The sequence below is a fragment of the Amaricoccus macauensis genome, from assembly GCF_014201905.1.
GTDB classification, from domain to species: Bacteria; Pseudomonadota; Alphaproteobacteria; order Rhodobacterales; family Rhodobacteraceae; genus Amaricoccus; species Amaricoccus macauensis.
The window spans coordinates 1-57,671 of record NZ_JACHFM010000007.1 but is presented as its reverse complement, the minus strand read 5'-3'; the positions used below and the strand labels follow the sequence as shown (position 1 = coordinate 57,671).

The 57,671-nt window shown below is 69.6% G+C and carries 41 protein-coding genes and 1 tRNA gene (1 of these 42 running past the window's edge); 20 read left to right on the top strand and 22 right to left on the bottom strand.

The window, feature by feature from the left end:
- Both HNP73_RS21570 and HNP73_RS21565 read right to left on the bottom strand, forming a co-directional pair.
- Positions 1-964: the 5' portion of a GumC family protein gene (locus HNP73_RS21570; RefSeq protein WP_184155071.1), read on the bottom strand. 584 nt of this gene lie to the left of the window's left edge; only the first 964 of its 1,548 coding nucleotides appear in the window; it begins with the start codon at positions 962-964; its stop codon lies off the left edge, out of view.
- 76 nt (positions 965-1,040) lie between these two features.
- Positions 1,041-1,886 (bottom strand): ExeA family protein, encoded by an 846-nt coding sequence (locus HNP73_RS21565; RefSeq protein ID WP_184155069.1) that lies wholly within the window; start codon positions 1,884-1,886, stop codon positions 1,041-1,043.
- A 628-nt stretch (positions 1,887-2,514) separates the two neighbouring features.
- On the opposite strand from HNP73_RS21565, the gene HNP73_RS21560 reads away from it, so the two are divergent.
- Entirely contained in the window at positions 2,515-3,093 is a 579-nt protein-coding gene (locus HNP73_RS21560) for a sugar transferase (protein WP_184155067.1), read from the top strand.
- A 330-nt stretch (positions 3,094-3,423) separates the two neighbouring features.
- Here the strand turns inward: HNP73_RS21560 and HNP73_RS21555 are convergent, their stop codons facing one another.
- Positions 3,424-3,906, bottom strand: coding sequence for a glycosyltransferase (locus HNP73_RS21555; RefSeq protein ID WP_184155064.1), 483 nt, complete (start codon positions 3,904-3,906; stop codon positions 3,424-3,426).
- Positions 3,907-3,991: 85 nt separating this feature from the next.
- The gene (locus HNP73_RS21550) at positions 3,992-4,453 is read right to left on the bottom strand and encodes a UDP-N-acetylglucosamine--LPS N-acetylglucosamine transferase (protein WP_184155061.1); all 462 of its coding nucleotides are present in this window, start codon (positions 4,451-4,453) and stop codon (positions 3,992-3,994) included.
- 355 nt (positions 4,454-4,808) lie between these two features.
- Here HNP73_RS21550 and HNP73_RS21545 point away from each other — a divergent pair, with 355 nt between their 5' ends.
- A complete protein-coding gene (locus HNP73_RS21545; protein WP_184155058.1) occupies positions 4,809-5,399 on the top strand; it encodes a polysaccharide biosynthesis/export family protein in 591 nt (196 codons plus the stop codon).
- Positions 5,400-5,406: 7 nt separating this feature from the next.
- Positions 5,407-6,855, top strand: a complete 1,449-nt coding sequence (locus HNP73_RS21540; protein ID WP_184155055.1) for a hypothetical protein — start codon at positions 5,407-5,409, stop codon at positions 6,853-6,855.
- A gap of 156 nt (positions 6,856-7,011) precedes the next feature.
- Here HNP73_RS21540 and HNP73_RS21535 read toward each other — a convergent pair whose 3' ends face one another.
- A complete protein-coding gene (locus tag HNP73_RS21535; protein ID WP_184155052.1) occupies positions 7,012-7,983 on the bottom strand; it encodes a hypothetical protein in 972 nt (323 codons plus the stop codon).
- Positions 7,984-8,276: 293 nt separating this feature from the next.
- Here HNP73_RS21535 and HNP73_RS21530 point away from each other — a divergent pair, with 293 nt between their 5' ends.
- The 3 genes from HNP73_RS21530 (at position 8,277) to HNP73_RS23790 (ending at position 11,836) form a co-directional block, all read left to right on the top strand.
- Positions 8,277-9,329 (top strand): glycosyltransferase family 2 protein, encoded by a 1,053-nt coding sequence (locus HNP73_RS21530; protein ID WP_184155049.1) that lies wholly within the window; start codon positions 8,277-8,279, stop codon positions 9,327-9,329.
- Between the two features lie 214 nt (positions 9,330-9,543).
- Positions 9,544-10,470, top strand: coding sequence for a glycosyltransferase family 2 protein (locus tag HNP73_RS21525; RefSeq protein ID WP_184155046.1), 927 nt, complete (start codon positions 9,544-9,546; stop codon positions 10,468-10,470).
- Between the two features lie 214 nt (positions 10,471-10,684).
- Positions 10,685-11,836, top strand: coding sequence for a calcium-binding protein (locus tag HNP73_RS23790; protein WP_184155042.1), 1,152 nt, complete (start codon positions 10,685-10,687; stop codon positions 11,834-11,836).
- 113 nt (positions 11,837-11,949) lie between these two features.
- Here HNP73_RS23790 and HNP73_RS21515 read toward each other — a convergent pair.
- The 3 genes from HNP73_RS21515 to HNP73_RS21505 form a co-directional block, all read right to left on the bottom strand.
- Positions 11,950-12,039 (bottom strand) — tRNA-Ser (locus HNP73_RS21515).
- 120 nt (positions 12,040-12,159) lie between these two features.
- Positions 12,160-13,224 (bottom strand): ParB/RepB/Spo0J family partition protein, encoded by a 1,065-nt coding sequence (locus HNP73_RS21510; protein WP_184155039.1) that lies wholly within the window; start codon positions 13,222-13,224, stop codon positions 12,160-12,162.
- Positions 13,224-14,621, bottom strand: a complete 1,398-nt coding sequence (locus tag HNP73_RS21505; protein WP_184155036.1) for an AAA family ATPase — start codon at positions 14,619-14,621, stop codon at positions 13,224-13,226. Before HNP73_RS21505 ends, HNP73_RS21510 begins: the two co-directional genes overlap by 1 nt.
- 401 nt (positions 14,622-15,022) lie before the next feature.
- Between HNP73_RS21505 and HNP73_RS21500 the strand changes: the two genes are divergently transcribed.
- Positions 15,023-16,066, top strand: a complete 1,044-nt coding sequence (locus tag HNP73_RS21500; protein WP_246400021.1) for a replication initiator protein A — start codon at positions 15,023-15,025, stop codon at positions 16,064-16,066.
- A gap of 7 nt (positions 16,067-16,073) precedes the next feature.
- Here HNP73_RS21500 and HNP73_RS21495 read toward each other — a convergent pair whose 3' ends face one another.
- Both HNP73_RS21495 and HNP73_RS21490 read right to left on the bottom strand, forming a co-directional pair.
- On the bottom strand, positions 16,074-16,997 hold the full coding sequence (locus tag HNP73_RS21495; protein ID WP_184155033.1) for a hypothetical protein: 924 nt from the start codon (positions 16,995-16,997) through the stop codon (positions 16,074-16,076).
- Between the two features lie 106 nt (positions 16,998-17,103).
- Entirely contained in the window at positions 17,104-18,108 is a 1,005-nt protein-coding gene (locus tag HNP73_RS21490) for a sulfotransferase family protein (protein ID WP_184155030.1), read from the bottom strand.
- A gap of 159 nt (positions 18,109-18,267) precedes the next feature.
- Here HNP73_RS21490 and HNP73_RS21485 point away from each other — a divergent pair, with 159 nt between their 5' ends.
- A complete protein-coding gene (locus HNP73_RS21485; RefSeq protein ID WP_184155027.1) occupies positions 18,268-19,239 on the top strand; it encodes a UDP-glucuronic acid decarboxylase family protein in 972 nt (323 codons plus the stop codon).
- A gap of 214 nt (positions 19,240-19,453) precedes the next feature.
- Here HNP73_RS21485 and HNP73_RS21480 read toward each other — a convergent pair whose 3' ends face one another.
- From HNP73_RS21480 to HNP73_RS21470, 3 genes are all read right to left on the bottom strand, one after another.
- Positions 19,454-21,526, bottom strand: coding sequence for a c-type cytochrome (locus tag HNP73_RS21480; RefSeq protein WP_184155024.1), 2,073 nt, complete (start codon positions 21,524-21,526; stop codon positions 19,454-19,456).
- 245 nt (positions 21,527-21,771) lie between these two features.
- Entirely contained in the window at positions 21,772-22,728 is a 957-nt protein-coding gene (locus HNP73_RS21475) for a glycosyltransferase family 2 protein (RefSeq protein WP_184155022.1), read from the bottom strand.
- A gap of 250 nt (positions 22,729-22,978) precedes the next feature.
- Positions 22,979-25,174 (bottom strand): hypothetical protein, encoded by a 2,196-nt coding sequence (locus HNP73_RS21470; protein ID WP_184155019.1) that lies wholly within the window; start codon positions 25,172-25,174, stop codon positions 22,979-22,981.
- A gap of 286 nt (positions 25,175-25,460) precedes the next feature.
- Here HNP73_RS21470 and HNP73_RS21465 point away from each other — a divergent pair, with 286 nt between their 5' ends.
- From HNP73_RS21465 to HNP73_RS21430, 8 genes are all read left to right on the top strand, one after another.
- Entirely contained in the window at positions 25,461-29,900 is a 4,440-nt protein-coding gene (locus tag HNP73_RS21465) for a glycoside hydrolase (RefSeq protein WP_184155016.1), read from the top strand.
- 382 nt (positions 29,901-30,282) lie between these two features.
- On the top strand, positions 30,283-31,761 hold the full coding sequence (locus tag HNP73_RS21460; RefSeq protein WP_184155013.1) for a hypothetical protein: 1,479 nt from the start codon (positions 30,283-30,285) through the stop codon (positions 31,759-31,761).
- Positions 31,758-33,560, top strand: a complete 1,803-nt coding sequence (locus tag HNP73_RS21455; RefSeq protein ID WP_221288990.1) for an ATP-binding cassette domain-containing protein — start codon at positions 31,758-31,760, stop codon at positions 33,558-33,560. The genes HNP73_RS21460 and HNP73_RS21455 overlap by 4 nt, the downstream gene beginning before the upstream one ends.
- 52 nt (positions 33,561-33,612) lie before the next feature.
- Positions 33,613-34,695, top strand: coding sequence for a glycosyltransferase family 2 protein (locus HNP73_RS21450; RefSeq protein WP_184155010.1), 1,083 nt, complete (start codon positions 33,613-33,615; stop codon positions 34,693-34,695).
- 117 nt (positions 34,696-34,812) lie between these two features.
- Complete coding sequence (locus HNP73_RS21445) at positions 34,813-35,013, top strand: hypothetical protein (RefSeq protein WP_184155007.1); 201 nt, start codon at positions 34,813-34,815, stop codon at positions 35,011-35,013.
- Positions 35,010-36,554, top strand: a complete 1,545-nt coding sequence (locus HNP73_RS21440) for a GMC oxidoreductase (protein ID WP_184155004.1) — start codon at positions 35,010-35,012, stop codon at positions 36,552-36,554. Before HNP73_RS21445 ends, HNP73_RS21440 begins: the two co-directional genes overlap by 4 nt.
- 2 nt (positions 36,555-36,556) lie before the next feature.
- Positions 36,557-37,432, top strand: coding sequence for a hypothetical protein (locus HNP73_RS21435; protein WP_184155001.1), 876 nt, complete (start codon positions 36,557-36,559; stop codon positions 37,430-37,432).
- 42 nt (positions 37,433-37,474) lie between these two features.
- Entirely contained in the window at positions 37,475-38,134 is a 660-nt protein-coding gene (locus tag HNP73_RS21430) for a sulfotransferase family protein (protein WP_184154999.1), read from the top strand.
- Between the two features lie 90 nt (positions 38,135-38,224).
- Here HNP73_RS21430 and HNP73_RS21425 read toward each other — a convergent pair whose 3' ends face one another.
- From HNP73_RS21425 to rfbC, 3 genes are all read right to left on the bottom strand, one after another.
- Complete coding sequence (locus HNP73_RS21425) at positions 38,225-39,184, bottom strand: glycosyltransferase (protein WP_184154996.1); 960 nt, start codon at positions 39,182-39,184, stop codon at positions 38,225-38,227.
- A 93-nt stretch (positions 39,185-39,277) separates the two neighbouring features.
- The gene (locus HNP73_RS21420; protein WP_184154993.1) at positions 39,278-41,593 is read right to left on the bottom strand and encodes a hypothetical protein; all 2,316 of its coding nucleotides are present in this window, start codon (positions 41,591-41,593) and stop codon (positions 39,278-39,280) included.
- Between the two features lie 26 nt (positions 41,594-41,619).
- Complete coding sequence (gene rfbC, locus HNP73_RS21415; protein WP_184154990.1) at positions 41,620-42,159, bottom strand: dTDP-4-dehydrorhamnose 3,5-epimerase; 540 nt, start codon at positions 42,157-42,159, stop codon at positions 41,620-41,622.
- 246 nt (positions 42,160-42,405) lie between these two features.
- Between rfbC and HNP73_RS21410 the strand changes: the two genes are divergently transcribed.
- Entirely contained in the window at positions 42,406-43,524 is a 1,119-nt protein-coding gene (locus HNP73_RS21410; protein ID WP_184154987.1) for an NAD(P)/FAD-dependent oxidoreductase, read from the top strand.
- 115 nt (positions 43,525-43,639) lie between these two features.
- Here HNP73_RS21410 and HNP73_RS21405 read toward each other — a convergent pair whose 3' ends face one another.
- From HNP73_RS21405 to rfbF, 6 genes are all read right to left on the bottom strand, one after another.
- Entirely contained in the window at positions 43,640-44,929 is a 1,290-nt protein-coding gene (locus HNP73_RS21405) for an extracellular catalytic domain type 1 short-chain-length polyhydroxyalkanoate depolymerase (protein ID WP_184154984.1), read from the bottom strand.
- 49 nt (positions 44,930-44,978) lie between these two features.
- Positions 44,979-45,392: a CopG family transcriptional regulator gene (locus HNP73_RS21400; protein WP_184154981.1), complete on the bottom strand. Its 414-nt coding sequence runs from the start codon at positions 45,390-45,392 to the stop codon at positions 44,979-44,981.
- A 137-nt stretch (positions 45,393-45,529) separates the two neighbouring features.
- Positions 45,530-46,846 (bottom strand): NAD(P)H-dependent oxidoreductase, encoded by a 1,317-nt coding sequence (locus tag HNP73_RS21395; protein ID WP_184154978.1) that lies wholly within the window; start codon positions 46,844-46,846, stop codon positions 45,530-45,532.
- On the bottom strand, positions 46,843-48,480 hold the full coding sequence (locus tag HNP73_RS21390; RefSeq protein WP_184154975.1) for an FAD-dependent oxidoreductase: 1,638 nt from the start codon (positions 48,478-48,480) through the stop codon (positions 46,843-46,845). The genes HNP73_RS21395 and HNP73_RS21390 overlap by 4 nt, the downstream gene beginning before the upstream one ends.
- Positions 48,481-48,698: 218 nt before the next feature.
- The gene (locus HNP73_RS21385) at positions 48,699-49,736 is read right to left on the bottom strand and encodes an NAD-dependent epimerase/dehydratase family protein (RefSeq protein ID WP_184154972.1); all 1,038 of its coding nucleotides are present in this window, start codon (positions 49,734-49,736) and stop codon (positions 48,699-48,701) included.
- A gap of 24 nt (positions 49,737-49,760) precedes the next feature.
- Positions 49,761-50,567 (bottom strand): glucose-1-phosphate cytidylyltransferase, encoded by an 807-nt coding sequence (gene rfbF, locus HNP73_RS21380; protein WP_184154969.1) that lies wholly within the window; start codon positions 50,565-50,567, stop codon positions 49,761-49,763.
- A gap of 611 nt (positions 50,568-51,178) precedes the next feature.
- Here rfbF and HNP73_RS21375 point away from each other — a divergent pair.
- The 3 genes from HNP73_RS21375 to HNP73_RS21365 form a co-directional block, all read left to right on the top strand.
- Positions 51,179-52,777: a hypothetical protein gene (locus HNP73_RS21375; protein WP_184154966.1), complete on the top strand. Its 1,599-nt coding sequence runs from the start codon at positions 51,179-51,181 to the stop codon at positions 52,775-52,777.
- A gap of 724 nt (positions 52,778-53,501) precedes the next feature.
- Entirely contained in the window at positions 53,502-55,886 is a 2,385-nt protein-coding gene (locus HNP73_RS21370) for a S8 family serine peptidase (RefSeq protein ID WP_184154963.1), read from the top strand.
- Positions 55,887-56,090: 204 nt separating this feature from the next.
- Positions 56,091-57,671: M10 family metallopeptidase (locus HNP73_RS21365; RefSeq protein ID WP_184154960.1), on the top strand; the 1,581-nt coding region annotated here is incomplete at its 3' end.

The window sequence follows — 57,671 nt, the reverse complement described above, 5'->3', positions numbered from 1 at the left end:
CGAGCTCGGAGAGCGGCTTGCCCGCCGTGCCATCGGCCGAGGGCACGGCGCGGTCGGCCTGCTGCTGCTCCACGAGCTGCTTCAGCGCGGCGATGCGGGTCTGCAGCACGCGGATCTGCGGGCTCGTCGACTTGTAGATCGCCTGCTGCTGCAGGAGCTGGCTCTGCAGGGTCTGCAGTTCCTCTTCCTCGGGGCTGAGCGCCATGTTCGCCGAGGCGCGGCCGGTGCGCTCGAACACCCAGACGATCGAGGCGCGCTGGCTCTTCAGCGAGGCTTCCTCGCGGTCGAGGTCGAGCAGCCGCTGCTGGCCGCGCTCCTGCTGGGCGCGGCGGGAATCCTGGCTGTCGGGCAGCGCCTGGATGTTCGCGGTCTTGAAGTCGGCGATCTTCTTCGACTGGGTCTCGATCTCGCCGGTCAGCCGCGTCACCTCGCCCTTGAAGAAGTCGAGGGTATCGCTCGCCCGGTCGGTGCGCATCCGGGTGTTTTCCTGCAGGATGATCGAGACGAGCTCGTTCGCTCCCTTGGTGGCGAGCGGCGGGGTCGGCGCGAAGAAGTTGACGCCGATGATCGTCGCCCCCGGCTCGCCCGGCTTCGTCGTCGGGTCGGGCTGGAAGCCGATGAACTCGATCCGGGTCTTCATGTCGCCGATGATCTCGCCGGCCGAAAGATCGGGCTGGTCGGCGTAGAGGCCGATGCGCCCGGCCATGTCGTAGAGATTGGCCCGCGTCATCAGCCGCTGCTCGATGATCTGGATCTGCTCGTAGGGATTGACCGGGGCAGCCACGGTGGTGTCCGAGATCTGCTGCGGCTCGACGAGCAGGCTCGCCGAGGACTGGTAGACCGGCGGCAGGACATAGGCGATGGTGGTGGCGACCGCCGCAAAGAGCGTGGTGATCACCAGAAAATACGGCATCCGGCGCTTGAACACCGCCCATGCGTACTTGATGTCGAAATTCCCCAGCATCCCCTCGTTCATCCCTTCGCGAAATCTTCCGGGTTCCGGTCCCCGCGGCCGCCGATGGCACCGCAGGTTCCGGAAATCAGCCCGCTACCATCTTAAGGTTGCCGTGACGCCGGCGGTCGGTCACCACCTGCTCGATCACGCCCGCATCCACCGTGTCGAGCCCGTCGGTGAAGGCATAGACCAGCCCGTAGTCGCAGATCTGGTTGATGAGCCGCGGCACGCCCTTCGAGGCGAGGTGCACGCACTCGCAGGCCGCCGGCGTGAAGATCTCCCGGGTGGCGCCCGCGATCTTCAGCCGGTGATTGATGTAGGCCGATACCGAGTCGGCCGGCATCGCCGGCAGGTGATACTCCGCCGCCACACGCTGCGCGAACTGCACGAGGCGCGGCTGGGCGATCAGATCCCGCAGCTCCGGCTGGCCGACGAGCACGAGCTGGATGAGCTCGTCCTTGTCGGCGTTGATGTTGGAGAACATCCGGAGTTCCTCGAGGGTCTCGACGGAGAGGTTCTGCGCCTCATCGAAGATCAGCATCGTCCGCCGGCCGGCGGCATACTCCTCGATGAGGAAATCCTGGAACTGGGCGAAGAGCTGTACATAGGTCGCGGAGCCATCGGTCTGCACCCCGAGCGCCATCAGCACCCAGTGCAGCAGCTCGCCCCGGTTGCCCTGCGCGTTCGAGATCAGCCCGACGGTGAACTCCTCGGGCAGCGTCCGCAGCAGATGGCGCAGGAGCGTCGTCTTGCCCGCGCCGATCTCGCCGGTGATCACCGTGATCGGCGCATGGGTCAGCATGCCGTATTCCAGCATGGTGTAGGCCCGGGAATGACTGTCCGACCAATAGAGAAAATCCGGGTCGGGAAGGAGCGTGAACGGCCGTTCGGTCAGCCCGAAATGCTCGTTGTAGATCCTGAGCGTACTCATGCACCCATCCACCCGGCCCCAAAATCGGGGCATTCACCAAAAACACTTGTAGGGGCGCGCGACTGACCGCCCACCCCGGCACAGACCTTTCTCATACAGGCTTCCTCAGGTCATATCATCCCCCAAAAAGGTGAAGCCAGCGGTCCGATCCCGTATTTGCAGGAATTTTCGACGCCGTTGCAGGATTGTCGCCCCCCGGAAAGGCCGCTCGACATGGCCTCTGACAGCCTCGCCCCTGATTTGGTGGGGATTTTGCCGTCCGGCAGTCGTCCGGGACCGGTGATCACCAGCCAAGTCATTAAGGCGTCAATTAAATTTGATTGAGTTTGGTGGTAAAGGATGGCTTAATGGGCCGCGGTGAGGGGGGTGACTCACCCAAATCTGATTCAATTTGGAGGGACGCCTGCCGGGAAAGTGAACGAGCTGGTCGCAGGGCAATTCCGCACGGGATCGCTTGAGGCGCAGGCGCGTGCATCCGGTCAGGTGCGTGGTCGTGGTGTGGATTTGCGTGGGTGACATGGCACATTATTCGGAGTTCGAGTCCGTCCCTGGCTACGGTGCAAGCCAGGAAATCACATCGGGGCCCGTGGGGGGCTCCTCGTCCTTTTCCTGGAAGCTGAAGGCGGTGATGGACCGCCTGGTGGCGTTCCTGCTGCTCGTTGCGATCTGGCCGGCGATCCTTCTGGTCGCGCTGGCGGTCCGCCTCGACAGCCCCGGCCCGATCTTCTTCCGCCAGCCGCGCTTCGGCGCCGGCCGCTCGGTCATCATGGTCACGAAGTTCCGCACCATGCGCCAGGACGGCACCGATATCGGTGGCCGCCGCCAGGCGACGCGCGACGACGACCGGATCACCAAGGTGGGCAAGTTCCTGCGCCGCACCTGCCTCGACGAGCTGCCGCAGATCTGGGACGTACTCGTCGGGCGCATGAGCCTCGTCGGCCCGCGGCCGCATCCGCTCTCGCTCGAGGTGGACGGCCACCCGATCGAGGAGCTGGTGCCGAACTACCATCAGCGCCACACGGTGCGGCCGGGGATCACCGGGCTCGCGCAGATCAACGGCAATCGCGGACCGGTCGTAAGCGTGGCCATGGGTCGCGAGCGGGTGCGTTACGACGTGGAGTACATCCGCGACCACTCGCTCTGGCTCGACATCCGCATCCTGTTCCGGACGCTGGTGGTGCCGTTCCAGAAGGACGGCAGCTACTGAGGCTGTCCGGCCCGGACAGCTCGCCCGGCGCAGAGACCTGATCGCAATGGACAAGGCGGGCCGAGGGGTCCGCCTTTCGGCTTTTCGCAAGGGGCGATGTCTGCAGTCCGTGTTGGTCAACGCAACCGCCCCCCGGAGTTCCGCTGACACCGTGCCCGCAGACCGGGGGTCGCCGGGCGGAGACCAACACGGACTGCAGACATCGGAGAGCCCGGGGGGATGAACACCGGGACGAACTCCCGGGGGGGATGTGGGAGAGGCGCGCACGCGGGCGGCCACCTGCCGCTCCGGGGGGGCCTGCCCTCCAGCCCGTGCCCTCAGCCCGTGCCGTCACCCGTGGATGAAATGCCGAAGCCGCTCGATCAGCCCGGTATCAGCCGTTGTGGCGAGCCGCGCCCCGGCGTTCGCCGCCGCCGCGGCCGCGGCGATGCACTCCGGCAGGTCCGCCTCGCCGTCGGCGACCACCAGCCCGGGCTTGCCCCGGAGCCAGCTCACCGTTTCGACCTGGTGGTCGGAGGTATGCTCGCCAAGCGCCGCGCGCCGCGGCATGACCACGATGGGCTTGCCGAGCTCGCCCGCGGTCACCACCGAGCCGACGCCGGCATGGGCGACGATGAGCCGCGAGCTCGCCATCGCCTCGGCATAGGCGCCGCGGTCGAGCCGGCGCACCCAGCGCATGTGCCGCGGCTCGAAGCTGCCGTCGCCGATCTGGGCGAAGACCTCCTCACCCCGGCCCTCCGCCGAGGCCCAGTCGTCCATCGCCCGGATCATCCGGTCGAAGGGAAAGATCGATCCGATGGTGACGAAGATCACCGGCACCCCTCCCCGCACCCGGGAGCCCGGCAGATTTCAGCGCCGAGGACTTCGGCGGCGACTCCGGCGGCAGCCACACCACCCCTCACAGCACCGACCCCCAGTATTCCGGGCCACCGGGCTTCGCGAGATGCGGCCACTGCACCAGCCAGGCGTCGGCGAGCGGCCGCACCAGCCGCCCGGAGAGGGTCATGCCCTCGGTATGCGCCACCGTGTCGATCCAGACCGTCCGGCTGCGGCAGAAGAGCTTGGCGATCGCGATCGCCAGCATCCCCGGCGCCGCGCCCGTGGAGACCACCACGTCGGGACGCTCGCGGCGAACGATGCGCACGAGCTCGGCGACGATGCGCACGAAGCTCAGCCGGTCGCGGCGGGTGACGTTGGTGACGGCATAGTAGCGTGCCGGCGCGAGGTCGGCGTCGGCTACCGGCTCGGTCGAGACATAAACCGTCTCGCAGTCGGCGAAAGCCGGCATGACCCGCCTGAGTTCGACCCAGTGCCCGCCGCCTGAGGCGACCGCCATCACCTTGCGCAATCTGCTACCCATGAAATCGTTACCGATGCACCGTCCGCCGGCATCATGCCCGGCGGCTGCACCAACTCCCCCTGCCCCGTACCGCAACTCCAGTACCGCAACCCCCGGTACCGCGGAGCCCCAGACGGCCACGACGCTAAGGGAAGCCGGCGCGCCTTGTCCAGCCGCGGCCACCACGGGATCCGGCGGGATCCGGCCGGGAACCCGGCTGCCCGGGGCCCCGGGCAGCAAAAAACCGCCTCACTGTGGCAAAAATGACGACCCCGGACCTCAGCCGGCCCGGCCCGGCCCCCGGGGGACGGTTTTCGCTTTCGCCCTCCGCGGCCCTGACTATAAAAGGGCTCAAAGAGGGACAAGAGGCAGAACAATGAGATTAGTTTCCCTTCTCGCGGCAGTCGTGATGCTGCTCTCGGCGCCCTTCGCCTGGGCTCAGAGCGCCAACTACCGCATTCAGCCCGGCGATCAGCTGGCGATCACCGTCCTTGAGGACGACAGCCTGAACCGCACCGTTCTCGTGCTGCCCGACGGCCGGATCTCGGTGCCGCTCGCCGGTACGATCCAGGCTTCCGGCCGCACGGTCGATTCCGTCGAGGCCACCATCGCCGACCGGCTCGCCTCGAACTTCGCGGTGCGCCCGAGCGTCTTCGTCTCGATCACCGGCGTCTCGGACACCGGCGAGACCTTCCCGATCTACGTGGTGGGCAAGGTGACGAACCCCGGCGAGCACGAAGCGCGCGTTGGCACCAACCTGCTGCAGGCGATCGCTCTCGCAGGCGGGCTCGACCGCTTCGCGGCGACCAAGCGCATCCAGCTTCGCCGGACCGACGCCTCGACCGGCCAGGAGCGGCTCTATCTCTTCAATTACAACGCGGTGGAGCGTGGCGGCACGATCCAGTCGATGATCACCCTGCGCGAAGGCGACGTGATCATCGTCCCCGAACGCCACCTCTTCGAGTGAGGCGGACATGGCACGCCGCCCTCTCGCCGCCCTGACGAGGGCGGCCGCCACCCGGACTCTGCGCGCGCCTCTGGCCGCATCTCTGGCCCGGAAGAACCGCTTCGCGACGACGGCCGCCCTCGCCCTCGCCGCAGCCGCCCTTGCGCCGACCGTCGCGTCGGCCCAGGGGATGGGCATGGGCCTCGGTCTCGGCAACGTCGGCCCCGACCTGCCGGCGTTCGAGGTGCCTGACGGCAGTGCCTCGGTCCTCACCGCCACCGTCTCGCAGAGCATCGAGGCGAACACCAACTACCGCCTCGACCGGGATTCGCCCGGTACGTCGTACTACGGCGACACCCGCCTCGCGCTCGATCTCCTGAAGCGCACCGACACCCAGACCTTCGGCGCCGGCATCGACACCGGTTTCCGGCCGCTCTGGGAAGCGGACGAGAGCACCGACGTGGTCGTCGCGTCGCCCTCCACCGCCTACCTGACCTTCGACCAGGAAGGCGCCAACACCGCGTTCGATTCGAACTTCCGCCTGCGCTCGAGCGAAGTCGATGACGACATCATCACCTTCGATGTGGACAACCCGGTCCCGACGCCGCTCGACGGCATCGGCACGGCGCGCCAGACCCGGATCGACGGCAATGTCGGCTTCGTGCTCGGCTCGAACGATCCGTCGAGCTACGAGTTCCGTGTGCGCGGCACCTCCATCGACTATTCCAGCGTCGACGACGGCGTGAACGTCACCCCGCGGGACAGCCTGTCCGGCGAAGTGACCTGGAACCTCGACGTCTCCCCGGTGCTCTCCACCGTGGTCTCGGCCCGTTACGGCTATTCCGCCACGGACGACGGTCTCAGCACCGAGGTGCGCACCACCTCGCTCGATGCCGGGCTCGCCTACGAGCGGTCGGAGACCTTCCGCATCCGTGGCGGCATCGGCTATGCCGACCGGGAGCGCAAGCAGGACATCTCGTTCACCAACTCGAACCGGACGACCGAAAGCAACAGCGGCCCGCTGCTGCGCACCGACATGCGCTACATCACCGAGAACGTCACCTTCCTCGCCAACGCCGAGTACACCACTGCGGCGCCGCAAAACCGCCTGTCGGGCAACCTCGGCGCCATCTACCGGCTGCCGCGCGCCCAGCTTGCCGGTCAGGTGTTCCAGAACTACTCGAACGGCTCCGGCGGCGACGACCAGCGCATCACCGGCGCAGGCATCGGCATCACCCAGGAAATCAACACGGTGTCGAGCATCGGGCTCAATGCCGCCTGGGCCGAGCAGGTGGACCTCGAAGGCCCCGACAACAGCATCAAGCGCACCACCCTGACCGCGCGCTACACCCACGAGATCACCGAGGCGGTGATGGCGCAGGTCGGCTACTCCTACCGCAGCCGCAATCAGGACGGGACGGCCGACTCGAACGAGGTCTTCCTGGTGATCGGCCGGACCTTCGTGACCGGCTTCTGAGCTGCTTCCCCTTTCCCGCAAGTGGCGGGAAAGGAGCTTCCCATACCCGCTCTTCCCGTACCGGCCGGTGCCCCCGAGGCATCGGCCGGTCGCGTGAAGCGCCCCACCCTTCCCTCTTCGATGAAGCCCGCCGAGGCGGCAGTCCTGCCGCCGGTCTCAGCCCGGGAAGCGCATGATCTCGCCCGGGAACTCCCGCTCGATCCGCGCGAGATCCGCGTCGTAGCGCTCGCGCAGCTCGCTGCGCTCGGCCTCGCTGAACGGCTGGAAGCGCTCGCCCCCGGCCGTGGCGTAGAGTTCGCCCACCTGCCGGCGCCGCTCCACCATCGTGAGGGTGCGGTCGAGCTCCTCGGCGGCCCGGATCCCCTCGGCCGTGGGAGAGCGGGTCCAGCTCGGATCCGAGATGTCGGGCAGCGGCCCGAGCTCGAGGCCGCAGACCTCCTCCATGATCGCCTGGGCGTTCTCCCGGTAGTCCTCCTGGCGCCAGATCCGCAGCGGCACCCCAGGCGCCGAGCGGTGGATCAGGGCGACGAGATCGTACCAGCTCGGCGGGGAGGCGAGCAGGCGTGCCCGGTTGAAGCCCCCCTCGCGGGGCGGCCGGAACTTCAGCGACTCGGCGTAAGCCGACGGCAGGAGCCCGTCATAGCCGCGGATCGACAGGAAGAGCACGAGCTTCGCCTTCGAGCCGAGCATGGCGAGCCGGGTGACGCTCTGCTCCGCCTGCGGATAGAACGGCACCCGCAGCACCTGCTCCGGGACCCCGAGGATGTTCTCCTCCGAGAGCACCACCGTCTGCGGCCCGAGCCGAAGCGGCGTCACCGCCGCCTCGATCGCCTCGCGCATCTGCCAGGGCCCGATCAGCGGCAGCCGGACGAGCGGCCGGCGCTTCCAGATCGCGCGCGCCAGCCGGCGCTCGCGCAGGAGCGGGTTCGGGATGTAGTCGAGGCCGCGGGCGGCGAGCGCCGGCCGGACGAGGGTCAGGGTCTCCTGCAGGTGCGTCGTGGCCGTCTTGTGCGCCCCGAGGTGAACGCGCCAGTGGGTAACCGGCGCGAGAGACCTGTCCGCCCCCTGTGCAGCCCCTGCCGCCGTTCCTGTCGCAGTCGTGACGGTCATGCCGTTGTCCTGCTTCATCACCCGCCTCTCCGCACCCGTAACCACAACTTCACATCCGCCTCGAAACCCGCGCGCCGCCGCCTGTCCGCTGCCTTTCCGGGCAAGTTTGGGTTGCCATTGCGACGATGGCGACCTTTTGCACGGTTCCGTTGCGGAGGTGGCGTGGCACTCGCCACCCTAGGGCCAGTGGCCGCCAGAGTGAAGGGTCCCACCCGGTAGACATTGCCGGGCACATGCCCGTAAACCCCTCCGCGGCCCGGCTCGCTCGCGAGCTCCCCCGATTCATTTCCGACCGAGAGGAGGCCGGCTCCATGATCGACGCCCCCGCAGCCGAGGCGGACGCCACGCCCCCGGCCCCTGCCCCGATCCCCCCGACCTTCCTGCCCGAGGCGGCGAAGGCGGCCGAGCCCGTCGTCTCGGTCCTGGTCGTCAGCTACAACACCCGCTCGATGACGATCGCGTGCATCGCGAGCGTCATCGAGCAGACCTCCGTGCCCTACGAGCTCATCGTCCTCGACAACGCCTCGCCCGACGGCTCGGCTCAGGCGATCGCCGAGGCCTTCCCCGACCTCCGCCTGATCGCGAGCCCGGAGAACCACGGCTTCGCCGTCGGCAACAACGTCGCCTCGGCCGGTGCGCGCGGCAAGTACGTGCTCCTGCTCAATCCCGACACGCTGGTCCTCGACCACGCCATCGACCGCATCGTCGGCTTCGCCGAGCGCACGCCCGAGGCGCTGATCTGGGGCGGCCGGACGCTGAACGGCGACCGCACCCTGAACCCCGCCAGCGTCTTCGGCCGGATCACCCTCTGGAGCCTCTTCTGCCGCACCAGCGGCCTCGCGCTCGTCTTCCGCAAGAGCCCGCTCTTCAATCCCGAGGAGATGGGCGCCTGGCAGCGCGACGACGAGCGCCCGGTCGACATCGTCCAGGGCAGCTTCTTCCTGATCCGCCGCGATCTCTGGGAGCGCCTCGGCGGCTTCGACCCGACCTTCGTCATGTACGGCGAGGAACAGGATCTCTGCCTGCGCGCCGCCGCCCTCGGCGCCCGGCCGCGCATGACGCCCGAGGCGGAGATCGTGCACTTCCACGGTGCCTCCTCGCGCCGGGCGGCGCGCGAGATCATGACGCTCAGGGCCAACGTCACCGTGGTGAAGCGCCACCTGCCCGCCTGGCAGCGCTCCCTGGGCGTCCTGCTGCTCGAGGCGTGGCCCTGGAGCCGGATGGCGAGTGGCGGGCTCCTCGCGCGGCTGACGGGCCGTCAGGGCCTTGCGGAGGCGGCGGAGATGTGGGGCACCGTCTGGCGCGCCCGGGCCGACTGGCGCGAGGGCTACCCTCCCCTGCCCCACCCCGCCCGCAAGGACTGATCCGCCGGCCCGGGCAGGGATACGCCGGACAGGGATGCCCCGGACAGGAACAACCGGGCAGGACACCCGATCACGGCAACATGATCGCGGTTTCCAGTTCACGACGGCCTGATCGGGTCGCTCCCCTGCCCCCGACCTTGATGCCACGGGCCGGTCTGGTAGGCTCGCGCGCCAGTATTTCGGGGTGACGAGTGGACGGGGGATTTTGAGAACCATGGACAGCGCAGCAGCGGGCGGCCCGGAGATTTCCGTCGTCGTCCCGCACCTGAACCAGCCCGACCTGCTCGAGATCTGCCTCGCCTCGCTCGCCGCCCAGACCCTGCCGCCAGACCGCTTCGAGGTCATCATCGTCGACAACGGCTCGGGCCGGCTGCCCGCGGCCGAGGTGGCGCACTTCCCCTTCGCCCGGCTGGTGCTCGAGCCGGAGCCGGGACCGGGCCCTGCGCGCAACCGCGGCATCGCCCTCGCCCGCGCCGGGATCATCGCCTTCCTCGATTCCGACTGCATCGCCGACCCGCGCTGGCTCGCGACGCTGCTCGAGACCTTCGCCGCCCAGCCGGAGACCGGTGTCCTCGGCGGCCGGGTGACGATCTTCGCCGCCGGACCACGGCCGAACGTCGCCGAGGCCTTCGATCTGGTCTATGGCATCCGCCAGGAAGTGACGATCGCCCGCCACCGCTTCGCCGCCACGGCGAACCTCGCGGTCCGGCGCGAGGTCTTCGACGCGGTCGGCCTCTTCGCCGGTCTCGCGGTCTCAGAGGACATGGAATGGGGCCAGCGCGCCGACGCCGCCGGGTGGCCCACCCGCCTCGCGCCGGGCGCGCTGGTGCGCCACCCGGCGCGCGACAGCATGGCGGCCCTCAGGAAGCAGTGGGACCGCCACGTGAGCCACTTCTGGAGCATGCGGCCGAAGACCACGAAGAGCAGCGCGATCTGGATCGCCCACGCCGTGGCAATCGCGGGCTCGCCGCTCGCCGAGATCCCGCGCATCCTCGGCAGCGACCGGCTCTCGGGCACCCGCCAGCGCCTCGACGCCTTCCGCGGCGTCGTCGCCATGCGCGGCTACCGGTCGCGGCGGATGCTCGAGGAAGCCTTCCGCCCGGAATCCCACGCCCGCGCCACCCGCTGGAACCGCTCCTGAGACACTCCTGAGACGTTCCGCGCGCGGAACGTCGGGCGGCATCGCAGGCCCGTATCCCGGTGGGCCCACGTCCCTGCCGGACAAGAGTTGCGCCCGGCAGCCCTCGCAATCCCGGTAGCCCCCGCAATTCTGTCCATCCCCTTTCCCCAAAAGGCTGATCTGCCGGGGAACCGCTCCGGGCGTAAGCTTCGGGGACAGTTTGAAGGGGATTTTCATGACAATCGCATTTCTTCGCGGGCCGGCCTTCGCCGACGCCCCGGAAGCGGCTCTCCGCGCCAGCCAGACCCTGATCGGCAGCCCCGGGCCCGACACGCTCTATGGCGACGGCGCGCTCGTCGCGCCGGCCAACGGCAGCGTGACCCTGACCGGGGACGCGGACAACCTCTTCGGCGCCGGCGGCAATGACCTGCTCTACGGCGACGGCATCGCTGCCGGCGCCTTCGCCACCGGCCATGTCATCGGCGGCGACGACATCCTCGCGGGCGGCGCCGGCAACGACACTCTCTGGGGCGACGGCACCACCGGCTTCGGCCGGTCCCGCGGCATCGTCGACGGTGGCCACGACGCGCTCGCGGGCGGCGCGGGCAATGACCTGCTCTACGGCGACGGCATCGCCGAGGTGGTGCATGGCGGCGCCGACACCCTCACCGCCGGTGCCGGGGCGGACACCCTCTACGGCGACGGCATCGGCTATCCGACGCTCGACGGGGCGGCCGACCTGCTCCTCGCCGGGAAGGACGCGGACGTCCTCTACGGCGACGGCACGGTCAGCACCGTCTACATCGGCAATGCCCGGCTCACCGGCGGAGACGACACCCTCGCAGGCGGCGCCGGCAATGACCTGCTCTGGGGCGACGGCGTCGCGACGGCGGGCGGCAGCCGGGCCACCCTCATCGGCGGCGACGACACCCTCACGGGCGGCGCCGGCAATGACACGCTCTGCGGTGACGGCACAGCGGATTCCGCCTCCGGTGCCGCACTCATTGGCGGCGCGGACACTCTCGCAGGCGGTGACGGCAATGACCTGCTCTGGGGCGACGGCTACGCCGCCTCGGCGGGAACGACAGACTTCGCGCTGACCGGCGGCGCCGACAGGTTCGTCTTCGCGCTGCACAGCGGGCATGACGTGATCGAGGACTTCCGCGCGGCCGATGGCGACCGCATCGATCTCCAGGCGCTGCCGCTCGCCTGGGACGACCTCGACACGAACGGCAACGGCGTGCTCGACCGGGGCGACGCCGACGTCGCTGGCCGCGAAGGCACGCTCATCGACCTCGGCCACGCCTCGGGCGGCATGGCCGGGCACGACGTGTTCCGGGTGGCAGACGTCGGCGGGCTGACCGCGGCCGACTTCCTCTTCGCCTGATCCGGGCCTGACACGAGCCTTTCTCGGGCCTTCCTCGGGGGCGGGGGCCGGGCGCACGAACGCCCCGCCCCCGGCGGGACCACATCCGAAACGCGGCTTCAGAAACGGGAAACTGGCGGAGAGAGAGGGATTCGAACCCTCGAGACGGTTCCCCGCCTACACACTTTCCAGGCGTGCGCCTTCGACCACTCGGCCACCTCTCCGGGCAGGCGAGGGGATGCCACGTCGCGGGCCGGACGGCAAGCCCCCCGAGAAGGCTGTCCCGCGAGAGCCGGGAGCCGGCCACCCGGGGAACCCTGTCGACGTTCCGCGCGCGGAACGTCTCAGCCGAGCCGGGCGCGCAGTTCCTCGAGAAGCTCCGGGGTGACGCCCGGCCCCTTCAGCACGAAGCTGAGCGTGCGGCCCCTGAGCCGGGTCTCGAGGGTGACGCCCGGGCGGAACGGCTCAGGCGCGGGCTTCGCGGCCCGAGGCGGCGCCAGCAGCGCACCCAGAGCCGCGAGCTCGGCCTCGGGCGTCTCGGGGGCGGCCGTGGCGAGGGCGGCGGCGATCTCGTCGCGCCCACCGGCGCGGAGCCGCTCCACGAGCGTGAGGCCGAGCCTCTCGGGCAGGTGCGCGGGGAAGCGCAGGATGTCGTCGAAGGCGTGGAAGAGTTCGAGGAACGACCGGATCCGCGAGCGCTTCGGCCGCGAGGCGCTGGCAAAGAGCGTCCTGAGGGCGGCCTCCTCGTCGGGGAAGACCCCGCGCGCCGCGGCGAGGGCCGCCACCCGCGCCCGCTCGTAGTGGCTGAGCCCGACGCGGATCTCGTTTTCCTCGACCATGGTGACATAGGCGTCGGCCACGGTCTCCGGTCGGCGCACCAGCGCCTGCACCGTGGCAAACCGCGCCTCGCCGGTTTCCGCGTGCAGTGCCTTCAGCGCCGCGAGCCGACGCCAGCCGGAGATGAGCCCGTAGGGCAGGGTGCCCTTCGCGTTGCCCGGGATGAGGCCCGTGACATTGCCCGTGCCGTTACCCGTGACGAGCGGCGTCACCTCGATCGGCGTGCGCTGGCCATGGGCGCGAATCGAGGCGCGCAGCACGCTCATGTCCTCGTCCTCGGCCGGGATCCGGTCGCGGGTGAGGTGGTCGGGGGCGATGTCGCCAAGCGGCAGGTCGAGCACCATGCGCCCGGTGTCGCGGGCGCGCGCGACACTGTCGGCGAGCTCCTGCAGCGCCGCGGCCCCGGCGGCCTCGGCGGCCACGCGCGCGATCGGCGCTGCTGGCCCGGACGCTGGCCCGAGGCCGAGCGGTCGGGCAGGGGAGAGTTCCGCGCGCGGAACGTCCGCGTCCCCCAGCGCCGAGCCGGGAGTGGGGCCGAGGGTGGGGCCCAGGGTCAGGCGGCGGCGGGCCATCAGGCGGTCTCCCGGAGTTCGGCGGCGGCGCGTTCGTCGCGGCGCCAGGCGGCCAGCAGCAGCCGCTTGAAGGCGGCATAGGTGAGATCGAAGGTCTGCCGGCCACGGGCGTAGGTCTCGCGGTTGAAGTCGCGGTAATCGGCCTCGTAGATGCCGCCCGCCTGCTCGCCGGCCTGACCGACGAGCGCGGTGAAGTCCTGGCGGTAGGGCGAGAGGTGCCGCCCGAGGTAGGCCTGCATCAGACCGGCCAGCTCGGCCTGCTGGACGGCGTCGTAGCGGGTGACGACCGCCCGGACCGCGTCCCACTCGAAGCGGATTTCCGGGCGCCCCAGCGCGCGCGCGGCCATGTTCTCGCCGTCCTCGATCGACTGGAAGGTCGAGTGCAGCATGTCGAAGAAGCGCCCGGTGGAATCGAACTCGAGAAACGACGCGCCGAGCGGCACCAGCAGGATGTCGGCCGCGGTCAGGCCGTTGATCGTCAGGTAGCCGAGGGCGGGGGGCGTATCGAGGATGATGAGGTCGTAGCGCCCGAGCACGCCGTCGCGCTCGAAGGCGTTGCCGAGCGCCTCCCAGAGCTTCCAGGCACGCAGGGACATGCGCCAGACCGGGATCTGGAACTCGGCCCAGTAGAGGTTCAGCTGCGCCCCGATCAGGTCGATGTTCGGCCAGTGGGTCGGCTGGATCACGTCGTCGGCGGATTTCGTCAGCGCCGCGTCGAGGGTTTCCTCGAGCGGCAGCGGCGCCTCGCCCCGCTCGGCCCGGCGGCGGTTCTCGGCCTGCAGCCCGAGGGCGTAGTCCCGCGCGATCAGCGGAAAGACCGTGTCCCATTCCGAGGTGACGGTGCCGCCGAAGATCGAGGTCATCGAGCCCTGGCTGTCGAGGTCGACCACGAGCACCCGGTAGCCGTCGAGGGCCGCCGACATGGCGAGATGCGCGGCCATCGAGGTCTTGCCGACCCCGCCCTTGAAGTTGGCGATGGCGGCGATCTTCGCCGGCAGCCCCGCGGGGCGCCACGGCGCGTAGGGCTTGGCGCGCGAGCCCTCGGCGGCGAAGTGCGCCCGGAGCCGCAGCACCTCGTCGAGGCTGAACCAGCGGGCGCCGCCTTCGGTCTCGGAGCGTCCCTGCGGCAGGGCCGGGTTTGCCCGGAGCACCCGGCGGAAGTGGGCCGGCGCGACCGGGATCAGGTATTTGGTGATCTCCCAGGTGGAGAAGGGCCGGAGCTGCTTGCCCCCGCCCTCGCTGTGGCCGCGCCGGGTGAGATCGTCCCGGCCCTGGGCGCAGAGGGCCGCCATCTCGGCGAAGTCGGCGGTTCCGACCGGTCCGCCGAGCTCGCGCAACGCCTCGTCAGGGGAAATGCCGAAGTAGGGAGGCAGCGCCTCGTCCGGGGTCTGGGCCATCCTGCTCGCGCCTCATGTGCTGCGTTTTCGGCAGTGTATCAAGATTCGCGGTACATGGAAGATTTTCCGGCATCCGATTCGGATTTTCCTGCCGGATCAGCCGGTTTTCAGGGTTTCCCGGTGGTTTTTCAGGGGGCCTGTGGCGGGTGGGGAAATTCTTCCGGTGTTATTCTCGTGTTAGATAGAGTGTTACGCGGATCGGAGCTGCCGCCAACCGCCTTGAGTCGACTGGCGGATTCCGGGCCGAGATCCCTTCGGGTGAATCCGGAACCACGTTTGCCCGACTCCGAAACCACGGGAAAGCGATTCCGAAACCGCGAAATCTCTGATTGCCCGACGGGCAGGCGCTCCCTACCCTCGGGCGTCATCGAAACCACGATAGAAAACGGGATCACCGTTTCATGGGCATGAGGCAGAGCAGCATGGGGCAGGGCGCGGACTCGCGCCTGCCGGCGGCCACGGCAGACGGCATCACTCCGGCGCTGCCGGGGTTCTTCATCTGCGATCTCGCCTCGCCGGCGCCGAAGGACGACATGGCGTCCATGGAGCATCCGCTCTTCACCCTGGCGACACGGCCCGACCGGCGGATCCTGCGCTACGAGCATGCCGGCGCCACGATCGAGGTGACGCCCTCGGTGAAGGGGCTCGCGACGATCCATGACAAGGACGTGCTGATCTTCTGCATCAGCCAGCTCATGGCGGCGCTGAACGCCGGGCGGCCGGTGGCGCCCACCCTGCGCCTCGTTGCCCATGACCTGCTGGCCGCCACCCACCGCGACACCAGCGGCGACGGCTATCGCCGGCTGCGCGAGGCCTTCGAGCGGCTCTCGGGCACGCGCATCGTCACCAACATCCTGACCGGCGGCATCGAGACCACCCGCGGCTTCGGTCTGCTCGACAGCTGGGAGATCGTGCGCAAGGCGCGGGGCGGCCGGATGATCCTCGTCACCGTCACGCTCTCGGACTGGATCTACCGCTCGGTCCTCGCCCGCTCGGTCCTGACGCTGTCGCGCGACTATTTCCACCTGCGAAAGCCCCTCGAGCGGCGGGTCTACGAGATCGCGCGCAAGCACTGCGGCCGGCAGGCGGAGTGGAAGGTGGGCCTCGAGACGCTGCTGAAGAAGACCGGATCCACCAGCCCGCGCCGGGTGTTCCGCAAGATGATCCGCGACATGGTCGAGGAGAACGGGCTGCCCGACTACACCATCGCCCTCGATGCCGGCGACGTGGTCCGGGTGCGCGCCCGCGGTCTCGCACCCGGCGAGGGGCCCCGGCTCGGGGCGGACGTCCACGACGAGGTGCGCGCCGCCGCCCCGGGGCTCGACCCGTATTATCTCGAGGCGGAGTGGCTCCGGCTCTGGCATGCCACCGGACGGCCGCGGCTGCGCAGCCCCGACGCGGCGTTTCTCGCCTTCGCGAAGGCCCGCGCGGCGCGCCGGAGCTGAGCGCCCCTCAGCCTCCGAGGTGGACCAGACCCTGCACCGGCCGGCGCGGCCGGACCGGGGTCTGGCTGCCGTCGCGGCTGGCGCGGCCAAGCGCCTCGAGATCCCGGCCGTAGCGGGTGTAGCGCCGCATCTGCAGCCGGATCGGTGGCAGCAGGAGCCAGCTGCCGAGCCGCTTGAGGCGCGACTTCGCCGGCACCTTCATCACCTTCTCGAAGGCGGTGGTGGTGTCGACCTCGCCCGCCGGCATGCCGATCTCGGCGAGCAGGCCGCGGATGAAGCCGGCGTTGTCGGCGGTGAAGTCCTCGTAGAGGATCGAGCGCACCCGCACCCCGCGCTGGTGCGCGTCGGCGGCGAGATCGAGCAGCCGGCCGCGCATGTCGGCCTGGTGGCGCATCACCTGATAGAGCAGCCGCGGCCGCACCGGGAAGGTCATGGTCTGCAGCCGCTCGATCGCCTCGCGCTCCACCGCGGCGCGGGCACCGATGGCGAGGCCGAACTGCGGGTGCTTCTCGATCTTCACCTCGGACTGCAGCTTGTTGCCGTGGCTCGTGATGTAGAGGCTGCTCGCGAGTTCGACGAAGTCGCGCCGGGTGAGCACGAAGAGCGTCACGTCGCGCGCGCGCAGGACCTCGCAGACCTTCGCCCAGTCGCCGAACGGGCGCCACTTGAAGCCGATGCTCGCGGGCGTCTCGCCGGCGGGAAACCGCGGCAGGTGCTCGGGCAGGTTCGCGCCGGGCAGCACCCCGGTGGCGAACACCTGGTCGAGGATGCCGGGGATCTCGCCCGTCCGGTCGGCGCCGATGAAGCGGCGGTCGAGGTTCTCGAACACCGGCACGCAGATCCCGGGCTGGCGGGCGAGGATATTGACGACGGGGCTCGATCCGGTACGGCCGGAATAGATGATGACGAAGTTGTGCGAGTGGTCCGGCACTCTCTGCTAGTCCTTCTGCCGATGCGCGCGGGGGGCTTGCGAGGCACTCCGCACGCGGATCCGGTGGGCACGTTCCGCGCGCGGAACGCCAGGCGGGGCGTGCGACCTACCAGTCGCTCGCGTCGTAGAAACGCTCCCAGATCGGCGAGGCCAGCCGCCGGATGGTGGCGATCTCCTCCGGGGTGAGACGGCTGCGGTAGGAACGCATCGAGGCGGCGCTCGAGCGCATGGTGCGCCGGCGGGTGCCGAAGAGCGAGAACCGCCCGATCGCCGGCTGGTCGCTGGTGAACTGCGTGAGCCCGGCCCTCACCTCGTCGGTGAACGGCAGCCCGAGCCGTTCGAAGAGCGGCGGGAAGGCGGTCTCGGGATCGCGCGAGAGATCCTCGTGGCGCACGAAGATCCAGTCCGGGTGCTCCTGGGCCAGCAGGTCGATGTGGTGGTGCAGGATGCGCCAGAGCAGGGTGTTCGCCTCGAGGCTCGGGGAGAGGCGCGGCGCGGCGCGGATCTCGTCGGCGAAGGGCGCGAGGCGGCCCTCCATGAGCGCGGGCTGCTGGCTGAACGCCTCGAAGTTCATCTTGAAACCCGCCGCCTGCATCGAGGCGACGAAGCCCGCCGGGTGGCGCACCAGCACCACGACCTTCGCGCCGAAGCGCCGGGCGATCCAGTCGGCGGAGAAGAGCGCGATCGGATCCTTGATGACCATCCGCGCGTCCTTGCGGCGCATCTGCTCGAAGTAGGCATAATCGCGCACAAGGCGAGCGAGCGCGCGGGGCGGCCGCGGTTTGGAGCGGGTCGGGATGGCGCGAAGCTCCGCCCTCAGGCTGAAGCGCCAGGCCAGCGTGTCCCGCATCGCCTCGAGATAATGCGCCTCGTTCTCCTCGGTGACCTGCACGAAGGAATGCGGGAAATCGGCGCGGCAGAGGCCCTGCGAGCAGTACTGGTTAAACGGTTCGTGCACGAATCCCACGTTTGGCGCGAGACAGAGCACGTTGCCGAGCCACGTCGATCCCGAGCGCGGGGCGCCGGTCACGAGAATCGGTGATCGGTCGCCGGGGCGGGAGGCGAGGTCGGCGATGGTCATGTCGGGGAAGGACGCCTGCTCGTCCAGCATGCGGTGGGGACTCCCTCATACCGGGTAAGGAAACACATGCCGCAGAATCGATTCCGGCGCGGATAAAAGCAAGCGGCAATTCCGCTGCGCTGCACAAGTGTCATTTACCCGCCGATGCGCGGTCTGGTAGGAGGAGCCGAAAACAGGCGGAGACAGTGGATGGGCGGGATCATCTCGAAGCGGATTCTCGTGACCGGCGGCGCCGGCTTCCTCGGCAGCCACCTCTGCGAGCGGCTGGTCGCCGAAGGCAACGAGGTGCTCTGCGTCGACAACTATTTCACCGGGCGCCGGGCCAATGTCGCGCACCTGATGGATGCGTCGAACTTCGAGCTGATGCGCCACGACGTGACCTTCCCGCTCTATGTGGAGGTCGACGAGATCTACAACCTCGCCTGCCCCGCGAGCCCGGTGCACTACCAGTTCGACCCGGTGCAGACCACGAAGACCTCCGTGCACGGCGCGATCAACATGCTCGGTCTCGCCAAGCGGACCCGGGCGAAGATGTTCCAGGCCTCGACCTCGGAGGTCTACGGCGATCCGAGCCAGCATCCGCAGACCGAAGAGTACTGGGGCAACGTCAATCCGATCGGGCCGCGGTCATGCTACGACGAGGGCAAGCGCTGCGCCGAGACCCTGTGCTTCGACTACCTCCGCCAGCACAAGCTCCGCATCAAGGTGGTGCGGATCTTCAACACCTACGGGCCGCGGATGCATCCGAACGACGGGCGGGTGGTGTCGAACTTCATCGTGCAGGCGCTGCGGGGCGAGCCGATCACCCTCTATGGCGAGGGCAGCCAGACCCGGAGCTTCTGCTACGTCGACGACCTGATCGAGGGATTCGTGCGGCTGATGGCGACGCCCGACGACGTGACCGGACCGATCAACATCGGCAATCCGGGTGAGTTCACCATCCGCGAGCTGGCCGAGAAGGTGCTGGAGCTCACCGGATCGGCGTCCGAGCTGGTGCACCGGCCGCTGCCGGAGAACGACCCGACCCAGCGCCAGCCCGACATCACCCGCGCCCGGTCGGTGCTCGGCTGGGAGCCGACCGTCGCCCTCGAGGAGGGGCTGAAGAAGACCATCGCCTATTTCGACGACCTGCTCGCGGGCCGGGTCGCCGCCGAGGCGTGAGAGGTTGCGGAGCCCTGGCTGCGCAAGTTGCGCGGATGGGTCAGGCGATTGATTGTCAATGATACCCTCCCTGCGCGTTAACGGGGATCGCAAGCTTCGTTAACCCCGGAGCGCGGAAACCTGACCCGGCCACGAGCCCGGAGCGCCAGCGAGAGCGGATGCCGGGTGCTCTGACCGCCCGAGGTGCCTCGGGCGGGGGGAGCGGTCATCATCATCAGTAGCGGGAGTCCTTCGGCTTCGGGTCGTTCGGCCAGTCCCCGACCTTGTCGGGGAAGTCCGGCCGGGGCATGTGCGAGAAGTACTCGGCCACGTCCAGCGCGTCCTGATCGCTGAGGCCGCCCTGGCCGAGCGGGAACTGTCCGTGCGCCGCGATCGGCATGTTCTGCCTGACGAAGGCGGCGGCGGTGTTCGTCCGGGCCATGCCGGCACCGATGTTGAACGAGTACGCGCCCCAGAGCGCGGGATAGATGATCCGGCCGGCGGCGTCCCTGATGCCCTCGCCGTCCGCGCCGTGGCAGACGGCGCACTGCGCGGCATAGATCTCCTTGCCGCGGACGGGATCGGGCGTGAGCGTCGTGTCGATCTTGCCGATTCCGCGGCCCTCGACCTTGTCCTCGGGCTTCGTCTCGCCGCGCATCCAGTCGAAATAGGCCAGCATGGCCTTCATGTCGTCGCCGGTGGGGTCGATCGGCTTGCCGTTCATCGAGCGGCGGAAGCAGCCGTTGATGCGCTCCTCCATCGAGATGACCTTGCCCGCGCGCTTCTGGTAGGACGGGAAGAACGCGGAGATGCCCACGTAGGGCGAGCCGTCGGCGACCGTGCCGGCGTTCAGGTGGCACGACGAGCAGTTGAGGCCGTTCCCGACGTTCTCCGGCAGGAGGTCGCGGGTCTCGGCGTTGAGCCGCATGCCGTGCACGAGCTGTTCCGCGTTGTCCTCGGCGAGCATGCTCGCGATGCGAGGGGTCTCGAAGCGGGAATCGTCGATCGAGGGGTCGAGCTTCCGGCGCGCCTCGGCCACCTGCTTCGTCGAGATGCCTCCCGCGCCGCCGCCCCAGTTGTCGCGCACGAAGGTCAGGATCGCGGCGATCTCGTCGTCGCCGAGGCGGGCGAAGCCCGGCATGTGGAAGCTGCGCGGATGGGTCGCGGTGACCGGTGTCTGCCAGCCGGTGAGCGTGATGTGGAGAAGCGTCGCCGGATCCTCGGCCGAGATCGTGTGGTTGCCCACGAAGGGCGGGAAGATCCCCGGCACGCCTTGGCCGTTCAGCCGGTGGCAGTCGGCGCAGAACTGCGCGTAGCCGAGTCCGCCCGGCGTGGTGTAGGTGGTCCCGGGCACCGTCGCGGCCGCGACCAGCTCCTCCTGGGTCAGGGGCACCTCGGGCTCGGTGCGCTCATAGGGCAGCGACTTCATGTAGACGGCCATCGCCGTCAGGTCTTCCTCGGTGAAATGCTGCGTCGAGTGCGAGATCACGTCGACCATGCCGCCCGAGACGGTGGCGAACCGGTTCTGGCCGGTCCTGAGCAGCTCCACCATGTCGGGGATGTCCCAGAGGTTGCGCAGGCTGACCGCGTTCCAGTTCTCGACCTGGGCGCCGGCGAGGAAGTCGGCTCCGTTGCGGCCCTTCTCGTCCATGGTGACTTCCTGGAAGGCGAGGCCGCGGGGCGTGTGGCAGGCGCCGCAGTGCCCGAGGCTCTGGACGAGATAGGCGCCGCGGTTCCACCCGGCGTCCTCGGCCGGGTCGGCCACGAACTGCCGGTCGTCGAGGAAGACGGCGTTCCAGTAGGAGAGCCCCCAGCGCTGGCTGAACGGAAAGGGCAGCGCGGTCGGCGTGTTGGCCCGCTCGACCGGGGCGACGCCCGCCGTCATGTAGGCCCAGAGCGCGCTCATGTCCTCGTCCGTCATCCGCGCGTAGGAGGGATAGGGCATCGCGGGATAGAGATTGTGCCCGTCGGCGGCGACGCCCTGGCGCATGGCGCGGTCGAACTCGGCGAAGGTCCACTCGCCGATGCCGGTTTCCCGGTCCGGGGTGATGTTCGTCGAATAGATCGTGCCCATCGGGCTTTCGAGCGCCAGACCCCCGGCCATGGGCTCGCCGTCCCTGGCGGTGTGACAGGCGACGCAGTCGCCGAGCTCGGCAATGTATCGTCCCTGCTCGATAAGCTCCGGGACAGGCGCTTCGGTAAAGCCCGGAGAGATCTCCGCCAGACGTGGCGGCAGCGCGAACCAGAGGGCGAGACCCGCCACGCCCAATACGGCCGCAGCACCGATGGCTGCTTTCTTCCCGAGCATTCTGAGTTCCTTCGTCCGGCCTCAGGCAAATCCAGCCGCCAGCCTATGGGATCCGGTATCTGAATAAATTGATCATGATCAATTCTGTTGATATGGATAATGCGGGGTGCATCTTTGAGTTAAGTCGGAGATATCCCCGTGGCATATCCGATAACGATATGAGATACTTCCAAATATAAATGGAAATATTTCCCAATGTGGTCATGCCAGGATGGGAAGCAGTCTGCCACGGGGGCAGTTCGCCCTCAGGAGGCGTCGGGGGGCTGGCGCCGGAGGGCGCGGGCGAGGCGCAGGCCCGCCACGTAGAGCGACATGGCGATTGGCCGGGATTGTCCCGGCCGGGCGGCCCGGGCGAGGGCGAGGTAGCACCGCGCCGCATCGAGGTCGCCGCTGCGCCGGCTGTCGCCGGCGAGGATGTAGTATTGCCGGGCGAGGAGGTCGGGGCGCCCGGCATAGAGCGGCCGCGACTTTTCGAGGATCATCGCGTGCGAGCGGAGCTGCTTCTCGAGATTGCGGGTGAGCGAGTTCGGCGAGAAGCGCTGATGCACCAGCGGCGCGTCGACGAAGGCGATCTCGCCGGCGCCCGCGAGGCGGATCGCGAATTCCCAGTCCTCCATGGCGGGCAGGCTCTCGTCGAAGCCGCCGAGCGCGAGGAAGACGTCGCGGCGCACCACCACGGTCTGGGTGCTCATGACGTTCTGCATGAGCAGCGTCGGCTGGATCCGCCCCTCGACGAGCTCGATCTCCGGGCCGGGAACGTAGGCGAGCCGGGTGCGGCCGTGGGCGTCCGCGTCAAGCTCCCCCACGGTCAGCAGGCCGCAGTAGGCGGCGATCGCGTCCGGGTGCGCCTCGAGGCGGGCGAGCTGCAGCGCGAGCTTTTCCGGCAGCCATTCGTCGTCGCTGTCCTGGAAGGCGATCCAGCGGCCCCGCGCCTCGGCGGCACCGGCGTTGCGCGCCCCCGCCGCCCCGCGGTTCTTCGGCAGCCGCACCACCCGGAGCCGGGGGTCGGCGACGGTTTCCGCCGCCTCGGCGGTGCCGTCCGAGGAGCCGTCGTCGATGACGAGGAGTTCGAAATCGGTCCGGGTCTGCCGCAGCACGCTGTCGATCGCCGCGACGATGGTCGCCGCCCGCTCATAGGCCGGGATCACCACCGTGACGGGGGGCGAGGACGGTGACAGGGGCGGGGAGTCGGCTGGACGCATGTGGTGCTTCTCTGGTCGGACCCGAGCTATAGGCGAGGCGGCAGGGGTTTCCAATGCAAGGCGCGCGGGCCTCGCGGAAATGTCGGCACTCCGTGTTGGTCGATGCCGATGCATCCGGGATCCACTGGCCGGATCCACTGGCCGGATCCACTGGCCGGATCCACTGGCCAACACGGAGTGCAGACATGCGCCCGGGCAGGTGTTTCACGCTGCCCGCGCCTCACTCCGGCACGCCTCGTTCTGGCACGCCTCATTCTGGCCGGCCGGTCTCCCGCACCACGAGGCGGCCGTCCGGGTCGCGTTCCAGCGGATAGGCGACGGTCTCGGCCGGGCCGCCGGTCTCCGGCAGGCGGCTGCCGTCGGGGGCGAAGATCTCGTCCGGGGTGCCGTCGCCGCGGCTCCGGACCCAGCCGGTGAGCACGCCGTCCTCGCCGTAGGTGAAGTGGTCGGTCCAGTCGGCGTGCGGCACCAGCATCGGGTCGGCGTAGACCCCGGGTGCGGCGTGGGCGATCGCTGCGGTGCGCGGCGCGCCGTCCGGCCCGGTCTCGATCTCGCGGACCTCCGAGGGCGGCATGTACCAGCTGAGGATCGCCGGCGCGCTGTCGTGGGCGCCGTTCGAGGCGAAGACGCCCACATCGACGCGGGCGGAACGGATCGGGTTCTCCTTCGAGATCGGGAACGGCGGCGTCCAGTCGAGGGTGATGCGGGCGCGGGTGCCGCCGTCGAGCGGCTCGATCGTGACGTGGCGCGGATCGCCCTGCAGCAGGCGCCACTCGAGGACGAGCTTGCGGCCGTTCGGATCGCGGGTCTCCGCCGCCGAGACCACCATGCTGCGCCGGGCGGCCTTGGAGCGCCAGACCCGCGCGATCGCGCCCGGCGTGTCGAAGAGCTGTTCCGAGAGACCGGCGCCGAAGAAGTCGATGCCCGGGGTGGCGAGGTCTTCGCTCTCGACGCTGAGGCGCACCTGCGGCGGGATGGCGTCGGCCTTGATGGCGTTCGCGAGGCTCACCATGCGGGCGGTGTTGATGTCCCAGGGCGCGATCGCGGCCGGCCAGGCGGTGGCGCTCATGTAGAGCGGGCGCGAGGTGACCGGCCGGAGGCTGCGGTGGAAGACCATCTGCACCGTGGGCACGATCAGGTTTTCCGCGGTGAGCTTTGCCTTGGTGTCGGGGCGGAAGCTCGCGAGGATGAGTGCGACCGCGTCGAGGAATGGCTGGTCCGACCCCGAGGAGCCGTGGCTGACCAGCAGGTAGGGGGTGTTCGCCGGGAAGAGGTCGCCCACCTCGTCCGTCTTCGCCGCGTCGAAGTCCTTGTGCGCGGGATAGACGTAGAGCGCGTTCGTGCTGGCGTTCTGCCAGAGGCGCAGGGGGCCGGCGCCGTCGGGCTCGGTCATGGCGAGGCGCGGCAGGCTGCGCCAGAGCGCGCCGTCGGTGACCGCGGTCGAGGAGTTGCCGAAGGTCGGCCGGTCGAAGAGGAAGCGGTCCTGCAGGCCGTAGTCGGCATCCGCCGCCCGGGCGGCCGGGTCGTAGACCGTGGCCGCGACCTGCGGGTAGCGGGTGAGATCGAGGCGCGAGTTGCCGCGATCGCGGTTGTCGTAGAGATCGCCCCAGTTGCCGGCGGCGCGGCCGCGTTTCCAGTGCTCGCGCAGGATGTCGAGGGCGGCGACCTTGGGCTTCGCCGGCAGGACCGGGCCGGGTGGCTTCGCGGCGAAGGCGAAGCGCGGCGTGAGCCGGCCGGTCTCGGGGGTCCAGGCGGTGCTGGCCTCGGTGATGGGCGCGCTCTGATCCGTGACCGCCGCCGGCACCGGGGCCACCGGCGCGGGGTCCGGCCGCGCCAGCAGCGCCGCGAGGCGGGGCGCGAGGGCGGGGTCATCGCCGAGCGGTGCGAAGATCGGGCCGGCGAGGAGCTGGGCAAGGCCGGTGAGCCCGGCGTCCGCCGCGGCCTCGAGGTCGTCGAGCGCGCTGGTGGGGACGCCCGCCAGCATGGCGAGCGCGGCCCGGGCGGCGCGGGGTTCCGGCAGGGCGGGGCTCGCCGCGATCCGGGCGTCGAGCCGGCGGGCGGCACCAGTGAGATCGCCCGCCTCGGCCTCACCGAGGGCGAGATCCACCTCGGCCGCAACGGCGGGCCGGGTGAAGAATGCGACGGCTGCCGGATCGGGGGGCGGATCGGGGGGCGGAGCTGCGGGCGGCCCGATGGCAGTCGGAGCCGGATCGGGCGTGCCGGGTGCGGCGGCGGCAGTTTCCGGGGCAGTCTCCGGGGCAGTCTCCGGTGCCGTTTCCAGCGCGGGGGCGGGGCGGGGCAGGGGAAGGAGCAGCGGGTCGGTCGCGGCGGCTTCCGGTGTGGTCTGAGCGGGGGCTTGGGTATACGCCGCCTCCGGCGTGGCGAGGAGGAGGCAGGCCAGGGGAAGGCCGATCACGAGAAGGCTGCGGAGGGGCAGGTCTTTCACCCTCGGAAAATCCGTTCCGCCCGCTGTCACGGCGATCCGGGATGGCGGAACCCGGACGGCAGGCGCTTCCTGAGCACGGGGGCGCCGGGAGTCAAGTCGTTGATTATTCCTTGGGAATACCCAATTGTAAAACAAGCATAAACTTTGGTGAATGTTCCCTTAATTCCACGAACTGTGTTCGGGTTGGTTTGGCAAAGCGACGAAAGATGTGCGTATAACCCGGTAAATTCGGGGCGGAACTTCCCGCCCGCCTGATCGTTCCTTTTGTCTCCCCGGAGTAATGCCAGTGGATCAATCCCCGGATACCTCTGCCACCGTCCCTGTAGGGACGACCTCTGTTTCCGTCCCTGCGGGGACCTCTGCTTCCGTCCCTGTGGGGACTGGCGACGACATCGTTTCCATCGACGAGCTCAGGGCCGGGTTCGGCGTGGTGGTGAGCGGCCGCGACGCCGCCGGCCAGCAGGTGAGCCGCTTCCGCGCCGATGCAGACGCGGTGGCGCCGCCGTCGGTGCTGCTCGCGCCGGCCCTTCAGGGTGCGCCAAAGGTCGGCGTCGCGCTGTCGCTCCTGCCCGGCAGCTGGCGCGGCGCGCCGGTGCTCGGCCTCGCGTGGCTCCGGGACGGGGTGGCGATCGCCGGTGCGACCGGGCTCTCCTACCAGCCGGTGGCGGCCGACGACCGGCGGCTCCTCTCGGTGCGGGTGAGTGCCGCGAACGCCCTCGGCACGGTGGTGGCCGAGACCCCCGCCCTCAGCGTCACCCGGGTGGCGCCGGTGGCGGCGCGCGGGCTCGCCGACGTGGCGACCGATCTCGGCGGCGCGGCGGCCAGCGTCCCGGCGGCCGCGGCCTTCGACGGCGCGGGGCTCACGTTCAGCGTGAGCGGCGCCGGTGTGCGGATTGACAGCGCGACCGGCGTGGTGACCATCTCCACCGCAACCCTGCTCACCCGGGAGCGGATCACGGTGACGGCGACGAACTCCGGCGGCAGTGCCACGGGCGACTTTTTCCTGACGGTTCGCCCCAGCCTGCCTGTCGTCCAGACCGCGCCGGCGCTCTCGGGCACCGGCCGGATCGGTGCGCCGGTCGGCGTCTCGCCCGGCGTCTGGAGCGGGGCACCGGGCTTTACCTACCAGTGGCTCCGGGGCGGCGTGGCGATCGCTGGCGCCACGGGGACGAGCTACACGCCGGTTGCGGCCGACGACCGCAAGGAGCTCACCGTCCGGGTGACGGCGACGAACCCGGGCGGCAGTGCCGTGGCGGTGACCCCGGGCCTCGCCATCAGCCGCACCCCGCCGGTGGCGGTGACGGCCCTCGGCGATGTCACCACCTACCGGGGGGCGCCTGCCCTCGTCCTTGACGCATCCCGCGCCTTCTCGGGCGAGGGGCTCGGCTTCGCGATCGCGGTCACCGGGGTCAGCGCGGCGCAGGCCGCCGGCGTGACGGTGCAGGCGGCGACCGGCCGGGTCAGCGTGGCGACCACCGCGGCCCTCGCGGGCGCCACGGTGCGCGTGACGGCGACGAACTCGGGGGGCAGCGCCGTCACGAGCTTCCGGGCGACGGTGACCGCGCAGCCGGCGAACGTGCTGCCGTTCCTGCTCACGCTGCCGCTTCTCGCCGGGTCGGCGAAGATCGGCTCGGCCATGACCGCGGGTACCGGCTCCTGGGGCGGCTATCCGGCGCCGACTGCGCCGCGGCAGTGGCTGCGCGACGGCGTGGCGATCCCCGGCGCGACCGGCGCGAGCTACACCCTCACCCCGCAGGACGACCAGCGGTCGATCTGCTGCCGGGTGACGGCGCGGAACGTGGTGGGCTCGGTCGTCGCCACGACTGCGACGGTGGTGCCGACCTACGTGGCGCCGACCGCGAAGGGTCTGCTGGCGGAGGAGATCTTCGACGCGGGCACCGGGCCGCAGCCGGTGCCGACGGCGGGCGACTTCACCGGCGAGGCGCTGGCCTTCGCGGTGGACCCGGCCGCGTCGACGGCGGGCGTCACGATCGACGCGGGCAGCGGGGTGGCGACGATCCCCACCACCGCGGCGCTCGCGCTCACCGTGGCGGTGACCGCGACGAACTCCGGCGGGGCTGCCACCTCGCGCTTCCCGGTGACGGTGGAGGCCGAGGACGACGCGCCCTTCCCGCTCGAGATCGAGGACATGGAGGTGCTGCGCTCGGAGTTCCGCCCCACGGACCAGAGCGTGTGGTTCTCGCCGGTGGTGCGCTTCCCCGGCCTCGCCGCGGAGGCGGTGGCCGCGATCGAGTGGACGACCGCGACCGGCGAGACGGTGGCGGACAGCCAGTACGAAGTGGTGGCCCGCATCGGCACGACCGACACCCACGCGCTCTTCATGCGCGACGCGGGCCGGAACGCGCCGGGGGCGCAGCCGCGGGTCGATTACAGCGTCTGGCGGCTGGACGAGACCAACCGGCGCAAGGCGCTGCGCTTCCGCTGGCAGCGTGTGGCGGATGGCGCCTGGTCGGCGCCCTCGGCGGCGGTCGAGGTGCCGGAGGCGTCGGCGACGGGGGATCCGCTCTGGGTGCCGCTCGTCGCCCGCAACAAGGCGCAGTTCGAGGCCGGTCAGGTCGGCGGCCCGGGCATGCAGTTCCTGCGGGACTTCGCCACGACCCCGGCGAACCCGAACCTCATCCTCTGCCCGATGGACCAGAACTTCCCCTGGGCGTCGGATGATTTCGGGGCGAGCCTCTACACGCCGAACTGGAACGGGCTCTGGGTCGGGCGCTCCGGGGTCTCGGCCTGGATCGACCCGGAGGACGCGAACCGGCAGATCCTCATGTATTCCGCCGCCAGCCAGGCGATCGACCCGGCCTTCGATGCGTTTTCCGGGGTCTATCTCTCCACCGACGGCGGCGTCAGCTGCACCCACGTGCTGTCGATGCCGCTCTTGCAGGGGACGACGAGCTCGCGCCACAACATGCGCCTCGTCACCCACGTGCCGGGCGGCACGCCCGCGACCCGCACGCTCTATGCGCTGCACAACGCCCGGGCGGACTCGAAGGAGCCCACGATCGGGATGCTGCAGCTCTGGCGCTCGCAGAACGGTGGCGCGACCTGGGCGAAGCTCGGCGGCGAGCTCGATGCCGCGACCTATGCCAAGGGCAAGAACGGCGCCTACGGCATCGCGGCGGCGCCGAACGGCGATCTCTACCTCTGGACCGAGACCGGCGCCTGGCGCTCGGCCGCGGGCGCCGCGGTCGGCACCACCTGGACGAAGCTCTCGTCGCTGCCCGCGGGCAAGACGGTGCACATGATCGACGCCGCCGCCGGCAATGGCGTGGTCTGGGCCGCGGTCGAGGACAGCGGGCTCTACACCGCCACCGACGGGGTGCGCTTCACCCGCAACGCCGGGCTCGGCGTCTACCGGGCGATGACCTTCGCGATCTCGCCGGCGGATCGCAACTGCATCGTCGTGAGCGGCAACGGCAGCCCGCCGCGCTACACCCGCGACGGCGGCAGGACCTGGAGGGAGACCGTCACCAACCCGGCCCTCGGCCAGGAGGACAACTTCAGCCACAAGATGGGCAGCGGCGACCACTACGGTCTGGTGGGCAAGCCGGACGACCCGCAGGTGTTCTTCGCACAGCGCGGCCAGCATCTCGGCATCTCGCGGGACGGCGGCGCCACCTTTGACTGGACCGGCAAGTTCTTCGATGGCAGCCACACCCGCGACATCGGCTTCCATCCGTCGGACTGGCGCGTCTTTGCTCAGGCGCAGCAGGACCGCAGCCTGGTCTACACCGCGACCGCGGGCGACTACTGGCTGAACGACCTGATCGGCGGCCCGCAGGATCCGGTCAGCATGCCGGGCGGGCAGATCGCCGCGGCGATCGACAACGGTCAGCACATCTCGGGCGGGGGCACCGTCCTCCACCCGAGCGGGCGGATCCTCACCCTGCAGGGCAACGTCAGCGGCAAGCGGGTTCCCTGCCTGATGCAGCCGAGGGGCAATGACCCCATGGGCGAGATCCTGGTGGTGACGGACGCGGTCAGCACCCTCTCGAGCGTGGCGCAGCTCGATCCCCACGACCCGAACACCGCCTTCCTCGGCAACTTCCGGGCGGACAATCTCGACGCGCCCGAGCTCGCCGGGATCGGCTTCACCCGGTTCGCCTACGGCTTTCTCGGCGCGACGGGGGCGGGCGGCACCACGGCGATCTTCGGCACCTCGAAGGACAAGACCGACAAGGTGATCCGCCGCTCGGTCAACCGGGGCACCGGCTGGACCGGCTGGGCGACCGCCTCGGCGAGCTTCCGCCCGGTGGACCAGACCCCGGCCATCACCGTCTGCCCGCACCATCCGGCCCGGGTCTATGCGGTGAGCGCCGGGGCGAAGGTGGTGCGCATCGAGGGGGTGACGAACCCGACCGAGACGATGATCTTCGACGCGCGGGACTTCGTCGCGCCGGGGCATCCGAAGTACGCGGTGAACTCGATCGCGGTCGATCCGCGCAACGAGGACCTGCTCTATGTCTCGCTCTTCATGTGGGGCACGCCGAACGTCTTCCGCTCCACCGACCGCGGCGCCAGCTGGACCGACATCTCGCGCAACGTGCCGAGCCTCGACGGGGAGATCTTCATCCACCCGCTCACCTCGGACGTGTTCTTCGGCTCGTCGCACGGCACCCACGTGCTGCCGCCGCCCGCCGGGATCCGGGCGGGCCTCGCGCCCGGGACCTCGGTCTATGACCGCACGCGGGCCTTCAACGCCCGCTGACGCACCTGTGACAGGATGGCCGGCCGCCCGCCCCCTTCGGGGATGACGCGGGCGCGCCTCGGTCCGGAAGGGGAAAGGGGGCGGATCCGGGAGGATCCGCCCCCTTTTCCCTGTTCCCTGCGGCATTTTCACCGGTCTCGGCCCAGTGTCCGCCGGCTGTTCTGCATCGGCAAGCTCTGGCGCAACCGGCCCGGGCCGGGGGGTGCGCAGATCTGTCAATTGATCGTTCCGGCAAATGACGGTATGAGCCACCGGAAGTGAGGGGCGTTACGGCGGGAAGCCGGCCCGGGTCCGGGGGGGTGATTCCGGGACCGTGCGCGCCCGGTTTTTGTCGTTTGTGTACCCGGTGTCTGGTGATGTCGATGCGAGGCTGGAGCCTTTAATGGTTGAGCAGACCCATCCGGGCAATGCCCGGTACGTCGTGCCACCCCGAGCTCCGGTCGCCACCCTGACGGCCGATGAGCGGGACACGCTGTTCCGTGGCCGCCTTCTCGTGGCGATCGTCGTCGTCCTGTTCATCCCCGGAATCTTCATGGTCGCGGGCAGCGTGCTGTCCCCCTACCGGGTGCTGCTGCTCGGCATCTTCCCCTGGCTGCTCTGGCGCTGGCTCACCATGCGCCCCTGCGTCGTCGATTTCCTCGTCCTTGCGAGCGCCACATGGACGGTGCTCGCGCTCGTGAAGAACCACGGGCTCGGCGTGGGGCCACGGGCGGTGATTTCCTTCGTGGAGTTCTTCGGCGCCTACCTGATCGGGCGGATCCTGATCACCAACGCCAGCGAATACAAGCGCTTCTTCAAGATCCTCGCCATAGCCTTCGCGGTGCTGCTGCCCTTTGCCCTCCTCGAGATGGTGACGGGCTTCAACCTGGTGCGGCGGATCTTCGACGTCTTCTTCACCATCCCGGCGCGCCAGCACAACCTCGGCATGCGCCTCGGCCTCGTGCGGGCGCAGGGCACGCTCGAGCACCCGATCCTCTGGGGACTCGTCGCCACCATCGGCGTGGCGAACGGCTTCTACATCTGGCGGCAGAACCTGGTGAAGGCCCTCGGCATGAGCGGCTTCTTCACCTTCATGGTGGGCACCTCGCTCTCCTCGGGGCCGCTGCTCTCGGTCTTCGCGCAGGCCTGCTTCATCGTCTGGGACCGGCTGCTGTTCTTCATGCGCTTCCGCTGGATCGTGCTGGGGTTCCTCGCGCTCATGGCGCTCATGCTCCTGCGGATCCTCGCGGAGTTCCAGGTGCTCGACTTCGTGCTCGACAACTTCACCTTCAGCAAGACGTCCGCGGACGGCCGACTCGTGGTCTTCGACTACGGCATGATGGAGGTGATGAAGCACCCGGTGTTCGGCATCGGCCTCAACGACTGGACGCGGCCCTGGTATCGGGCCGGCAAGTCGAGCTTCGACAATTTCTGGCTGCTCGAGGCCATGCGCTACGGCCTGCCGACCTTCGGGTTCCTGGCCCTCGCCTGGGTCGGCGGGGCCCTGCGCATCGCGACCCAGCGCACGCTCACCCCCGAGGAGCAGGACTGCCGGCGCGGCTACCTGATCGCGCTCGCGGGCCTCACGATCACCCTCGGCACCGTCTACATCTGGAACGCCACCTGCATCTTCGTCTGGATCTATCTGGGCGCCGGCGCGTGGTTCTACATGTCGAAGGAGCCCGGCGAGGAGACCCAGGACGAGGAGACGCGGGCCCGGCGGGCAGCACAGGGGCGCGGTGGCGTCCGGGGCAAGCCTGCCACGGGGGTAGCCCGGCCAGCCGGGGCGCGGGCGCGGATGCAGGAGCCGGCGGCGATCCGGGGAACGGGACGCGGCCGAAACGGAATGGCTGGCGGAATGAGCGAAGGAGTACCTGTGTGATCGCGACGTACCGCAAGCTTCTCGATCTCCTGACGGCGCGGGAGCGGCGGCAGTTCTACTGGCTGATCGTCATGATCGTCATCATGGGCGTGCTCCAGATGATGTCGATCGCCCTGATCCTGCCGCTCATGTTCGTGCTGCGCCGGCCCGACGTGATCGACACCAATACGACCCTCTCCTGGTTCTACCAGACCTTCGGCTTCCAGTCGCACCAGGGCTTCATGATCGGCCTCGCGGCGGCGGTGTTCTTCTTCATCATCTTCGGCATGGTGTTCAAGGCGGTGGCCTCCTACGCCACCTACCGCTTCACCATGATGCGGGCCTACACGATCAGCCTCCGGATGCTGAACGCCTATCTCGCCCAGCCCTACGCCTGGTTCCTGACGCGGAACAGCGCCGGGCTCGGCTCGGCGGTGCTCGGCGAGGTGCAGAAGGTGGTCACGACCTCGCTCCTGCCGGCGATGCGCTTCATCACCTCGGTGGTGCTCTCGGTCTCGCTCATCACGCTGCTCATCGTGATCCGTCCCGGCGTGGCGATGGTCGCGGCCGGGCTCATCGGCGGCATCTACGGCCTGCTCTACATGAGCGTGCGGCGCAAGGCGGTTCGCATGGGGCGCGAGCGGCACCAGATGAACGAACTGCGCTACCGGGTGGTGGGCGAGGCGTTCGGCGGCATGAAGGACGTGAAGCTCCTGAACCTCGAGTCGTATTTCAGCGCGCGCTTCCGCCACCCGGCCGAGCGGGTCGCCTATTGCGACGCGGTCAACCTCATCCAGCGCGAGGTGCCGCGCTACGTGATCGAGGGCGTGGCCTTCGGCGGGCTGCTGGTCTTCGTGCTCTACCTGCTCATCTCCGGCGACGGGGATCTGGCGAGCGTGGTGCCGATCCTGTCGGTCTACGCCTTCACCGCGATCCGGCTGTTCCCGGCGCTGCAGCAAGTCTACGGCTCGATCGGGCAGATGCGCTTCGCCCAGCCGACCCTCGACAAGCTGCACGACGACTTTCTCACCACCAACGCGAAGAACCCGCAGCGGCTCGACGCCGGCCGCTCGGCCGCGCCGGTCCGGCTCACCAGCACGCTGGAGCTGCGCGACGTGGTCTACGCCTATCCGAACGCCGAGCGCGCGGCGCTCCGGGGCTTCTCGATCACGGTCGAGGCACACAGCAGCGTCGGCCTCGTGGGTGGCACCGGTGCGGGCAAGACCACCGCGGTCGACATCATGCTCGGGCTGCTCGAGCCGCAGGCCGGCGCGCTCGTCATCGACGGGGTGGCGATCACGCCCGCGACGCTGCCCGGCTGGCAGCGCTCGATCGGCTACGTGCCGCAGCATATCTTCCTGACCGACGACACCATCGCGGCAAACATCGCCTTCGGCCAGAAGGCCAAGGACATCGACATGGCGGCGGTGGAGCGGGCGGCGCGGATCGCCGAGCTGCACGACTTCGTCCTGCGCGAGCTGCCCGATGGCTATCAGACCAAGGTGGGTGAGCGCGGCGTGCGGCTCTCCGGTGGCCAGCGCCAGCGGATCGGCATCGCCCGCGCGCTCTATCACGACCCGGACGTGCTCATCCTCGACGAGGCGACCAGCGCGCTCGACAACCTGACCGAGAAGGCGGTGATGGACGCGGTGCACAACCTCGGGCGGGCGAAGACCATCGTGATGATCGCGCACCGGCTCACCACCGTGCGCGACTGCGACACGATCTACATGCTCGAGCAGGGCCAGGTGGTCGCCGGCGGCACCTACGACGAGCTCATCGAGACCAACCGGCAGTTCCGGGCGCTGGCCGGTGCCTGAGGATCGCGCGGACATTCCCGGCGCGGCAGAAGCCGCGCCCGGGACGCATCCCGTGACTCATGCGGCCGGCGCCGCGCCGGTCGCTCCGGCCGTGGCCCATCCGCCGCTCTCGATCCGCACGAACCCAGGCCTGGCGGAAGGCCGCCATGCGGCCACGGTCTGCGCCATCGTGCATGACGAGATGTACTTCCTGCCGGCGTTTCTCGCCTACTATCGCGGGCTCGGGGCGGATCGCTTCATCATCCTCGACGACCGCTCCGGCGACGGGACGGCGGAGTATCTCGGCCAGCAGTCCGACGTGATGGTGGTGGAGAGCCCGATCCGCTACTCCGAGATCGTCGAGTACGACCCCGCGACCCGGGCGCAGGTGCTCGAGACCCGCGCGGTCCGGCTCTGGCGCGACCAGATGCTCGAGGGCTTCTGCACCGGCCAGTGGGCGGCGATGGTCGACCCGGACGAGTTCCTCGTGCTGCCGGACGGGCTCTCGCTGCCCGCCTTCGCCGCCCGCCTCGAGGCGGAGGGGGCGGACGCGGTCTGGGGGGCGATGATCGACATGTACCCTGCGGCGATCGGCGACATCACCGGCCCGGGCGCCGGCAGGACCGGCCCGGGCGGCTTCGATCCCGCCGGATCGGGGTCGGGGCCCTGGTACTTCGACGCCCGGCCGCACATCGACCCGGGCCAGCTCGTCCAGTCCCCGGCGATCCCGCGCACCGTCTATCCGGGCAGCGTCTCGCGGCTCTTCGCCACCTGGGGCGTGCTCGAGCAGGGCTCGCTCATCCGCCGGATCCGCCGGCGGATCTCGGGCTATCGCTACCAGGGTGCCAGCATGATCCACAAGACGCCGTTCCTGCGCTGGCAGGGCGGCGACCGGTTCCTCAACTGTCACGTGACCACGAAGCCGGTGAGCGCCAGCCATGCGGTGGCGATCCTGCACTTCAAGTTCACCGCCGATCTGGGACGCAAGATCGAATACGCCCTGACGAGCGGCAGCTACAATCAGGGTTCCAGAAGCTACCGCCTGTATTCGACGCTGATCGAGCGAATGATTCAGGCGGGTGCCAGCTTTCGTTCCGGGGTATCGCGCGAATATTCTTCGTGGAGAGACTTGCAGGAATCCGGGGTGATCCGCTGATGGTGGCCAGACATACCTGGTAAATTCCAGGGATTACTCTGCAGATAACGTTTTCTTGACTTCAATCCCCCCTCCCGGCAGAAAGATATTGCCGGCCAGTCTGTTCCGAGGTTTCGCATGCCGAGTCGTCGCGCCATTCTTGCTTCCCTCGCCGCCGCCACCGTCGCACCGGCGCTCGCCGGGCCGGCTGCCGCGTTTGCTCCGGGTGCCGGGGGCTTTCCCGGGCTGCTGCCGGAGATCCGGCCATGGGGCAAGTTCTTCATCGTCAACGGCTGGGTGCTGACGGCGAATGACCTCGAGACGCTCGGGCTGGCATGATCGTCGACGCCACTGATGCGGATCGCGGGCTGTTTGACCGCACTTTCGACGCCTGCGTGATCGGCGCCGGCCCCGCGGGCATCACGCTCGCGCGGCGCCTCGCGGCACGCGGCCTTTCCGTGGCGCTGATGGAGGGCGGCGGGTTCGAGTTCTCCGAGGAGTCCCAGGACCTCTACAAGGGCGAGAACGTCGGGCTCGAATACTTCCCGCTCGAGGAGGCGCGGCTGCGCTACTTCGGCGGCGCGTCGAACCACTGGGGCGGGCGCTGCCGGGAACTCGATGCGATGAACTTCCTGCCGCTCGCGGCGAATCCGCTGAGCGGCTGGCCGATCGACAAGGCGGCGCTCGATCCCTACGCCGAGGAGACCGACGAGATCCTCGACATGGTCTCGGCGGCCGAGATGCCGGACCTGCCGCTCACGCAGAAGACCCCGCGCTTCCACCGCATCCAGTATCGCTACAGCCCGCCCACCCGCTTCGGCGAGAAGTATCGTGAGGAGCTCGCCGAGAGCGAGGGGATCGTCTGCGCGCTGAACGCGAACCTCATCGACATGCGCCTCGACGACGCGCTCGGCACGGTGACGGGCGCGACCTTCAAGTCGTTCGCCGACGGCGATCCGGGCTTCACGATCAACGCCCGGGCCTTCGCGCTCTGCCTCGGCGGCCTCGAGAACCCGCGGGCGCTGCTGAACTGCCAGAGCCAGAAGCCGAACGGCATCGGCAACGACAATGATCAGGTCGGCCGCTATTTCTGCGAGCATCCGCACTTCCTCCTGGGCCAGATCTACTACAACCGGCCGATCCCCGAGGCGCAGATCCTCGCCGACCCGGAAGAAGCCTACGCGCCCACCGTCGAGTTCCTCGAGACGCACGACACCCTGAGCTTCTCGCTCCTCGTCACGCCGATGATCGAGGAGCCGCTGCGCCTCTCGACCGAGGTGATGCGCACCGCGGGCTGCGTCACCGGCTTTTCCGAGCATGTGCTCGAGAAGGTGCTGGGCAAGAACCTCGACTGCTCCCGCGGCGGCCTCAGGATGTACTTCGCCCAGGACGGGCAGCGCCACGCGGTGCAGGGCAGGGTGGCGGTGCACGCGGAGCAGGGGCTGCACCCGGAGAGCCGGGTCATGCTCAGCGACGAGGTGGACCGCTTCGGCCTCCGGCGCATCCGCTTCGACTGGCGCCTGACCGAGATCGACTTTCACACCATGGAGACCGCCGTCGCCGAACTCGGAGCGCATTACGCCGAGCAGGGCATCGGGCGGGTGCAGATCAGCGACTGGCTGACCGCCGATCCGGTGCGCGCGCCGGGCCTCGGCCAGGGCAGCCGGGTGGGCGGCCACCACCACATGTGCGCGACGCGCATGAGTACGAACCCGCGCGAGGGGGTGGTGGACGCAGACTGCAAGGTACACGGGGTCTCGAACCTCTACATCGGCGGCTCGAGCGCCTTCGCCACCACCGGCTACGCCAATCCGACGTACACCATCGTGCAGATGGCGCTGCGTCTCGGGGATCACCTCACCGGAACACTGAAAGCCTGACGATGGCCACCCTGCTTCAGATCGTCGGAGTGCAGCGCTCCGGCAACCATGCCATCATCAACTGGCTCGAGTCGCTCTTTCCGCGCTCGACCCACCTGAACGAACAGCCGCACGGCTTCTTCGAGGATGCCGAGAGCGTGGTCTCGACCCGCGCGGCGCTCGGGCGAAGCGATTGCGTCATCGTCTCCTTCGAGGACGCGGTCGGGGTGAGCAAGCTGCAGGGCGAGGCGCTGGTCGCGAACGTCCGCCGGCTCGATCCGGTGGACTTCCCCGGCCACGACTGCCACGTGCTCTACATCCTGCGCGACCCCTACAATTGCTGGGCGAGCCGGGTGAAGGCGCGCGAAGGCGGCAAGCTCTCGTCCTCGCCGCGGCTCGAGGACTTCCGGCGCGACTGGCTCGACATCGCCCGGATCGCCGAGCGCGCGCCCGAGACGGTGCTGCTCTACAACGCCTGGCACGGCAGCCGGGCTTACCGCGAGGCGGTCTGCGCCCGGCTCGGCGGCACCTATTCCGAGCGCACCCTGCGCGAGGTGCGGAGCGAAGGCGGCGGCAGTTCGTTCGACGGCTACGGCCGGCCCACCTGGCGCGCCATGCTGGGCAAGCAGGCCTACTACCGCTCGCGCATCTTCCGCGAGCGCTTCATGAAGGCGCCGGGCAGCTATGTCGCCCGGCTCTTCGCCACGCCGGTGGACGGCAGGAGCCTCGCGGTCGACTCCCGCTGGCAGCACGTGCTCACCCACGCCGCCTCGCGGCCGCTGTTCGAGGACGCCGAGGTCCGCCGGCTCTCGGACCGGATCTTCGGCTTCCACGTGGATGCGGGCGGGCAGATGACGAGGCGCAGGCCAGTGCCGGGGGCGCTCGCACCAGCAGGATAGCGGCCAGGACAAGCGGCGCAGGGTAGGGGCGCGGGGGGAAAAATGAGCGGGAAGGTCTTCTGCATCGGCTTTCACAAGACCGGCACCACGACGATGATGCATGTCCTGACCGAACTCGGCTACCGGGTCACCGGACCGAACGGGGTGGACAGCAAGAACCTCGCGCGGATCCTCGGGCCGCTCACCGTCGCGCTGTCAGAACGCTACGATGCGTTTCAGGACAATCCCTGGCCGCTGGTCTACCGCGAGATGGACGCGCTCCATCCGGGCTCGAAGTTCATCCTGACGATCCGCGACGAGCAGAAGTGGTACAACAGTTTCGGCAACCACTTCGACGGGCTCACCCGCACGCCGATGGCTGAACTCATCTACGGCCCCGCGGCGGCGCATCCCGAGGGCGCGGAGTTCTACAAGGGACGGATGCGCCGGCACAACGATGAGGTGCGCGCCTATTTCCGCGACCGCCCGGACGATCTCCTGGTCATCGACGTCACCAGGGCGCCGGGCTGGGAGCAGATCTGCGGCTTCCTCGGCAAGCCGGTCCCGGCGGTGCCGTTTCCGCATTCCAACCACCGCCACTACGACTTCCTGCCCCCGGCGCTGCGCGACCGGCTGAAGAAGATCTGGCGCAGGTTCCGCGGCACCGCGGCACCGGCAACCTGCCCACCCGATACCCCGCCCGACATCCGGCGACAGCAATAGCCGCACCCGCCTCGGTGGCGTCAGCCCTTCCGGGGCAATCGAGGGATCGGGAGCGGCTGATATCCATCGGGGCGGATATCAGCCCGATGGTCAAGCCCGGCCGGATCGGCGGCTCCCGAGGCCGATCTGCCGGCGGAGCTTTGCCATCTGCTCGGTCTGGGAGAAGGTGACGAGATCGTCCGGGAGCTGCGAGGGCACGCCCTTCCATGCCGCCCAGGCGAAGCCCGCGAGCTGCGCCGCGCCGCCGAGCACCACCGGCCGGCGGGTGATCGTGGCGGCGCATTTCGCCGCCTCGAACACCGGGTGGTAGCGCATCGCCCGCTCCATCATGCCGGTGTGGAAGCGGCCGCGCAGCGGGTTCTTCTTCTTTTCCTTCGGGGTCTTGTGGTGGCCGACCCGGAGGTCGGGGAAGGAGCGGATCTTCCAGCCGTGCATGCGCAGCGCCATCTGCACGATGGAATCCTCCTGCCCCCAGGGGATATAGCCGCCGACCGCGTCCCAGGCGGCGCGGCGGAAGAACTGGATCGGGCCGCCCACCCCGTCGGCGCTGGTGATGTAGGGCCATTCGCGGCCCTCGCTCGAATGGTAGATGAAGCCGCCCGCGAGCCCGAGGCCCGGGTCCTTCGCCATGCGCGCCATGAGGCTGGCGTAGAACTCCGGGGCGAAGGTGACGTCGCCGTCGATGTTGCCGAGATAGGGCGTGTCGGGGGCCTCGGCGCCGAAGGCCGCGAGCCCGGCCCGGAGCGCGGTCACCTTCTTCCAGGCGGTGCCGCCCATGGGCGCGGGCGAGGGCCGGCGGTCCTCGTGGCGCAGGAAGCGGATGAAGCCGTGGCGCGCCGCGGCCTCGCGGGCGATGTCGTCGGTCTCGTCGGTCGAGCTGTCGCTCACGATGATCCAGAGGGCGGGCAGCACGCTCTGCGCCGCCACCGACTCGATCGTCGCCGGCAGGAACCGCGCCTCGTTGTAGGCCGCGGTCATCAGCACGTAGGCGTTGCCGGCCGTGCTTTCAGCCGTGCTTTCAGTGCTTTCAGCGGTGGTTTCTGTGTTCACGGGGGAATTTCCGGGGAAGGAGCTTCCGGGAGGGGAACCAGGGTTCGGCCTCGGACTCGTCATGCTGGGGATACCTCATACGCCGGCCAGTGTTCAGCCGGTCACCTCGTCGATCATCAGGCGGAATTCCTCGGCCACCTGCGCATCGGTGGAACGGGCCGCCACCTCGGCCATGATCTCGAGGGCAAGGTGCCACTCCGGGCCGCCAAAGGCCGAGGCGGTCTCGTGCAGTGCCGTCTCGAGATCGCCGGCCCCGAGGCTCGCGGCGTAGAACGGATAATCGTCGCCGAGATAGTAGGGCGCATCGCCATCGTCGGCGGTGGTGATGACCACCGAATGGCAGTGGGCGGCGACGAAGCCCTTCAGGAACGGCTTCCAGCCATCCCAGGGCCGGGCGCGCCGCACGATCCAGTGGCAGTTGAAGCGGGGCAGGGTGTCGATCCAGGAGCTGCCGCTCTCGACGTTGCGGGTGTCGATGCCGACGAGTTCCACCAGGGGTGCGAGCGGCGCCGGGCGCACGGTGTTCTCGAGATCGCCGAAGTAGCCGGTGCGGAGCCGGTCGACGGGCGGCATCATCCCCCGCGCCATCGCCTGCACCTGGGTGTTCACGTGGTGGGTGACGAGAAAGCTCGGGGTATCGGGATAGAGCCGGTTCAGCTCGACGGTCTGGCGGTGCGACAGCGTCATGGTGGCGTCCACCAGCCGCGCCTTGCGCGGGTCGGGGCGGATGTCGTCCCAGGCGCCGACCAGGGCGCGGTTGCGCCGGCGGAGGTCGATGATCTCGTCCGGCTTCAGCGTCGCCATGGCGCCCTTGGTGAGCAGCACCACCGCATCCTCGACCGCCCGGGCATTCTCGGTGAAGGCGACGGTGTAGCGGTCGGGGAAGGCGGCCGCGATGAGGCCGGAGAGCTGGTGGCCGCGCAGCAGCGTCGAGGCGGAATTGGCATGCGCCGCGGCGGAGAGGAAGACGAGCGGCTGCGTGCGGCCGGAGATCCGGGTGCCGGGCGGGGTAGCGGCTGAAGTCACGGCCAGAGTCTGGGCCAGAGTCTGGGGCGGAGTCTCGGCCAGAGTCCCGGCCAGAGTCTCGGGCGGAGTGGGCGCGGGCAGCGCCGGGCGCGTCTCGGCCCCGCGGACTGGCCGGCGCTCGGTGCGGACGGTGAAGATGTTGTCGGAGGCCGCTCCGAGCCGCGCCGGCAGGATCGACGGCCGCTCGCCCGGCACCGCGGGATCGAGCGGCGCGGCCGGATCGTTCAGGGCGCGGTAGAGCGCGAGATCGTCGGGGCCGGGCGCCGCCGCCCAGGCCTGCCACCAGGCCTCGGTGAGCGCCGGCAGGCCCGGGGCGGTGTGCCGGCGCCAGACCATGCCGGTGTCGCAGGCGCCACGGCCACCGGGGATCTTGTCCATGGCGAGCCGCCCGGCCTGGGCGAGCACGCCCTGGGAGGGCAGGGCGCCCGAGAGCAGGTGCCGCTCGGCCATGTCGCGCCAGTCGTTCGACGGGTGGCGCCAGAGCACCAGTTCCTGGCCGAGCAGCCAGCGGGTGAAGAGGGTGTCGAGGTTGCCCACCAGCCAGCAGTCGGGATCGACCCAGAGCGAGGCTTCGGCCTCGATCCCGGCGGCGGCGAGCGCCTCGGGGGTGCGGATCTTCAGCCAGGCGGCCCAGGCCTCGGCCTCGATCTCGGCCTCGGACAATCCGGCGCCGGCGACCGCTGTCACGTCCGCGTCCGCCAGCGCATCGGCGGGCAGCGGCGGCAGCGGCAGGCCCTGCCAGCCCGGCGCGGCGGCGAGCGGCTGGTCGGTGAAGCAGACGAGCCGCAGGCCCTCGGGTGCGCCGAACACCGGCAGGAGCGGGCGCTGCCGGCCGACGATGGCGGTGACGACGACGATGTCGCGGGCGTGTGCCGGCGGCAGGCTGCCCGGGCGGTCGTCCGCCGGAATGGCGAGGGGGCCGGCGGTCGTCGAGCTGCCGGCGCGCAGCAGGCCGGCCGCAGGCTGGCCGGCGAGCACCGGTGCCTCGGGGTCACCGATGCGGGCGAAAAGCGGTGCGGCCGCTGCCCAGCCCCGGGCACGGGCGGTGAGCAGCGCCTCGGCCTGGGCGAGATCGAGCCGGTTCGGCCAGAGACGGCGGGCGGTGCCGAGCGGGCGGAGGAAAAGCTCGGGCCGGGCGAGGGCCGCGGCCTGCAACCGCGCCTCGGCCTGGAGCCGGGCAGCGGTCGAGGCCCGGCGCAGGCGCGCGAGCCCTTTCGTGCCGGCACCGACCGCCCGGCGCCGCAGGAAGCCGGCCGCACGGCGAAAGATGCTCCGGCCCGGTGGCGCCCCGATCTGGGGCAGCACCGGGGCGGCGGCGGGCTTCCGCGGCTCGGCCGTGCCGGAGGCCGTGGCGGAGGTTCCCGGAGCGGCGTCCGCGGGCATGTCCTGCTTTCCCCCTTCGGGCACGTTCAGCCGGCCGGCTGGCCGAATGCCGGCCAGGCGGCGTCCTTGTCGGAGATGACCGCGATGTCGCGCGGCCACGCGATGCCGAAGGCCGGGTCGTCGTAGCGCAGGCCGCCCTCGGCGCCGGGGGTGTAGGGATAGGAGACGAGATAGGCCGCCTCGGTGTCGTCCTGAAGCGTCAGGTAGCCGTGGCCGAAGCCCTCCGGCACGTAGAGCATCCGGCCGTTCTCCGCGGTGAGCTCGAAACCCTCCCACTTGCCCCGGGTCGGCGAGTCGGGGCGCAGGTCGACGATGGCATCGAAGAGCGCGCCACGGGTGCAGCGGACCACCTTCACCTCGGCATGGGGGGCGTTCTGGTAGTGCATGCCGCGCAGCGTGCCCGCCTTCGGGTTCTGGCTGGCGTTCTGCTGCACGAAACGGGTCTTGAGCCCCGCCGCGGCGAACTCGTCCTCGCAGAAGGTGCGGGCGAACCAGCCGCGCGGATCCTCCCGGCGCTCGGGCTCGATCAGGACCGCGTCCTTGAGGGTGGTGGGCAGGAAACGCATGGAAACTCCGGGCAAGCAGACAAGTCGGGAACGGCGGAGACTATCTCGGGAACTGCCGGGATAGAAGCCCCCCGGACAGGTCGCGGGGGAATGCGCCGAGGCGAATCCGATAGGGACGATCCGGAGCATATCATTGATATCGCGCGGGATAATACCACCGGTTTACGGTGGGCTGGACCCCGCGCCCGAAGCGGGGCAGAGAGGCTCCTGGACGGAACGGGCGGACGGAACGGGCGGGGGCGGTGCATGGAGCGGACGGATGCGATCGTGGTGGGGGCGGGCGTCATCGGTCTCGCCGTCGCGCGGGCGCTGGCGCAGTCGGGCCGCGAGGTCATCGTCCTCGAGCGCGAGCGGCTGATCGGCAGCCACACGAGCGCGCGCAATTCCGAGGTGATCCACGCCGGGATCTACTATCCGAAGGGCTCGGTGAAGGCGGCGCTCTGCGTGCGCGGCCGGCGGATGCTCTACGACTACGCCGCGAGCCGCGGCGTGCCGCACCGGCGGATCGGCAAGATCATCGTCGCGACCGAGCCCGAACAGGAGGGCGCGCTCGCCGGCATCGCCGCGGCGGCGGACGGCAACGGCGTCGAGGCGATGCGCCCGCTCTCCCGGGCGGACCTCGCCGCCATGGAGCCCGCGCTCCGGGCGAGTGCCGGACTGCTCTCCGGCTCGACCGGCATCATCGACAGCCATGCGCTGATGCTGAGCCTTCAGGGCGAGATCGAGGACGCGGGCGGCGCGATCGCGCTCGAGACCCGCTTCATCGCCGCGCGGCCCGGCGCCGGCGGCTTCGTGGTGGAGGCCGAGAGTGGCCCCGCCGGGCGGGCGGAGCGGGTGACGCTCGAGACCTCGATCCTCGTCAACGCCGCCGGGCTCTTCGCCGGCGAGGCGGGTGCTGCGATCGACGGGCTTGTTCCGCCGTTCCGCCGCGAAGTCTTCTACTGCAAGGGCAACTACTTCAGCGTCTCGGGCCGGGTGCCCTTCGACCATCTGATCTATCCGATCCCCGAGCGCGACGGGCTCGGGGTGCACCTGACGATCGACATGGGCGGCAAGGGCAAGTTCGGCCCCGACACCGAGTGGATCGAGGGCATCGACTACAGTCTCGACCCGCGGCGGGGCGACGGGTTCTATGCCGCGATCCGCCGCTACTGGCCGACGCTTCAGGATGGCGCGCTCTCGCCCGACTATACCGGGATCCGGCCGAAGCTCGCGCCCGCGGGCGGGGCGGCGACGGACTTCACCATCGAGGGGCCGGAGACCCACGGGCTGCCGGGGCTCCTGAACCTCTACGGCATCGAGAGCCCGGGCCTCACCTCCTCGCTCGCCATCGCCGAGGCGGGCGTGGGGCTGCTCGAAGGGTAGCCGGGGCATGTCTGCAGTCCGTGTTGGTCGATGCACCGGCATGGACCAACACGGACTGCAGACATGCGGGCGAAGGCCGGGGAGGGGCTGGTTTGCCCCTCCTTTGGCCCCGGCTTCAGGCCCCGGCGAGAAAGAAGCGCAGCATCTCGGCCGAGGCATCGGGCCCCTTCGGATCGGTGAAGGAGCCTGAAGGGTGCCCGCCCGACCAGGCGTGGCCGGCGCCCTCGACGAGCCAGAGCTCGAACTGATCTGCGTCGCGGTTGCGGCGCCAGCTCCGGCCGGCGGTGGTGCCGGTCTCGGGCGCGCTCCCCGGCATATCTCCCGCGATACCGTAGCGCGCGGCGAGGGCGTGGGCGTTGCCCGGGCTGACCGTATGGTCGGCGGTGCCGTGGAAGACGATGGCCCGCTGCCCCGGGCGGCGCCCGCCCGGGGCAGCGGCGCCCCCAAGGCCGCGCATGGCGGCGAAGGCCGAGGCGACGTCGTGTGCCGCGCCGTGCGGCAGGCCCGAGTGGATGCCCACGGCGGCGAAGACGTCGCCGTGGGTCTCCGCCAGCACCGCCGCCATCGCCCCGCCGGCGGAAAGCCCGGCGGCGAAGATCCGGCCCGGGGGCAGGGCGAATTCGGCGGCGAGGCCGCGGGCGAGATCTGCGAGGATCGCCGGCTCGCCCGCGTCGCGGCACTGGTGGCCGGGCTCGAACCAGTTCCAGCAGCCCGAGGTGTTGGCGCCCCGCGGCTGCTCGGGGTAGGCGACGACGAGGCGGGCGTCCTCGGCCAGCCGGTTCATGCCGGTGCCGGCGGCGAAATCGTCCGGGTCCTGGGTGCAGCCATGCAGCATCAGCACCAGCCCCTGCAGCTCGGACGCCGCGCAGGACGGCAGGAAGAGCCGGTAGCGCCGGGTCCCTGCGGCGCAGGCATGGGTGCGCCACTCGAACCGCGCCCCCTCGGGCAGCGGCGGCGCGGGCGGGCGGGCACCGGGAAGGTCGAGGCCCGGCAGGTCGACCCCTCCAAGATCAAGGCCGGGCAGGTCGAAGGCGGGAAGATCGAGGGCGGCGCGGCCGCCGCGCAGCAGGTCCACCACCTCGCGCAGCGAGCGCCGTTCCCCGGCGCGCGGCGTGCCTGCGGCCGTGTCCCCGGCCGTGTCCCCGGCCGTGCCCCCGGGGGTCTCCTTCTGCGGAGCGGCCTCGACGACCTCGGCCTCCTGCACGTCAGGGGCGCGGCGGGAATGCCGGACCTGTTCCGGTGCGGCTGGCTCCGACGTGGGGGGCTGCTGGCCCGCCTGACCGGACGCCTGACCGGACGCAGCCTGACCAAGGGCGGCCTGGATGATCGCGGTGGCCTCCAGCGGATCCTGCGCGCGCACGCGCTCCATGGCCCGGGCGAGGGCCCGGGAGAAATCGGGGGTCATGATGTCGTCCTTTCAGGGCTGGCTTGGGGGAGGGACGTCTTGCGGGGCTTCAGCTGATGCGGTCGGCGAGCGCGCGCTTCACCTCCGGGCTCGCCTGCAGCGCGCCGAGCACGGTGAGCGAGCCGATGGTGGCGCGGGCGAGTTCGGGGGTCACGTCCGCCGCGATGCGGGCAAGGCCCACCACCTTGACGTGCAGGGTCTCGCCGGCGCGCCGCACCGCCTCGAGATCGGCGGCGCTGTAGTCGCGCAGGCCGAGCTCCAGCGTGTGGCGCTCGATCGAGCGGGCGATCTCGGGCGCGTGCAGGCCGAGCTGGCTGCGGATCGCCGAGCGGATGAAGTCGGTGCGGTTGGAGTAGAACCCTTCCTGCACCAGCAGGTCGATGCGGCCGAGATCCACATGGCCGAGGTTGATGGTGATCTTCTCGCTGTCACCACCCCGCAGCTTCACCACATTGTCGGCCATGCTCACTCCTCACACCATCTGTGTGGATGGTATATGGATGGAAACTCGCACAAGACAAGGGGCCGCCGGAAAGCCCGGCGGCCCCTGTCATGTCATGGAGCAAGGGAGCCGGCGCGCGGCCCCCCCTGAGAGTCGCCCTATTCCGCCGCCGCGGCGAGCCCGAACATTGCCGCCTGCTCGGCGCGGAGCTTGTCGACGAGCCGGCCCTCGGGGAGCTTCACGTCGGCATAGGTCAGGACCGCGTCCTTCTTCACGTCGCGAAGCAGCGTCGCGCCGACGGCGACGCCGATCGGCAGGTGGCCCGATTTCGCGGTCTCGCCCGCGTCCTCGCACTCGCCGTAGACCAGATAGCCGCCGAGCTCGTCCACCACCTCGCCCGCCTTCAGGTCGCGCTTGGCGATCGCCACCACCTCGACGCACGGGCCGCCCGCCGGGGCGATCGTCGCGTCATGGAACAGCGCCGCGCGGGCGATCGTCGTCGGCACCTCGAAGTGGCAGAGGTGATAGGGGGTGTAGAAGCAGTAGATCGGGCCTTCGCCGAGCTTGTAGAGGTTGAGGTAATGCTGCTGGCGCGGGTGCTCGATGGTGCCGAGCACGAAGACGCCCGGCCCCGGCGCCGCCCCCACCACGTAGTCGACGATGCCCGGGCCCTGCAGCAGCTCCGCCGGATCCCAGAGCTTCGCGGCCTCCATGAGCGGGGTGCCGGCCTCGACGGTGTAGCCGTGGCAGCCGCGCTTCGCGACGGTCATGCCGGTCATGTTGGCGACCACCGCCTGCTCGAAGGAAACCTTGGTGCCGTCGGCGAAGGAGGTCACCATGGCGGGCTTCTGGCCCCAGCGCTCGGCGAAGGCCTTCTGGGTGGTCGGCGTGCGGTAGGGATCCTGCAACCCCTTGATGTTGCCGCAGAGCACCGGGCGCACGCCCAGACCCTTCACGAAGCGCCAGAGGTTGCCCTCGACGCCCGGCTGGTCGCCGTCGACGTCGGTGAAGATGACGCCGGCCTTGTCGGCCTTCGCCTTCAGGAGCGGCCCGAGCGTGCCGTCGAGCTCGGGGTTCATCAGCGCCACGTGTTTGCCGTGCTCGATCGCGGCGAGCACCGGACCCACCGCCTCTTCGACGGCACCGGTCACCTCGAGCAGCACGTCGACGTGCGGGCTGGTGGCTATGAGCATCGGATCCTCGGTCACCGCGGCGTGGCCCGCCTCGATGGCGCGGGCGAGCGCGGCGGCGGAGTCGCAGAGGACGGCGTCGTCCTGCCCGGCCTCGGCATAGGCCCTGACCGCCTTCGCCGGCGTCCGGTTCGCCACGGCGACGACGCGCATGGCGCCCTGATGCACGGTGTTGATCTGCAGGAGCACGCCCGAGGCCATGAAGCCCGCGCCGATCATCCCGACGCGGATCGGCCCCTTGCCGCTCTCCTTCAGCTTCGCGAGGGCGCTGTCGACGAGGATCATGGCTTGCTTCCTTCGGGGGCGGGGGCGGCGGGCGCATCGGGAGCGCCTGCCGGCGTGATGGCCGGCGTGGTGGTGGTGGCGGCGGGTGTCGCGGCGGCGGGCAGCGTTTCGCCCAGATGGTCGCCGAGGCGCAGCGCCAGCTGCACGATGGTGTAGGTCGGGTTCACGAAGCCCGAGGACGAGAACACGCTCGAGCCGCCGATGTAGAGGTTCGAGACCCCGTGCACCCGGCAGTCCGCGTCGACCACGCCCATCTTCGGGTCGGTCGCCATGCGGGTGCCGCACATGTGGTGCCAGGAGCTCATGCTTTCGGTCCCGGAGGAGGCGACCTCGATCGGGGTGTCGGTGAGCACCCAGTCGTAGATCTTCATCCGGCCGATGTCCTCCTCGGCCAGCCAGCCGGCGAAGGCCTGGATCGTCTCGCGGATCGAGGCGTTGTCGACCGGCTGGACGCGCCAGTCGAGCTTCACCCGGTTCATGCCGAAGGCGTCCACCTCGTCGGAGAGCATCACCCGGCTGTCGCGGTTGAGCGCGGCCTGGGCGTTGAACGCCACCCGGCCCCAGGGCCAGCGGACGCCGTCGCGGCTGTGCCACCAGTCCTCGACGCCACCGCCGAGCCCGCAGGTCAGCGCGTCGCCGAGCACCGCGTCGGTCAGCCGGTCGGCGTAGGGCACGGCGCATTGCAGCGTGCGGGCGAGCTCCTTGCCGAAGGGCAGGGGCTTGCGGTCGGCGGCGTAGTTGATGCGGACGTTCATCGGCATGCTGCCGAGCTCGGCCATCAGCGCCTCGGTCGGCTCGAAGAACTGCGCGTCGGCGAGCGGCTGGCCGGTGAAGATCACCTCGCCGAGCGGCGGCGGCGTGCCGGGATGGTCGTTGTAGTAGCGCCCGACCAGATCGTTCTGGTTGCCGATGCCGGCGGGGATCTGGCTCCGGAAGTTCAGCAGCAGCCGCGGGTTCTCGATGCCGCCGCAGCAGAGCGCATAGGCCCGCGCCTGCACGGTGAAGCCGGAATCGTCCCTGGCGTAGCCCTTGAAGAGCGCGCCCGTCACCGTGCCGAGGGCGTCGTCGAGGCGGATGTCGACGAGGTTCGCGTTCAGGCAGAGCGAGATGCGCTCGCTCGCGGTCAGCTCGTCGAGGTACTTCTCGCCGAAGCGGGTCGGGGCGCTGCGGAAGTAGTGGATGCGGCGGAAGCCGGTCGCGGGCTCGGTCCCCGGGTTCGGGTCGCCGTCGTCGATCGGCGTGAGGTCGAGGATGTCATGCACCGCGTCGGTGTAGGGATCGAGATCGGCCCGCCCGATCGGCCAGGCGGCGTCCGGGTTCGCCGGGCGCGCCTCGAAGTCCGTGGCGTCGAAGGCGCGGCAGAGGCCGTTCCAGTGGTTCGAATTGCCGCCGAGAAAGCGCAGGCGCGCCACGTCGAGATCGGGATAGAGGATGCCGACGCTTGTCCCCCTGGTGACGTCCTGGGATTCCTCGGACCACTCGAGCCCGCCGGCCTCCATCAGCGCCACGTCGAGGCCGCGGGCGGCAAGCTGGCGCGCCAGCGTGGTGCCGGCCGGGCCGGTGCCGATGACGCAGACGTCGAACGGGCGCCCGAAGGCGGCGCGGTCGGCGGGATTGCCGGCGTCAAAGCGCATGGCGCATCTCCCCTGCCGGAGCGGACCCCGAAGCGAACCGCGGGGAAGGGCGGCGGGCGGAAACTGGCATGGAACCTCGCTTGGCACTCGTCAGGACATGACCGGCCGGATCCGCCGGGGCGTGCAGGCACGGGATATTCGGTTCAGACCCCGGATACTCGGCACGGGAGAAGGGGGGCGCGGCGCGCGCGTGCAACGGACACGCGCGCCGGACTCGTTCAGACCGCCTCGGTGGCGTTCCAGTGCAGCCGCTCGTCCACCTGGCCGGTGTTGCGCAGGTGCTTGATCTCCTTCAGCCGCGTGAAGGGCGCGGCCTCGAACATCTCGCGGTCGAGCCCGATGCGCTCGAAGACCGCCTTCAGCTGCCTCGCGCCGCGCTCGGCGGTCCAGGAGGTCCGGAAGTGCGGCATCCGCTCGCGGATCTTCGCGAAGGAGACCCGGTAGCTGCGGGTGTCGCCGCCCGAGTCGCCGATGGTGAGCTGGCAGCCGGGGAAGGTCTTCGCCACGATCTCGGCGATCTCGCGCACCCGGTAGTTCTCGGAATCCGCGCCGACGTTGAAGCTCTCGCCCGAGATCGCCTCGCGGTCGGCGCTGAGCGCGCAGAGCATCGCCTCGCAGATGTCCTCGATGTGCACGATCGGCCGCCAGGGCGAGCCGTCGCTCGTCATGCGGATTTCACCCAGCGTGTGGGCGAAGCCGCAGAGGTTGTTGAGGACGATGTCGAAGCGCTGCCGCGGGCTCGCGCCATAGGCGGTGGCGTTGCGCATGAAGACCGGGGTGAAGCCGGGCGAGGCCATCGGCCGCACGGCCTCCTCCACGAGGATCTTGCAGCGGGCATAGGCGGTCTGCGGCGCGAGCTCCGAGGTCTCGGTACGCATCTCGTCGCTGCCGGCGCCGTAGGTGGAGCACGACGAGGCGTAGACGAACCGCTTGACGCCGGCCTCCTTCGCCTTTCGGGCAAGGCCGACCGAGCCCTCGTGGTTGATCTCCATGGTGAGCCCGGGGTCGTTCTCGCCGATCGGATCGTTCGAGAGCTCCGAGAGGTGGACGACCGCGTCAAAGCCCGCGAGATCGTCCGCCGTCACCGAACGGAGGTCTTTCGAGACCACCTTCGGATGGGTCCGGTGGTCATCGAAGAGCCAGCCGCGGCGATAGAAGCCGGTATCGAGGCCCACGACGTCGTGGCCGGCCTCGATGAGCTTCGGGCCCATGATCGCACCGATATAGCCGTCGGCTCCGGTCAGAAGCACGCGCATGTCAGGGAGCCTTCTACCTGTTACTCAACCAATTGCAGCGATCTTCGGCGACGGGCGATCCCAGATCCGCCACGGCGCCTTGCCGCTTTCCCAGAGACCCTGCAGCACGTGCTTGTCCCTGAGCGTGTCCATGTTCTGCCAGTAGCCCTTGTGGTGATAGACCGCAAGCTGGCCGCGGGCGGTGAGCGCGTGCAGCGGCTCCTGCTCGAAGACGGTGTCGTCGCCCTCGATGAAGTCGAAGACCTGCGGCTCGAGCACCAGGAACCCGCCGTTGATGAGATGCCCGTCGGACATGCTCTTCTCGCGGAAGCCGTTCACCCTCGTGCGGTCGGGCGAGAGGTCGAGCGCGCCGAAGCGGCCGGGCTGCTGCACCGCGGTCACCGTCGCGAGGGTGCCCTGGGCGCGGTGGAAGGCGATCGTGTCCTTCACGTCGATGTCGCTCACCCCGTCGCCGTAGGTGAGGCAGAAGGTCTCGTCGCCCACGTAGTCGCGCACCCGGCGGAGCCGGCCGCCGGTCATGGTGTCGAGGCCGGTGTCGACCAGCGTCACCTTCCAGTCCTCGCCGCCGCGGCGGTGGACCTCGATGTCGCGGCTGCCGAGATCGATGGTGAAATCGGCGTTGCGGTGCGAGAAGTTGAGGAAATAGTCCTTGATGAGATTGCCCTTGTAGCCACAGCAGATCACGAAGTCCGTGAGGCCGTGGTGGGCATAGATCTTCATGATGTGCCAGAGAATCGGCATGTTGCCGATCTCGACGAGCGGCTTCGGGATCGTGACGGATTCTTCGCTGATCCGGGTTCCGAACCCGCCGGCCAGAATGACGACCTTCATCCTCGTCAATCTCCTCTCTTACTCGTTATCCGGGAAAGCCATCGGCCACCCCGAGGGACAATCGGGAGGGAGTCTCACACCAGAACCGGCGAGGAAGCCGGGGGGAACATCCCCCGGAAGTGACCGGTCGCGCAGGAACCCTCCGCCCGGATCCGCCGGCAAGTAACGAGAGGCGCATGTCTGCAGCCTGCCCGGCCGGCCCGGGGCCTTTCCCATCCCACGGGCGCCTGCATAATACAATGCCCGGAATGGCTGGCCCCGGAATGGCTGGAAAAAAATCTTCCATTCCCGTGGAATTGTCCTACAGGACGTTCTACGGGAAATACAGAAGGCCACTCTGGCCCTTCCGACAAGTTCACAGTAAATCAACATAGATTAATGGAATATTTATGAATAAGATTACTAATATATTGATATAACGCCGTGATTGCACTCAGTATCGGCAGATTCATGCCGATGTGATGTCACCGCAGAATTTCGGGTAGATCCAGCCAGGGATCCCGACCACAAGTTACGTGAAACAACCCCTCGTCTGGCCCTCGGTGTCGGCTTCAAGGTCGTGATGATCTTGAACCGAGATTGGGCCATTTGCGCCTGTAACGGAGCACATTATGGATGGTTCAACCCAAGTAAAGGTCTGGTTCAGTGCCGACGGTTACAGGGATCCCGACGACAACCTCGCGACGCTCATAGGCGGCGCCCAGATCAAGGCCATCGCGTCTTCCAATGGCCGGGTCTCGCTCGGCGGCTATGTCTTTGGCGACACCAAGGACGGTGGGCAGTATTATACGCTGAACCCCGGCGGCAAGGCGCCCGCGTCCTATGGCACCGATGCCCGCTACAGCAGCGTCTCGGGCAACAAGCAGGCGGCGGGCAACTATGCCTTCTACAAGGAATACGGCAAGGCGGCGCTGAACGACCTCGGCGGCTGGAAGCAGTTCGACCTGCTCGCCTCCGACAACGGCGGCAAGCGCGCCTGGAATTTCGACGCCACCTCGAAGTCGCAGATCACCTGGGCCGCCCAGTCGCTGGCGAGCGACATCATCTCGGCGATCAACAAGGGCAACGCGGCGGTGGTCTACTCCGCCGGCGGCGGCGCCAACGTGCCGGCCGAGGCGATCGCCTACCTGGAGAACCTGGGCTACAGCCACGACGCGCTCACCTCGCATTTCGCCGTCATCCAGCATGGCCGGTCGAACTGGGAGAACAACTACGAGGCCGAGGCCCGCGAGATCACCCGTGACTTCACCATCGCGATCTCGAACCAGAACATGGCGAAGTACACGAACGGCACCAAGGGGCCGGATCTGAAGCACGCCATCGTCAACAAGGCCGGGATCGACGGCTCGGCGTTCGGGGCGAACTTCGACAAGGCCCTCGACGTGGCGATCGGCTCGAAGTCGTTCGGCGCCCTGTCGAACGCCACCTTCCGGTCGACCCTCGACGCCTCGGACGCGGGCAGCCACGCCTTCGCCGCCGACCTCGGCGACCTGCAGGCGGCCTGGGGCACCCAGATGCGCGGCAACGAGAGCCTGCCCTCGGGCGATCTCTGGGCACACCGCATCAAGACCGACGGCGGGGGCCGGCTCCGCGATCTCTACAACGAGTTCAACGCCCAGAAGATCGCGGATCTGCTCAGCGGCAAGAAGCCCGGCGGTACCAGCTCCCCGACGACCCCGCCGGTGACGCAGCCCGAGACCCCGTCGCAGCCGGAAACTCCGTCGCAGCCCGAGACCCCGACCCAGCCGGGCACGGGCAGCGCGCCCTTCACCACCAGCGGCACTCCCCTGAAGCAGGGCGTCGCCAGCCTCTATGCCCTCGATCTCGACGGCAAGGCGGCGGCGATCGGCCGCGAGGGCGGCAAGATCGGCGTGGCGGCGGTCAGCGACGCCAACACCGTCGACCACCAGGGCGCGAAGAGCGAGGCGCTCGGCTTCGACTTCGGTGCCGAGGCCGACGTGATGACCTTCAAGCTCGCCGGGCTCGCCGTGCGCAACGGCGCCAGCGAGGCGGCGAAGCTCACGGTCTATGACAGCGACGGCGACGTCCTCGACACCCGGACCTACACGAAGAACGGCAACTACAGCCTCGATCTTGGCAATGACGCGCACTACGCCAAGCTCGAAGCTATCGACTGGGTGACCTCCGGGGCCCATCCGAACGGCGAGCCGGACTTCTCCCTCGTCTCGTTCCACCTCGACTACGTCTGAGGCAGGACCGCGCGTCTGCGGCGTTTTGTCCGGTTCCGACTCCCTCCGGGGAGCCGGACCGGCGAAGCGATTCCGGATGCTGATTCGCGGAATTTCATGATATTGTCGTGATCGGCCGCAAATTACGGCGGCTCTTTCGGGTAGTGACTTCGGGCGGGAAGCGCCTGCGGCGAGCCTTCACCGGCGGGATCCGGCGTAAAGACGCCGTGATCGGGGATGGGCTGGACGACGGTGGCAGATCCCGACATTGTCCCGCCCATGCGGGATCCGGCAGGAGGAGGGTCGGCGCCGCGCATCCCTCCTGGCATCATACTCGGCGTGATTGCTTTCGGTGTGGGCACGGCCTTTGCCAGCCCGGGGATTTCGTCAGGGTTTTCGCGGGGTGACTCGCCGGATCTTCCGGCTGCGGCACAGCCGCTGAGCCCGCCGGAGGGGAGAGGCGCCGAGAGGTCCGGAGGCAACTCCGGGGATGCCGGAACCGGGACCGTGGTCCTGACCGGGGTCCGTGCGAGCCGGGGCGGCGCGGTCGATTGCCCGCAGCTCCGGGACGACGCCGGGGTCCTGCACCCGGTGTCCTACCTGCCGCCGCGGATTGCTCCCGGCGACCGGGTGACGGTGAGGGGCACGCTTGCAGTCACGACGACATGTCGTGGCGTCGTGCTGGTAGTGGATGAACTGGTAGAGGGCGCCCCGAGTAACGGCGCGCCCGGTGGGGGATAAAACCATGCGCCGGGACCATGGCGGGACCTTGTCCCGAACGACGACGGAACAGGCGGCAGAGGGGGCGGGATCCGCTTCTCCGGCCACCGGTCCCACTGCCGGACCGAATGCCAGCCGGGCCATCGATGCGGCAGCGCCCGGCGATCCGCTCTACGCGGCGCAATGGCATCTGAAGAACACCGCGGCCGGCCAGTACGACCTCGACATCGCGACGGCCTGGAAGCCGGCCGAGGGCACGGGCTACACCGGCAAGGGCACCCGGGTCTTCGTCGTCGATACCGGCATCGACTACAAGCATTCCGATCTGGCGCCGAACTACGACACCGAGCATGACCGGGACTTCGTCACCGGCAAGAACGATTCCTTCGGGTCGGCGTCCGAGGCGCATGGCACCGCGGTCGCCGGACTGATCGGCGCGGCGCAGAACGGCAGCGGCACGGTCGGTGTCGCCTTCAACGCCGAGATCACCGGTTACCGCACGTCGCCGACGATCAGTGATACCTGGCTGAAGGAGATCGCCAGCGCCATCGACAGCGCCGCGTCGAACGGCGGCGACGTGATCAACATCAGCCAGGCGATTTCCAACGATCCCAACAGCCAGTTCGCCACCGGCTACGCGGCGGCGCGCTTCGGCGCCATCGAGACGGCGATCGGCCACGCGGTCGCGGACGGCCGCGACGGCTTCGGCACCACCATCGTCAAGGCGGCCGGCAACGCCCGCGAAGACGTCTATGACGTCAACGCCGACGACTGGACCAACGACACCCGCCAGGTGGTGGTCGGCGCGGTCGACCGCACCGGCGCGATCGACCTCTATTCGAGCTATGGCTCGGCAATCCTCGTCTCGGCCTTCGGCAGCCCGGGCGAGGTGGTGACCACCGACCGGGTGGGCGAGCCCGGTTACGACGTGACCGACTTCACCCGCCACTTCGACGGAACCTCGGCGGCGGCGCCGATGGTCGCGGGCGTGGTGGCGCTCATGTACCAGGCAGCGCCCCGGCTCGGCTGGCGCGACGTGCAGACGATCCTCGCCTCCTCGGCCCGCCACGTGGGCTCGGAGGTCGGCGCGGCGCCCGGCACCTCGGCCGAGGCCGAGCATTCCGCCTGGCTCCTGAACGGCGCCGGCACCTGGAACGGCGGCGGCCTGCACTATTCCAACGATTACGGCTTCGGCCTCGTCGATGCCCACGCCGCGGTGCGTCTCGCCGAGACCTGGAGCGTCGGTGGCCGCGCGGCGGCGACCAGCGCCAACGAGGTGTCGGGCACGATGAAGGTGCTCGACGGTGCCCGGAAGGTGCCCGACGGCAAGCCCGAGGGCCTGGTGTTCAAGAGCAGCGTCAACGCGGACGATCTCGTCGAGCGCGTCACCGTGCAGATGAAGATCAGCGCCGCCTTCGTCGGGGATCTCGATCTCTTCGTCACCTCGCCCGACGGCACGACCAGCCGGCTCTACGACGGCGACCTGCTCGATTCGGCCTCCTACAACGGCAGCTGGACCTTCGAGAGCCAGGCGTTCCGCGGCGAGCGCGGCGCCGGCACCTGGACGGTCAAGGTGGCGGACTCCTCCACCGGCGACCGGATCAGCGTCTCCGACATCGTGCTGAAGACCTTCGGCGCCGCCAACCCGGCCGACCGCTACATCTTCACCGACGAGTATTCCGAGGTCCGGGGCAGGGCCATGAAGATCACCGACACCAACGGCGGCACCGACACGGCGAACGCCGCGGCGGTGACCTCGGACGTGACGATCCATCTCAACGGCGTCGCGGGCCGGATCGACGGCGTCGTCACCCGCCTCACCGGCATCGAGCACGCGGTCGGCGGCGACGGCAACGACCTCATCACCGGCAACGCCAGCGGCAACGCCCTCCACGGGATGCGCGGCGCCGACACGCTCATGGGCGCGGCCGGCAACGACCGGCTCGATGGCGGCACCGGGGCGGATTCCCTCGCCGGCGGCACCGGCGACGACACGCTCCTCGGCGGCAACGGCAACGACACGCTCTTCGGCAGCGCCGGGCGCGACGTGCTGATGGGCGGCAGCGGCCGCGATACCTTCGTCTTCCGCAACGTCGCGGAGTCGCCGAACGAGGCGGGGCACTTCGACGTGCTGCGCCCGAGTCTCGGCGGCGCGGCGTTCGACGGCGCGGGGGCCGCGGCCGGCGACCGGATCGACCTCTCGGCGATCGACGCGGACATCAGCGCCGCCGGTGACCAGGCCTTCGTCTTCGGCGGCACGGGCAAGGGCCACGTCTGGTGCGTCGATCGCGGCGGCATCACCAGCATCCTCGCCAACATCGACAACGACCCGGGCGCGGATTTCCGGATCGACATCTACGACGGCGGCATTCGCGCCACCGCCTACGGAGCGGCGGACTTCATCCTCTGAAGCCCGCCCGACAAGGGCCGGGGGCGCCGGCACGCGCGCCCCTCGCCACCCCCAAGGCCCGCCCGGGTGATATTTCCACCCGGCGGATACCCCCAAGTTGCTTCCAGTGCATGAAGCCTATTCAAGAAGACGCCCGCAATAACGGGCAAGACGTACAGCCTGTCGAGTTCTGACCATGTCATGATTCAGTACGGAGGCTTCGATATGTCTACGCTATTCGACAATAATGATTCCTTCGACACGACCCCCGCAGCCCCGCTCTCCGAGCCCGATCCGATCGGGGTCGGCGGCGCGGCCCTCGACCTCTCCACCGCCCCCGCGGACGGGGACGGGACGACGATCACCGTCCAGGCGCCGCTGCCGGTCTACTCGAACGACCAGATCGCGAGCTACATCCGCAGCGGCTACTTCGGTGCCGACTACAAGTGGAACCTCGGCTCCTCGGGCACCGCGCCGCAGTTCGGCCAGCTCACCTACAACACCAACGGCCTCTCCGCGCCGCGCGCGGTGATCGCCCAGCAGGCCTTCGCGCTCTACGAGGCGGTGCTCGGCATCGACTTCGTGCAGGTGGCGGGCACGGCCGACTTCACCCTCGACGACAACGTCGCGGGCTCGGCCTACGCCAACTTCTCCTACAGCGGCACGACGATCACCAGCGCCTCGATCAACATCTCCGCCGACTGGTACGGCGGCTCGAACGCCATGGGAGACTACGTCTTCCAGACGTTCCTGCACGAGATCGGCCACGCCCTCGGCCTCGGCCATGCCGGCAACTACAACGGCAGCGCCACCTACGTCACGGACTCGACCCAGGCGGGTCCGGGCACCAACCACTACCTGAACGACAGCTGGCAGGCGACGATCATGTCGTACTTCGACCAGTCGGAAAACACCTACGTCCCGGCGAGCTACGCCTTCCTGATCTCGCCCATGGTGGCCGACTGGATCGCCCTCGGGGGCAAGTACGGCCTCAACGCCTTCACCGGCAACACCATCTGGGGCTTCAACACCAACATCTCCTCGACGATCTTCTCGGTCCTCGGGGTGATCGCCGACGAGAACGCCTTCACCATCATGGACTCCGCCGGCATCGACACCATCGACTTCTCCGGCTTCTCGGCGAACCAGCTGATCAACCTCAACCCGGAGACCAACTCGAACGTCGGCGGGCTCAGCGGCAACATGTCGATCGCCCGCGGCACCTGGATCGAGAACGCCAGCACCGGCGCGGGGGCGGACGTGATCTACGGCAACGCGCTCGGCAACATCCTCCGGCCCGGGCTCGGCAACGACGTGGTCTACGGCGGCGCCGGCAACGACGTCATCGACGACTTCCCGGGCGGCGGCAACGACTGGTTCTTCGGCGAGAGCGGCAATGACACCCTCTACGGCTACAGCGGCGCCGACTATCTCGTGGGCGGCACCGAGAACGATTACCTCTTCGGCGAGGCCGACAACGACACGCTGTTCGGCGGCACCGGCATCGACACGGTCTATGGCGGCGACGGCAACGATCTCGTCTATGACGACGACCTGGTCACCTTCGACGTGAACGACGGCGGCGCGGGCAACGACTGGATCGACTATTCGCTCATCACCTTCGCGAACGGCATCGTCTCGATCAACCTCAACACCGGCGTCACCACCGTGACGGGTGGCAACACCGAGCAGGTGACGGGCTTCGAGAACGCCCGCGGCAGCCAGGGCGGCGAGACGATCTTCGGCACCTCGGGGACGAACATCCTCGGCGGCCAGGGCGGCAACGACACCGTCGACGGCTGGCTC

Bases quoted from the DNA above. Each gene is read 5' to 3' on its own strand.
- HNP73_RS21460 (WP_184155013.1), top strand. From the start codon at position 30,283: ATGGTTGAGCAGACCCATCCGGGCAATGCCCGGTACGTCGTGCCACCC.
- HNP73_RS21525 (WP_184155046.1), top strand. From the start codon at position 9,544: ATGGACAGCGCAGCAGCGGGCGGCCCGGAGATTTCCGTCGTCGTCCCG.
- HNP73_RS21435 (WP_184155001.1), top strand. From the start codon at position 36,557: ATGGCCACCCTGCTTCAGATCGTCGGAGTGCAGCGCTCCGGCAACCAT.
- HNP73_RS21370 (WP_184154963.1), top strand. From the start codon at position 53,502: ATGCGCCGGGACCATGGCGGGACCTTGTCCCGAACGACGACGGAACAG.
- HNP73_RS21430 (WP_184154999.1), top strand. From the start codon at position 37,475: ATGAGCGGGAAGGTCTTCTGCATCGGCTTTCACAAGACCGGCACCACG.
- HNP73_RS21530 (WP_184155049.1), top strand. From the start codon at position 8,277: ATGATCGACGCCCCCGCAGCCGAGGCGGACGCCACGCCCCCGGCCCCT.
- HNP73_RS21445 (WP_184155007.1), top strand. From the start codon at position 34,813: ATGCCGAGTCGTCGCGCCATTCTTGCTTCCCTCGCCGCCGCCACCGTC.
- HNP73_RS21440 (WP_184155004.1), top strand. From the start codon at position 35,010: ATGATCGTCGACGCCACTGATGCGGATCGCGGGCTGTTTGACCGCACT.
- HNP73_RS21565 (WP_184155069.1), bottom strand. From the start codon at position 1,886: ATGAGTACGCTCAGGATCTACAACGAGCATTTCGGGCTGACCGAACGG.
- HNP73_RS21410 (WP_184154987.1), top strand. From the start codon at position 42,406: ATGGAGCGGACGGATGCGATCGTGGTGGGGGCGGGCGTCATCGGTCTC.
- HNP73_RS21510 (WP_184155039.1), bottom strand. From the start codon at position 13,224: ATGGCCCGCCGCCGCCTGACCCTGGGCCCCACCCTCGGCCCCACTCCC.
- HNP73_RS21540 (WP_184155055.1), top strand. From the start codon at position 5,407: ATGGCACGCCGCCCTCTCGCCGCCCTGACGAGGGCGGCCGCCACCCGG.
- HNP73_RS21405 (WP_184154984.1), bottom strand. From the start codon at position 44,929: ATGACCCCCGATTTCTCCCGGGCCCTCGCCCGGGCCATGGAGCGCGTG.
- HNP73_RS21385 (WP_184154972.1), bottom strand. From the start codon at position 49,736: ATGCGCGTGCTTCTGACCGGAGCCGACGGCTATATCGGTGCGATCATG.
- HNP73_RS21535 (WP_184155052.1), bottom strand. From the start codon at position 7,983: ATGAAGCAGGACAACGGCATGACCGTCACGACTGCGACAGGAACGGCG.
- HNP73_RS21550 (WP_184155061.1), bottom strand. From the start codon at position 4,453: ATGGGTAGCAGATTGCGCAAGGTGATGGCGGTCGCCTCAGGCGGCGGG.
- HNP73_RS21390 (WP_184154975.1), bottom strand. From the start codon at position 48,480: ATGCGCTTTGACGCCGGCAATCCCGCCGACCGCGCCGCCTTCGGGCGC.
- HNP73_RS21500 (WP_246400021.1), top strand. From the start codon at position 15,023: ATGGGCATGAGGCAGAGCAGCATGGGGCAGGGCGCGGACTCGCGCCTG.
- HNP73_RS21375 (WP_184154966.1), top strand. From the start codon at position 51,179: ATGGATGGTTCAACCCAAGTAAAGGTCTGGTTCAGTGCCGACGGTTAC.
- HNP73_RS21485 (WP_184155027.1), top strand. From the start codon at position 18,268: ATGGGCGGGATCATCTCGAAGCGGATTCTCGTGACCGGCGGCGCCGGC.
- rfbF (WP_184154969.1), bottom strand. From the start codon at position 50,567: ATGAAGGTCGTCATTCTGGCCGGCGGGTTCGGAACCCGGATCAGCGAA.
- HNP73_RS23790 (WP_184155042.1), top strand. From the start codon at position 10,685: ATGACAATCGCATTTCTTCGCGGGCCGGCCTTCGCCGACGCCCCGGAA.
- HNP73_RS21480 (WP_184155024.1), bottom strand. From the start codon at position 21,526: ATGCTCGGGAAGAAAGCAGCCATCGGTGCTGCGGCCGTATTGGGCGTG.
- HNP73_RS21505 (WP_184155036.1), bottom strand. From the start codon at position 14,621: ATGGCCCAGACCCCGGACGAGGCGCTGCCTCCCTACTTCGGCATTTCC.
- HNP73_RS21545 (WP_184155058.1), top strand. From the start codon at position 4,809: ATGAGATTAGTTTCCCTTCTCGCGGCAGTCGTGATGCTGCTCTCGGCG.
- HNP73_RS21475 (WP_184155022.1), bottom strand. From the start codon at position 22,728: ATGCGTCCAGCCGACTCCCCGCCCCTGTCACCGTCCTCGCCCCCCGTC.
- rfbC (WP_184154990.1), bottom strand. From the start codon at position 42,159: ATGCGTTTCCTGCCCACCACCCTCAAGGACGCGGTCCTGATCGAGCCC.
- HNP73_RS21400 (WP_184154981.1), bottom strand. From the start codon at position 45,392: ATGGCCGACAATGTGGTGAAGCTGCGGGGTGGTGACAGCGAGAAGATC.
- HNP73_RS21420 (WP_184154993.1), bottom strand. From the start codon at position 41,593: ATGCCCGCGGACGCCGCTCCGGGAACCTCCGCCACGGCCTCCGGCACG.
- HNP73_RS21560 (WP_184155067.1), top strand. From the start codon at position 2,515: ATGGACCGCCTGGTGGCGTTCCTGCTGCTCGTTGCGATCTGGCCGGCG.
- HNP73_RS21490 (WP_184155030.1), bottom strand. From the start codon at position 18,108: ATGCTGGACGAGCAGGCGTCCTTCCCCGACATGACCATCGCCGACCTC.
- HNP73_RS21395 (WP_184154978.1), bottom strand. From the start codon at position 46,846: ATGATCCTCGTCGACAGCGCCCTCGCGAAGCTGAAGGAGAGCGGCAAG.